The following is a 57,671-nucleotide window of genomic DNA, read 5'->3' as shown; positions in this document are numbered from 1 at the left end:
ATGAAGTCTTGGCAGAAGGACTTTCTATGCCACATTCTCCTCGTTATTATCAAGATAAACTATGGGTTTTAAATGCTGGTAAAGGACAGTTTGGCTATGTAGAAGATAAAAAATTTGTTCCTATTACATGGCTTGATGGTTTTTTGCGTGGATTAGCTTTTTATAAAAATTATGCTATTATTGGTCTCTCAAAACCAAGACACGAACGTACTTTTGCAGGTCTTCCATTAGAAGAAATTTTAGAAAACAGAAAAGCTGAGCCAAAGTGTGGAGTTTTCATTGTGGATATAAATACAGGAAATGTACTTCATAGTTTAGAATATGAAGGGAATATAGTAGAGCTTTATGATGTAGAGGTTCTACAAAACACAAAACGTCCTTCTACCATAGATATTCGTAATAGAGATATTTGTAGTTTTATTGCTATCGAAAAAGAAAATGATAATGTAGAGTTTAAAGCATTGAGCTCATTGGAGGATAACAACCCTTCGGCTTATAGTAGTCAAGCACTTTCTTCATTTCCAACAAATAAACCTTTACCAAAACGTCCTACCCAACACAAAAAACCAAATATGGCTGCTACCTCAAAAGAAGCCATTAAGTATCAAGCAAGTGCAAATATCTCCTTACAACAAGTCATTCAGCACTTTGGAAAACTAACATTCCCCAAACTAGAGCAATTAGCAAAAACTCGTAAAGTAAATGAGCCATTAATGGCTATAATAGCTCATAATGGTCAGCATCAAGTAGGTTGTCTTATCTTGGAGGCTCTTCCTAATGGTGTGGGAAAGGTTCTTAGCTGGTACATAATTCCTCCTTATCGTAGTTTAGGAATTGGAAAGGAATTGTTGATAAAAGCTCAGAACATTGCAAAAAAGGTAAAACTGCAAGGTTTAGCAATGGACTATGTCTCTGACTGGACACAAAAAGACGTAATAGAAGCTATAATAGACAAACAAAAATGGGAAAAACCAATAGTAAAGCTTAGTCTTTGTAAGGCATCTAATGATTCTATCAATACGGCTCCTTGGCTTAAAAAGCTTCCTCCTCTACCTTTAAATATGGAAATAGGAATGTGGAAAGATGTAACTGAAGTAGAGAAAAAAGTAATTCTAGAAAAGAAGAAAAAACAAGACTGGTATCCAGAAATTGTATCACCTTTTCAATCTCCTCATTTGATAAGTTTGGATACTAGTGTAGTATTGAGACGAGAGGGCAAAATAGTAGGCTGGATAATTACCCATAAAATAAAGGAAGATACCATTGAATTTACAGGCTCTTTTGTAGATTTCAAAAGCTTAGGTCTTCAGAAAAAAAGTCTTCTCATACATCTTATTAGTAAAGCCGTAAATTGTTTCCTTGATGCAGGTTATAAATATGGAATATGGCAAATTCCTCAAGACCATAATACTATGTTTCGTTTTACGGATAAATTCCTAAAGCCTTACCTTATTAGTTTTACAGAGCAAAAAGTAGCTTATAAACCTCTTTGATATTTTTATTGACGTTTTACTATTTTAGTAACTCAATCTGTAATAGGCAAATATGACAGCTTTAAACTATCAAACATAAAAAACTAAATTTTCATTTTTTTTCAAAAGAATTTATATATTTGTGCTAACTTACATCAAGTGTATAATTTAACTAACCCTAAACCTAAATCATATCTGATATGAAGAAAATTATTTTAACATTTTTGCTGCTTTTTGTAGGAGTTGCAGCTTTTGCTCAAACGACGACACTGCAAGCAACAACAGTTGAGAATACTGAGCACAAACAAAGAGCTGAATTCATGACCAGTCAAATGGAGGCTTTGATTACTGACATGAAACCAAAACAAAAAATAGCAATTAATGAACTCAATGAGAGATATTTCGAGAAAGAGATTCCTTTAGCAAGACGCATGGCTAATGTAACAAATCCTCAGAGAGAAGTAAAACTGAACGATTTGAATGCAAGACTCCATCAAGAGTATAAAAAAAGAATGAAAGAAAATCTTTCGTCTTCACAATACACTTTATTTACTCAAAACTTAGAGAGTCTTCTCGTAGGCGTTAAAAACGAATTTGGTGAGTAATTCTTCCATAAAAAATAATCTTCTCTCAGTCAAAACTTTTCAATATGAAAAATAAAAAAAATATACATACTTCATTGAGTAGTTATTGCACAGAATACATAAGCAATTTTAATCTACATCAATTAAATCTTAACTTCAAGCGTAATGCACTGAAGGCTGCTGCAATAGCGGCTACATCTTCTTTTGCTCTATCTTCAACAGATGCTCAAGCACAGGTTCTTGACTGTCCTCCTGTTTTTGAGGAAATACCTCTTGTTGGTGGTCCTGTAACTAATCCTAATGGTCTATCAGACATAAATGATAGAAATAGTGCTCCAACTTTTGTTGATTATGATGGTGATGGAGACTTTGATGTTGTAACGGGTGATGGCTTTTCAGCATTTGGTGCTACTACCTCTGGTGCTATTTATTTATTTACAAATACAGGAACTAATACCAATCCTATTTGGACAGGACCAACTGTCAACCCCAATGGATTAGGTGGAAATAATATCAACCCTTCTTATGGTGTTCTTTCCCCTGAGTTCGTGGATATTGATGCTGATGGTGATTTGGATGCTTTCATAGGTACTGAATATGATGGTACATTGTACTTTGAGAATGTTGGTTCAGCTACAGCTCCAAACTACAACCTCGTTGGAACGAACCAATTCGGAATTTTAGATCGTGAAAATGCAACTCCTGACTTTGCTGATATAGACGGCGATGGAGACTTTGACCTTTTCATAGGAAACTTCCCAGGTAACACGTCTTTCTTCAGAAATGACGGAACAGCTACTGCTCCTAACTTCGTGTTTGTTTCTGATAATCCAGGGGGTATAGTAGATGTTGGTTCGTATGCAGCCCCTACTCTAGCTGATTTAGATGGCGACGGAGACCTAGATATGATGATAGGTGATACTGGCGGAGGCTTCAATTACTTTGAAAATACTGGAAGTAGTACAGCCCCTAACTTTGGAGCTCAACAAGTAAACCCATTTGGCTTGAGTGCTGTAGCCGACGATGCTACACCAGACTTTCAAGACATAGACAATGATGGTGACTTGGACATGATAACGGGTAGTGACGAATCACAAGTCTATTTCGAAAATATAGGAACAGCAACGAATCCTGTATTTCAAAGATATCCATTTGGTCTAACTCCTCTATCTGGCGAATATAATGCCATAGATTATGCAGATATGGATGCAGATGGAGATATTGATTTCTTAGTAGGAAACAAAGCTGGAGAAGTTCAGTATTATGAAAATGTAGGAACAGCTACTCAGCCTGATTTCTTACCAGCAGTAACTTTGTTTGGTTATGGTGGAGCTGTTGAGCAGTTACACCCAACTTTAGGTGATATTGACGGTGATGGTGATATAGACCTAATGTGGGGATCGTCTAATATTCCAGCAATCTTCTTTGTTGAAAACATAGGAACTCCTCAGAACTTCAACTTTGCTCTTACAGCTTTTGGTAACTCGTTTGGACTTACAGGCACAGCAGATGTACAAACTCCAGAGTTTGTAGATTTAGATAATGATGGTGATTTAGATATAGTAGCAGGTGGAGCAAATTTAGATGGTGGTTTATATTTTCAAAATACAGGAACTACTACTGCTCCAAACTTTGCAGCTCCAGTACCTTTAGCTGGAGTAACAGGGTATTATAACCGTTTCAGTGAATTTGATGCAGATGGAGATGGCGACTTTGATTTAATTGCAGGTAATATTGGTGATATTACTTATTACCAAAACATAGGAACACCTGCTGCTCCAAGCTTTGTGGACAGAAATACATCTTTAGGTCTAATCAACCCAAATACTACCAATGAGACTGACTTCTCTCCTACTATCGTGGATATAGATCAGGATGGAAGATTTGAAGGGTTTGTTGGTAACAAAGGTGAAAACTTATATGTTTTTACAGATAAAAAAGTAATTCCTGCTATATCAATTGTAGAAACCGCTCCTCTTTTGTCTTGTGAGTCAAACACTCTAAGCATAAGCTCTAGTAATGTTGCTTTGGGTGACCTTACTGTGACTTGGTATGATGGTAATAATAACGTCGTAGGTACAGGAACAACAATCACTCTTCCTTCATTAGATTCAGATACTTACTCTGCTAAAGCAGTAGTAACAGCTACTGGCTGTGAGTCTAATCAGCCTACAATAAACGTAGTTAGACAAAATCCTGTTATTTCAATTACACAAGGAAGTCAGATTTTCTCTTGTGAGACAAATACATTGAGTGTAAGTTCTAGTAATTTTGCATTGAGTGACCTTACTATTAGATGGTATGATTCAAACAACAACCAAGTAGCTACAGGTGATACATTTACGTTGAGTTCGCTCAGTACAGAAACATATTCTGTAAGAGCAACATCTCCTACAGGTTGTGATTCTAATGAGCCTACAGTTGATGTAATTCAGAATCTTCCTATTATATCTATTGTAGAAGGTTCTACTGTCAATTCTTGTGAAGTAAGTACTATAAGTGTAGCATCTAGTAACTTTGCATTGAGCGACCTTACATTAGAATGGTTGGTTAATGGCAATGTAGTAGGAACAGGCGCTACTTATACCCTTCCATCTACAGATGCTCAAACCTATACAGTAAGAGCTACTACTTCTACAGGTTGTCAAGTAACTGCATCTACAAGAACAGTAAAAGATACTCCTAATATTTTAGTAACACAAGGAACATCAGTATTCTCTTGTCAGCCAGTAACTCTAACTGTAGAATCAAGTAATTACTTATTGAGTGACTTGAACTTCACTTGGTATGACTCTGATGGTAATACTGTCGGAACAGGGACTTCTCTTGAAGTTGATCCTTTAGCACTTCCTAATTATGGTCCTAAAGAAGTATCTGTAGTAGCAACTAGCGCTACTGGTTGTGAAAGTAATACATTCAATGTATCTGTTGCTTGTTCTGATCAAGTTTCAATTACTCTTTCTGGTACTGCTGGTTACAATACAGCTAACTTAACTTGGCATACTACAGGCTCTCGTCCTGTTCGTGAGTATGAAGTGTATGGAGATCCAGGTCAGTTTGGACAATACTTACTATTTGGTTATAGTCTAAATACTAGCTATGAAGTAGTAGGATTAACAAATGGTCAGAAGGTTGATTTCAAAGTACGTCCTATTTATGTAGACGGTGATTATGGAACTTACTCTAACACAGTAACTGTTAAGCCTTCTATCGTATTGGGAGAGGAAGACGAACAAAAAGCTGGATTTGCTTTCTTCCCTAATCCAAACAACGGTGAATTTAGTCTTAAACTACAAGATGGTTCTACTTCTGCTTCTGTAAGTGTAGTAAGCCTTTCTGGTCAGCAAGTTTATACAACAACTTTAAGTAACACTCAAACTTCTATTAACTTAGGTAATGTTGCTTCTGGTATGTATATCGTTCGTGTAGAAACAGCACAAGGTATCTATCAACAAAAAGTAAGTGTTGTACGCTAATTATACTAAAAGTAGAATTATTCTCTTTGAGAGTAATTCTACTTTTGAAAACTTCTTATAAATACAATTCAAATTGTAATTATTAATATCAAAACTTTAAAATACAAATTTATATGAAATTTAATTATTTGCGTATAGCTGCTCTATTTATACTATTTATAGGTGTTGGAGCTTTTACATCTTGCTCTAGCTTGACAAACGATAGCAACGACGATGATAATGCAAATGCAGCTTATGTAGGAGAGTGGAAACTTGTAAGTGCTACTTTTACAGGAGAAACAGCAGAACCAGCTGATTTTGCTGGCTTTGCTATTAAATTGAACTCTACAGGCACTTATGTATTGACTAACCCAAATAACTTTACAAGCCCTACTGATGATTTGGTAGGTACTTACAATGTAAATGGGTCTTTCATAACTTTTAATCCTGGAGCAGAAGTGAATGTTACTGGTATTGGTGGCAACACAATGAGCTGGGAATGGCAAGTAGCAAAACCAGGTAAGATGACTGCTACTTATCGTTATACTTTTGAAAGAATATAGTAAAACTCTATAAGTACTAGTAAAAACCTTTCTATTTATGAAAATAGAAAGGTTTTTTTATACTTTATTCTGAATATCAATTTATAATAGCTCAATAATTCATTTTTCAAAACCTACTTTTGTATCAGTAATTTTGTAGTTTTATAATAACAAGCATACAACACAAAAAATAATTATTAGAACAATGGCAACAGAAAAAAGTAGTATCTTCGATATGATTGGTCCTATTATGATTGGTCCTTCTAGCTCTCATACAGCAGGAGTAGTTCGTCTTGGTTTGGCAGCTATCGATATTTTGGGCAGTACTCCAGAAGAAGCTGAGATTGTTTTTTATAACTCTTTTGCTAGAACTTATGAAGGGCATGGCAGCGACAGAGCCATCATAGCAGGACTTCTTGGTTTTGCAACAGATGATATTCGTATCAAGACTTCCTTCGATGAGGCTAAAAAAGCAGGACTAAAATATACGTTTCGTTCAGTCGGCAATGCCTCTATTTTTCATCCTAATTCTATACGCTTAAAACTAAGAAAAGGTGAACGCAATATTGAAGTTTTAGGTATTAGCAGAGGTGGTGGACTCATCGAAATTGAAGAAGTCAATGGCTATGAAGCAGGTTTTACAACAGGACTTTATACCCTACTAATATTTGCAGATGATAAAACAGGCAGCATTGCCTTTATTTCAAATATTCTTGCCAACGATGATTGTAATATCGCAACCATGAATGTCAGTAGAAAAGGAAAAAGAGGAGTAGCGTGTTTAGTCATCGAAATTGATTCTGAACTACGTCCTTTATCATTAGAATATTTGAGAAGTTTGTATTGGGTAAAAGAAGTTATTTATATGTTACCCTTAGAATAATTTTTATTTTAAAGGTTATCACGTTTTTTTACACATCTGATTGTCAGTAATTTATCAAAAATCATATCTATTTCTCCATATCATTAGCTTTACAAATCTAAGACTATGAAGAAATGAACTTTACTAAATTAACTGTGATAACGTTTACTACCAGTTATGAAAACTAAGATTTATTTTTATATAAAAAGAAATAATCAGCAAGCTCTGTTGATACTTAGTTTTCTATTGACTGTGTTGTTTATATCTTCTTGTAAGAATAAAAAGGAAAATACTGCTCCTAAAATATTACCTTTTGATGAAGCTATCGAACATCAAATTTCTTTTTTAGAAGTACCAATAGCTTTTAGTGTAGAACAAATTGAGCAAAAGATAAATCAAGCCATCAAGGGAACACTCTATGCAGACCAAAGTTTTGAAGACAAACAGAGTGATGGATTAAAAATTAGAGTAAAAAAGGTTGATAATATTAAAATATCAGTCAAAGAAAACGTAATGTATTATTCTGTTCCTCTTCATATTTGGGTGTCTAAAAGAATGCTCAAAACTAGATTTTTTGGCAAGAAAATAGAAAAAACAAAAGAAATAGATTTTTCACTACGCATACAGCTTCGTTCAGAGATAAACCTCAACTCAGACTGGAAACTAGAAACTCAAACAAAATATACTGGAATTGAATGGATAAAAAAGCCTAAACTCAAAGTATTGGGTATTAATTTTGACTTGGCAGGACTGTTAGAGAGTCAACTCTTACAGAAAAAAAATGACTTAGAAAGAGTAATAGATAAAGCCACTTCAAACCTTAAAATAATAGAGAAAGAAGTCAGTAAAATATGGATAAAAATCCAAGAACCTATCTTGATTGAGAAAAAAATAAGTAATGGAACATGGCTTTTGGCAGAACCCATACAAATTGAAGCTAGTAAAATTGAGGGAAAGGATAAAAAACTCTTTATTACTACTCGTTTAAAAACATTTCTACGAACTGTTGTGGCAAAGAAAAAAGGAGAAAAGCCTAGTGTTGCATTCAAAAAACTTCCTTCATTGAAACAAAACTACTTATTAAATTCTAATCAGAATGATTTTGAATTGAATTTGAGGGGAGAGCTTCCTTATAAGGCTATTAATGATTTGTTGAGTGAGCAAGTAAAAGATACTGTGTTGATTGTGCCGAATACAGACTATAAACTCAAAATAAATGATGTAGAGGTTTTTGGAAGTGGAAAACAATTATTTATGAAGCTCCAAATAACAGGCGACGTAAACAGTACCATCTATCTTAATGGTACTCCTCGTTTTGATTCTTTAGATAAGTCATTACACTTCGACAATTTTGATTATAACTTACAGAGTGAAGAATATTTACTCACAGCTGCCGACTGGATGCTCAAAGCTACTGTGAAGGAAGAAATCCAAAAGCTACTTGTCTTGCCTATGGATAATTATATAAAAAAACTTCCAAATATTATCCAAACTGCACTTTCAAAAGGAAAAACTGGAAAAACAGCATTATTTGACTTACAAGATTTTGACCTCTTACCTCGTTTTATCCAAGTTGATAAAGAACATATTCGCATATATGTAAAAGCTACTGGAAAAGTAGGTATTGAGATTATAAAACTCTAATCTTTAAACGACACACTATTAATGATAAATGATAAACTAAAATTTCAATTAATTTCTATGAAATCAGTTATCTTGTTTATTTTTTTAATGTTACTTCCTTTTTCTATATATGCCCAATTTACAGGAGGAGATGGAGGAGGTTCAGCTAAAGCAGAAATTAGAAAACAGACTGTTTTATCACTAGAAGAAGAACAGAAAAAAGCCTTCTTTGAAAACTTAAAAGTAATTACACAAAAAGATATAGTGTATATAAAGTGGAACGATAAAGTCAAGATAGAATATATTGAAATTATAGATGTGTTAGGGAAAAAACTCAATACAGTATATGTCTCTGACTTTAAGAATGAAATAAAAATTCCATTCATAGAAACTAAAGGCGTATATTTTATTCGCTTCAAAAGTAATAAAGAGCAATTCTTTACAAAGAAAATGGCTTACTAAAAACAAAAAGCACAAAACCGTAGTTTTGTGCTTTTTTTGTGTGGTTATCTCATAATATAGATTTTACCAATGTTTTTCTTAAAGAGATTATCTTTGGCTGTTTCTCGGTGTTCGAAGCTAAGTTGATTATTACGAATATCTACTTTGTAGAGATAAACTCCGTTGGCGAGCTTATCGCCATATTCATCTGTTCCATCCCACGAAAATTCTGAAACATTGTCTCCAATCCGTATTGCTCCTAGCTCGTCCTTTGTAATAGTTCGGACGATTTTTCCAGTAATGGTCATAATCTGAATACGAATGTCGTCTGGCACTTCTGCTCCTGTAAGTGTAAAGACAAATTTCATGTTCGTAGAAAATGGATTAGGATATGGATAGAAGTGTGTCAGACTAGATTTGTTTATGACTTCAAAGTTTACTTTGTAATCTTCTGCTCCAGCACGGTTTCCACTTACATCTTCTGCTTCTACAATGAGAGTATATTTTCCATCCTCTAAACGTTCTGGTCGATACTCTAAACGGAAGTTATTATCTTGGGAGGCAAAATATTGAACATTCTGACCATCATAATTGAGCCTTACACGTTCACAGCTATCACACTTACTCAAGTAAAGATTAATTCCAACAGTATCTTCTCGTATCAAGAATTTATTTTCATCTCTTAGCTGAACCGCAATGAGTGGTGTTGGAGAGATAATATCGCCATCCATAATTTTTATACCATCAAAAGCTACATCCAATACTGGATTTACATTATCTGGTACAACTGTAAAGCTCGCCTGTAAGATATTGTTTTCATAAATCTGTTCGCCTTGTATTCTAGGATTCATAAATACAGTAAGCAAATTATCTCCAAAATAGTCTAAAGAATAGAATTTGGCACTAAAGGCAAGTTCTTCTCCTCTTGCAAGAGTTGAAAGCGTATCAAAATGTTCTGTTGTAAGTCCAGTATCATCGTTTCTAACTGTATAACGAACTACTAAAGGGCTAGAAAAATCACTTCCAGAAATATTACGGAAACGGAATCCAATATCTACCGAATCGCCAGCTGATACTTGAGGATTAGTATTCTGACGATAGGAAAGCGTGTCATACAGCAAAACACCTTCTGGAACTTCTCTATAAATTACTTGCCAACGGTCTAGTTGTGGCGAAGTTCTATCAACAGAATCACTCAACGTAGCACGTAACTTTAGATATGGATACTGATTAGCATCTATCTGATTTAAAGCATAATTATCTTCTCTAACATTTTGCTCTAAGACAGTTTCTGCTCCATTAAAATTCACACCTAATACATCAAGTTGCCACTCATCTGCACCTCTAGTATCAAATTGTCTGAACATATTTCCCCAACTAGCAGCAGGTCCAATCAAAGATGAAGTAACAGTACCATTGTCTGTAAGTCCATTCAAAACAAAAGATTCATTGATAACATCATTTCTTGTTTGAAGATTAAATAGTAGTGCAGAACCAGCAGGCGCACCTTTTCTACCTACCAAAACAAAAGCTGCATCATTAGCTCTTGCTGTAAACTGACTAATTTGAGCTTGTGTAAAGCCAAGTTGAGCAAGAACTGTTGCTTCTGCACTATGTTTGCCACTATTAATACTATTCATCATGATTATATAATCTTGACTACGCATATTGGCAACATAATCTGTTAATGTACTGTTATCTATTAGATAATTGAGAATAAGATAAGGCAACCCAGCAACGGCAAGTGAAGGGTCACAGCCAGCAGCAGGCTTAGGATTATATACTGCGCCAGTACGACTATTTACTGCCAATACTAAAAGCTGACCTTTATTACAATCTCCACTGGTTAGAGTTTCACCATCCATCTTGATAAAATAATTCCCTCTTTGAGCAGAAGCACCTCCAGCAGCTTGTATTTCAAAGTTCAGTGAATAGTCTTGAAATTGCCACTGTCCTGTTTCTTTCGGATAAGAAAGTCCTTGTAGAGTAGCTTTATCAAACTGTGCCACATGGCTCTGAGACCATCCAGCAGGACTATTATTAATGTAAATAAAAGATGAAGTAGCCCACTCTTGATTATCTTCTCCCTGTGGGTCTGCATAACGCACTCTCCAATAATATACTGTACTATCTGCCAAAATAGGTAAATCTACCTTCCATTCAGTAGTAATATAATCTTGTAAAACAATCGTTTTCTTAACAGAACTATTAAACAAATGAGTAGTATCTATTTCATATTCGTAGCTTCTAACATCTGTAAACGGATTGCTATTTTGTGCAATAAGAGTTGGAGTAGTGTTACTTACTATGCTATATTCCTTGGGTGCAAGGGTAACCATTGCTCCACGTTGCAGGAAATATTCAAAACTAGCGTAATTATTGGTCTCATCTGACTCATCAATATCTTCAAGATAATCTAAAAACACTTCAAACTTATTTATTCCTATTGCCTTTGCTTTTTGGTCAGGACCAACTGTAATATCGTAGTATAAAGTATCCTCATTAGCGATAGAAGGATAATCTTTTACAGAATAAAAATCTTCTGTACCATCTGGATAGGTTCTTCTTACACGAACACTAATTCGGCGATTCTGAATATCCATAATTCCTAAATTGCTGGCTACTATCTGTACTCTAAACTTATCACTATTTGCATTTACAAAGTCTTCATTATTGACAGGTACTAAACTTACACGAGAATTATTTATCTGATAATCTGGCTTACTTATAGGAATCAGGCGAACAGCAGGGTCTCCGTGCAAAGTAATTTGTTGTGCTGCTGCTCTAGCTATTTCATTCTGAAAGCCATTTCTTGCTATATAAGTACGTAACATTTTTTGCATGACCAAGCCAATGGGTTCATTCAAATTTTCTGCTTTTGTAAATGCCTCCTCATAAAATGTCTGTGTATAAAGGCGAAGCTGTCCACTAAAACCAAGTTCTCCATGAGAGAGGAATAAAATAGCTCCTTTGTCTGGTGTGAGTGTCCAGTCTTCAGCTAATGAACGGTTTGAACCGTAAGCATTTCCTGTACCACAACCGTTTACCAACATTAGTGGATAACGTCCTTTATTACTATACTCAGGACTTTGGCTTACATAACCCACCTCTATATCCGTAAAGTTTACACCAGCATGTCCGAAAAAGGTAATAACTGATACTCCATTATTTAACTCTTCTGAAATGTCAATAAACTCAATAAAATCTGTGGTTTTCTTTGAAAGTGTTTTCACTTCTGCACCCAAATATTCTCCTTTTGCAATATCTTCAAAACCTTCTACATAGCGTTTGAAACTAGCATGTTCAGAAGGAGAGTAGCCTCCACTCAGATGTAAAAGTCTTTTTCTCCAACTTTGGTCACCTTCTAAATTTTCGTGTTCTTTTACTTTATTGAGATAATCTATGACTTCTTTTGGTGTTTTGGCAGACAAACGAGCCGTTGCAAGTGCAGGTTCTAGTCCACCATTTACTATACCTGCTGTAAGCATGTGGTCAGACCCTGGATAACCGAAAGGAGGAATATCATTGCTATTTGGATCTGCCTCGTGAACTCCTACACTTTTACCTAAAATAAAGAGAAACTTTGCATTACCATTTGTCAAAACATAATTTGCAAAGCGACGAATAGACAAAGGTGTAGTTTCTCCATAAGAAAATATATTATAAAGTTGGTTGATTTCTACTACTAGAGGAGTGTAATTTCCACCTTGTTCACTAGCACGATAATTTGCATATTCTTGTACTGGGTCTGAAATATCTCCAAAACTTTCTCTCAAATTTTTAGCTGTTAAGATAACATAGTCTGCTTCTAAACCTGTGATAGGTGTAAAGTTCGCTTTAGTAATGGAGTTTACTCTTTTTGTTCCAGCTAAAGCATACAATACTCTATTTGTACTGGTTTTAGGAACTATCATAGCTCTCTTATTCTGTAAACTATCTGCTTTTATTTCAACAACATTTTGTGGGTCAGTAACATCAAAAAAACGACTAAATTCCGTAGGGTTTTGTACTTCTACATAAGATTTGCCTTGACTATTTGGTTGTAGATAAAAACGTTTAGCTTCTTCACCATTCATTTTAGTTGCTTGTGGATATTGCACATACCCTCCTGTATAACTCAATTGTCCTGCTCCTGCAGATGCTACCATATCTTCGATATAAAACTCTACTCTTCCATCTTCCATAAAACCAACTGAATCAGGAAGTATTTTCTTTACTCTAGCAATTTCATAGTTTTTAAATTCTTTTTCTTCTATAAAAATATTTTCTGATGTTCCTCCTTTTCGATAGTAAAAACGTGCTTTATGTTCTAGGTTTACTAACCCCATAATACCAAAGCCTATTTCAGAGTTCTGTAGAGAATCTGGTACGTAATCTACTATCGATATACCAGCCAAACCTTGCACAGCACCTTTCCCTCTTGCTAACCTTGCTCCAGATACTCCTTCGCCGTCTTCATAATCACTTAATAAACATCCTCGTCCACTAGAAGAAAAAAAACTCAAAGGATATAAAGGTCCTAAAACATAGCTTGAACTAAAATTCTGTGTTTGATATTCTAGGTGATAGGGTTCTGGCTCTAAGTTTTGAGTATTTGCCTCATAAAATGTCTCCATTCGCTTTACCTGTTCTGTTGAAGAAAGAGTGTAGGTAAGAAAGTAAACAGAGTTATAACCCATCAAGGATATTTCTGGTGTAGGTCGTTGACTAGGATTTGGATAAAGCAATTTATCATGATCGCTATCTCTTCGTTTACCATAGAACTCTATATAATCTAAAGAGTCTAAACGTCCATCCCCTTCCCCAAATACTCGTATGGGTATTTCTTTGCCGTGGTAATAGATTTGCAAACGGCGTGGGTCAATAGACGCAGGAATACCAGCATCTAAAATCTCTTGAAACCCTATTCTATAAATAGCATCTTCATCAACCACAAGTTTATAATATGTTTTGTCATAATCTATCCAATCCATATACTGACTAAAGTCAGCAGGAGGAAAATATAACTGAGCTTGTATTTTATTAGAAAAGGAAAATACTATTCCTAAAGCAAATAAAAAAGTATATATATGTTTGTTCATAGCTACAATGAATAAATTTTATAAATCGTAAATAGATCTTTGTTATGATTATCTTTCTTTATTTTAGTTTCTTATTATTTTTTCCTACCAGATGCTTTTAAAGAGTTTATCTGTTGTTGATTAAACAAAAAACGAAGAGAAAAAACATGAGAAAAAGGCACAACTGAATCATCAAAGGCATTTGTGATGGCATAATCAATTACAAACTGTTTAACTACAATACCAACACCAAAGTTGGGTTGATATGTCCAAGATTTACTACGGTCGAAGTCTGTAACTTGCTGAAAATTACCTAAACCTCCACGCAAATAGACTGTATTTTTATAGTCTAACTCTACACCAAATGTAGGCGCAATAGAAGCAAAATCTGTACTGATGACTGTATTTCTTCTTCCATCAAAAGTTGTTTCTAATCCAATACTTCCCAAAACACCAAACTGACTATTTTTGGTACGCCACGGATAAGAAGCTCCTAGGGTTAGGCGTGGTAATGTTACCTCTAAAGAGTTTGTAGGAATCTCATTTCCTGTATTTGAAAATGTTTCTCTTACAGCATCACTATTGAAAGAGTAGGCATTATATGTTCCTGTAATATCCCTTCCCATTATCCCAATTTGCCAATTCTTAATTTGTGTTTGCATACCTATATCAAGTCCAAATCCCCAAGAAGTAGCAAAAATACCTGCCGAACGATGTACAACTTTTGCATTTGCTCCTAAATAGATAGGGTACTTTTGTTCTGGACGGTACTCTTTCTCATCGGTTGCTTCTCGCTCCTTGATTTTTAAACTCATAGCACGAGCATAAGAAAACATAAATGCATAAGATGCCTCAGCAAACGAACCTACATTATTATAATCTACATTTCCATTTTCATCTATTAAGAAGCGTGTATCAGGAATATCATCTATTCCAAAACGAATAACAGAAAAGGCAATTCTGTTGGTAGAATCAATGGCAGCCGAAAAACCTCCATAATCGTAATTTGCAATCCCCCCAAAATAAGAGACATGCATCAAAGAAATCTCATATTGCTCCTTTGAACGCAACAAACCTGCAGGATTCCAATAGGCAGCTGTTACATTGTCAGTAAAAGATACAGGCGTTCCAGACATTGCCAAGCCTCTCGCTCCCACTCCAATAGCTAGAAACTCATTGCTATATTTGGGAGCATTTTGAGCTTGTGCAAAAGTAGGCAGCAGACTCAAAATGACAAGCCAACCTAAAAGAGAAACAAATAATTTTATACCAAGAGAAGAAATAGAACTCATTTTATTTATATAAACAGAGGAAGAAAATGAACTAGATATAATGTTGAATATACTAACGAATAATTAGAGAGGTCTGAACCACCTAGACAAATATACATAAATCATTAAGTTTTACTTTCAATAAAAAATAATTATTTAGGTCTCTTCTATCATTTTTTTCTAAAATTTATAAATAATGTACAACTCATAATAAATAGCAAAAGGCTTTCCAATATGAATATTAGAAAGCCTTTTTTTGTATAAAACTATTACAAAGTAGGATTAATCCCACTCTTTGTCTGCAAACTCTTCTTTTACGCTACCATCTTTCTCAAACCATTCAGGTAAGCCATAAGCATATCCTTTCTTTCCTGGTACATTGTAACTTTGAATACGGTCTTTGAGCTTATAAAGTGCTGCTGATAAAGCTCTATCTACTTGAATTGCGCTACGGTCGCCAATACGGTCGTCTTCGAAAGCCAAATCACGCATTTCATATTTGAATAGAAGTTCGTTTTTATCTTGTAATTTATCTAAGATAAATTTTTCCCACTGGATGCGTCCACGACGTACACCTCTTTCTCCAGTACTAAAACTACTGCTTCTTTCTTCTCCTTTCAAGCGTGTCAGGACAGCACGAATATCCTCTGCTTCTTTTGTAATGGCAGCCAAACGACGCTCATAGCGAGCTGTAATCTCTGCGAGTTGTTGTTCACTAAAATTGACAGTTTTTGTCATAACATTAAAAAATTTATAGTATAATTACTTTGGGTAAATTAGCAAGCAAAAAATATAATCTCTAAAAAAATATATAAGGGGATTTTGATAGAAGATTGGTATTTAAAATAGTATTAGAAAATCATAATATTATTTTTTATTATCAATTTTCTGATAAAACTATTTTGCTTTTATGATATTCTTCTCTCATTCATCTGCCAATTTGTGTTAGTCAAAATAAGTAAGGGCTATTTTTACTATTTGGGGAGTTGAATGTATATGATTTTCATTTTTTATATAAAAATGATATTCAAGAATATAGTATATAAAGTTAATTGCTCGTATGGCAAAAATAACAAAGTTTTTTTAATAACAATAGATTTTGTAAAATTTTTTCAAGATATATGACCTTTTTTTTGTATTTATTAAATACTAAACTAGGTTTATCTGATTTATTATTCATGTTTTTATTTTTTTCATTTTAATAACTTTATAGATGCAAAGTGAGCTATTTGGCTAGTTTGCTTCGTATTTTTGTCTAAAAAATCTTTTTCTTATCTTTTGAGCAGAAAAAACTAGAACCTATACATTTCTATTTTTTCAACTTTATTTTTTTAATACACAATTTTTATTTTTTTTAGAACATTATGGGATTATTTTCATTCATTAAAGAAGCAGGTGCAAAAGTTTTTGGTAAAAAAGAGGAAAAAAGACAAGCTCCAGACCCTCAAATTGCAAAACACATAGAAGAAGAACAAAAGGTAGAAAAGTCAAAACTAGAAGCTCTAAAGGATGAAGTGCTGGCACTAAATATTCCAGTAGAAAACTTAAACCTTGCTTTTGGACAGTCTGTAACTGTTACAGGAAAAACAAAAACCAACGCAGAGCGTGAGAAAATTATCTTAGCCATCGGAAATGTAGAAGGAGTTTCTATTGTGGAAGATAAAATTGAGGTAGAACAGCCAGAGCAAGAAGCTCAATTTTATACGGTTAAGAAAGGCGATAGTTTGTCTAAAATTGCAGGAGAATTTTATGGTGATGTGAAGGCATTCAATACTATTTTTGAAGCCAACCAACCAATGCTCAAAGACCCTAATCTTATCTATCCAGGGCAAGTATTGCGTATTCCTGCAAAATAATTTTTCAGCTTTTTAAAGTAGTATAAGACCTTTGAAATACAACTCCAAAGGTCTTTTTTTTTATCTTTTTCTACTTTTGATTATGAATCCAATAGAAATTCTCAAGCAAGCCATAGATAAAAAAGCCTCTCATTTATGGGATAAAGATATTACTCTTTCAAGAAATGATATTCTCGTTCGAACAGGCAGCACTGATAATTGGATTTATTATGTAGAAAGTGGTGCATTGCGTATCTGTGTGGAGAGTGAAAATGAAATACACACTACTCGTTTTGCTTATCGTGGTTCGTTGGTGGCTGTTTTAGATTCTTTTTTTAGAGATACTCCTACTATTTATTCTATCGAAGCAATTCGCAAGTCAAAAGTTATTAGAATGAATAAAAATGATTTCAAAGCCTTTGTTTTTGCTGATACAGAATATACTAGATTGTGGCAGTTACTTTTAGAAGAACTAATATTACAACAGCTAGAAAGAGAAATTGATTTGCTTCATAATTCCCCAGCCGAACGCTACCAACGTGTTTATGAACGTAGTCCTCATCTTTTTCAAGAAATTCCTCATAAATATATTGCTGCCTATCTTCGCATGACTCCAGAAACACTTAGTCGTTTGCATTCAAATAACAGATAATCTTTAAATCAAAAAACTCACAAAGCATAAAGCCTTGTGAGTTTGAAGTTTTCTAAAATTTGAAAATCTATTTTGCCAATACAGGTGCATAAATTTCATTTACTTTCTCTACTACAAAATCAATTTCTTCTGCTGTATTGTATTTACTAAATGAAAAACGTACTGAAGGACGAGCAGGGTCGTTTTGAAGAGCTGTCAAGACGTGTGAACCAATTTCTGAACCACTAGAACACGCACTTCCTCCTGATGCAGAAATGCCTTGAATATCCAAATTGAATAAAAGCATATCGCCCATATCTGATTTTGGAAACTGCACATTGAGTACCTTTGGCAAACCTTTTTCAAGATTTCCAGATTCGCCATTAAAATGAATATCTTCTCCAAAATTAGCTCTTAGCTGGTCTATCATTCTGCTTTTCAGAGAAAGAATGTGTTTTTTATGATTTTCACGCTCTGAAAGTGAAATTTCTAGTGCTTTTGCTAATCCTACAATTCCAGCTACGTTTTCTGTTCCTCCTCTCATGTTGCGCTCCTGCGCCCCACCTGTTTGGAATGGGCAAAAACCTGCATCGTGCCTAATGTATAAAAAGCCAACACCTTTTGCACCGTGAAACTTGTGTGCCGAACCTACAATGTAATGAACAGGCAATGCTTGCAAATCCATTTCATAATATCCCATCGTCTGAACAGTATCAGAGTGAAACATAGCATCATATTTCTGACAGATTTCTCCTACGGCATTGAGGTCTGTAATTGTTCCAATTTCATTATTTCCGTGCATAAGAGAAACAAGTGAGCGTTCGTTTTTACTCAAAAGTTCATCTAAATGGTTCAAATCTATATTTCCACGTTTATCAATATTTACTAGACTTACTTTTACTTCTCCTCTTTTTTCTAATTCTTCAACAGTATGTAAAACAGCATGATGCTCTAAAGGTGAAGTAATGATATGTTTTAAGTTATGCGAACGAACAGCACAACGAATGGTAGTGTTATCGGCTTCTGTTCCTCCAGAAGTAAAAAATATTTCGGCTGGCGATGTATTCAAAAGACCTGCAACAGTCTTACGAGCTTTCTCTACTGCCGATTTTACGATACGCCCTGTAGAATGTGTAGAAGACGGATTTCCAAAATGCTCTGTTAAATACGGCATCATTTCATCTAAAACAGCTTTGTCTAACCTAGTGGTAGCTGCGTTGTCTAAATAAATGCGAGAGGAAGAAGAAACTAAACTCATAAGCTGGTAAAATATATATAAACAGTATTGGGATAGACTGTTTTGTAAAGAAATGTATTATCTTTTATCAGTAACAAACTGATAATGAATTACTTAATTAAATAGTAAGGCTTGCAAAGTTACAGAGATTTTCCAAAAAACTCAATTTTGTATTCTGGTTTTTGTACTAAATTGAATAAGAATAGCAGAAAATAGCATAAATTAAGCCTTTCAAAACAACTACTACTCTTATGAATGTGAATTACCCTATTTTTCTTTCTTTCCTTATCCTATTTCTATTCTCCAAAAATTCCTTTGCTCAAACTCAAATTGACTCTCTACAAAGGGAGTTACAAAACACAACAACTGATACAACAAAAGTAAACCTGTATAACGAACTGGCATTTGAAATGTGCCTTCGAAATATAGATTCAGCTTTACTATATGCTGATAAAGGATTGCAGTTAGCTCAAAAAATAGATTTTAAAAGAGGTGTTTTTACCAATTATGAGAATACTGGAATTGTGTATTCTGAAAAAGCTGATGTAGATAAGGCAATGGAATATTTTTTAAAGGCAATTAAATATAAAGAACAGCATTTACCCAAAAGTTCTATTGTAGAGGTATATAGGCAGATAGGAATTTTATTTTTTAGACAACAAGAGTTTAAAGAATCTGAACGCTACCTAAAGGAAGCTATCGAAATTGCTCAAAATGAAAATAGTAATGGTTTATACAAAGTGTACTTCACTTTGGCTACGTTATACTCTAAGACAAAACAGTTTGATGAAGCAGAAACTTATTTTGAAAAGTGTTTGGAAGAACCCAACCTACAACCAAATGATAGAGGAAGCATTTATCTCAACACAGGCAATCTCTATCAACGCATGGAAAACTTAGACAAAGCTGAAACAGCTTATCAAAAAGCATTAGAAATTACTCCTAAAGAAAATCAAAAAAACATTGGAAAAATCTATAATGGTTTAACAGATGTAGCACTCAAGACAGGAAAATACAACCTTGCTGAAATATACGCCAATAAAGGGTTAGAGCATGCCAAAGCAACGCAAAATATTCGCTCTTCAATTTATGCCCATCGAAATTTAAGCTATGCACTTTATTTAAGTGAAGATTATAAAAATGCTTTTGAGGTATTAGAAAAATACAGGAAATTGCGTGATAGCTTAATAGAAATGACTAATGCAGAGGTATTGAACGAACTGGAACAAAAATACCAAAATGAAAAAAAGCAAAACGAAATAGAAAGACTACAACAAGAACAATTCCTTTTCAAAGAAAGAGAAAAAGCTACCAAAACTAGAAATATTTTAGTTTTAATAATTGCTATAATCACAACAGCCGTTTTGCTATTACTTTTACAGCTTCAAAGAACAAGACACAAAAGAGATATTTCTCTCAAAGAAATAGAAAAGCAAGTTCAAGAGCTAGAACTAAGAGAAAAACAGCAACAAATAGAACAGTATAAAGAGCGATTAGAGCGACACACTAACAACCTACTTCAGAAGAATCTTATCCTAAGCGAACTTAGAGAAGAACTCTCTACCCTAAAAGAATCGCAGGAAGAAGAAGACAGGCTCAAAAGACAAAAAATTGAAGAACTTATAGGTAGTCGAATCTTGACAGAAGAAGACTGGCAAAACTACAAACAAACTTTCTTACGAGTACATCCTCATTTTTTTGAAGAATTAGAAAAACAATCTCCCAAAGTTTCAAAAGCCGAAAAACGAATTGCTACCCTACTAAAACTTGGTCTTTCACAGTATGAAATGGCAGCTATTTTGGGAATTTCGGAAGAAAGTGTGAGAAAGGGCAAATATCGTTTGCGCCAGCGTTTGGAAGTAGATTCAGAAGAGGAAATGATGGAGATTTTGAGCAAAATTAATTAGCACCTTTTTTTTGCTAAAACGTTTTAGTTTTTAGCGTCTTTTTAATCCAGTTTTTCAATAAATATATTATTCTTAAAAGCTATTGCAACTAGAATCAATTTATTTTCGTTTAGAATAGACAACAAGCTATATAAAACAATATATTGAATAAAAGCTAAATTTCAGAATTTTATTTTATTTCTCTATCTTGTACATATCCTTTTTTGGATATATTTTGAATTTAGATGAACAATCGATGATGAGAAGATATATAAATTTAGGTGTTTTTGTTTGTTTCTACCTTAGCATTTCTGTTTCAGTAGCTCAAACGACCTCTTCTATTCCTCACTCTTTAGACGAGGCAATTTCGCTCTTTAATGCAGGGAATCATAACGAAGCAAAAATATTGCTGAGACAAAATCTAGAACACGACCCAGACGATTCTGATTCTCGTTCTGTATTGGGAAAAATGAACTACCACTTGGGAGAGTGGAAAGCTGCCATTGATATTTGGAGTGAAGGCTTAAAGGGAAAACCTTCCGACTATGTTTTACACATGAATATTGGAAGTGTTTTTTATGATAAAGCCAAACAAAATGCTCCTTCTATCTACCTCACAACCTATTCTGATGAAGAAAAGGAAAATGATTTGGAAACGTATGAAAAAGATTTTTTAGAAAACACTTCTACCTCTTTTTTGAAATATTGGCAAAATGGAATTGATTCTTATCAAGCAGCTTATAAAATCTATCCGTATGAAAGTTATGTCTTGGAAAAACTAGCAGAACTCTACGAAATGAACAGAGAGTTTGATAATGCTTTTCTATATCACAAACAATTGGCAGAACTCTACCCAGAAAATAGTTTTTATCTTACAAGGTCTGCTACCTATCAAGCCAAAATCAAGACAACTACTCAAAAAGCACAAGATTCGTTAGAACAGTTAGTTATTGCCAAACTTCATCGCTCTTTAGAAATTGATAATCAAAATCCTGATACGTATAGAGAATTAGCACGTATTTTTAAAATGAAAGAGCAAAATAAGGATACAGAAAAGGTATTAGCTTCTTCAAAATACAACCAAAAGGCTGATTTTTATGCTTCTATTCCCAAATATGCTCGTTTTGAGTTTAATGAAGAAAAAGCATTTCTACTGGATAGATTGCTTACAAGAAATTATAGTAAAAAGAAAGAATGGTCTAATCTGATTGATTCTTTAGCTATAAAATTAGAGGAAAAGGATATTGTTACACAAAACTTATTAGTTACCGTTTTAGCTGCTAGTGCTACTGACTCTGAACTATTGCGTTCTTTTAATCATCATTACAATATATCTAGAGAACAGAAAAATATTATTACTGTGCTTTCCAAAACACAATATGGTCAATGGCTGTTGGTTCAACTCTTAGAAAATACGAAAGAGATAAACCTAACAAAAGAAGTTACAACTACATTGGTAAAAAATCAATCGCCCAATATGCACGACGTTCTGATTGGTTTATTAGAATATGATTATTTACCAGAATCTATGGATGTGGCTCAAAATTTATCTATGCTCAATGATGAGAGAAGCCGAGCAGCCCTTATTAGAGAACTTTACTTACCTCTGCCCAAAACAGCTTCTAAGTGGAGAAACAGAAATTACCGTTTTTTACAAGTGCGCCAGATGCGTGCTAGTATTGCGCTTTCCTCTATCCGACACAATGAAGAAATTAGAAATGAGCTTCTAAAAGGCTTGGAGCGTCAAGATGTGCGTTTGTTTTGTGCTGTTGCTTTATATTCTCAAACTAGAGATGCAGAATATTTAAAACTTGCTAAAAAATTTAGACCTAAAAAAGTGTCTTTCCCAGAGTTAGGACAGTTTTTAAAAAGGTTCAATAATCCAAAAGCGCAGTCATTAGGAGACAAGCTCATCAAAGGGTAAAGTTTTTAATTGATGATTTTGTAAAGTTCATTTCTCCATAGCAAACCCAACACTATGGAGAAATAAGCAGAGTTTTAAACTTACACACTTTACAGGATAGTGTACTTTTTGAAATAGTGTCTTAGTAGCGTCTAATCTTTCTTTTTCTTATTCTTTTGAAATTTGTCTTTCATCCAGTCACCATCTAACAAGAGTTGTCCTTCTGGAGAATACATTTTTCCTCTTCCTTCTCGTAGGTTATTTACCCAATCGCCTTCATAACGAATTTGAGAAGAAAAAATATAAACTCCATAGCCTTCTCTTCTTCCCTCTACATAATTGCCCTCATACACATCTTCATTTTTCCATTCGTATCTTCCTTTTCCATTAGGCAGATTGTTTTTCCAGTTTCCTTCATAAATCCCTCCAGTTTCAAAAATTCCGATACCAAAACCGTTGGCTTTATCATTCTCAACCCTACCATAATACCTAATACTTGTATTTTCTTTGTTTGTGAAGTCAAGCACTTGATATTTATCTTCTGCTGTTTGTTCTAATCTGTGTGAAAGTGTTTGATTGACTTCTTCTATATCGTGTAGGGCAATATTAGTTTCATCTAACTGATGATGTAGTGTATCTATTTGTCGGTCTCTTTCTACAATTTCTTCTTGCAGTTTTCTGAGTGCTTCTTCCTTTTCCATACTTCCTGTGTAGGCAACTTTCAGAATGTATTTAAGACTGTCCAGATTTCCTTTGATAACTTCTTGAGATTGAACGTAATATTTGGCTTTAACTTCTAAATCTAAAGTATCTATTGTAAGGCTATCTACAAGAGAGTAATACATAAAAGATTTTTGGTAATTCTTTTCAAAGAAAGCCAAATTAGCCTTTTTCAAATACTCTTGATAGCTTGTTTTTAGCGTTTTAAATATTAATTTCTCTTCAGTAGATGAGCTATGAGACCAAAACCAGACTAAACCTACAAGCAGTAAAACATTAGAGAAGAGCGAAATCCAAAATATTTTTTTCATAAAGAATAGGAATTGATAGTTACTATTACAAAATACTAAAAATTGTTGAGTGCTATCTAATATCCAAGATTAATTTGAGGTAGCCGTTCTTCTAGGCTTCTAAAATCTAAACCTACCAAAAGGTTTATTCTTATGATATGTGTTGTTTTGTATTCAAAACCTGTTGTTTTTTGTCCATACGTCCACATGTGTCCCCCAAAAAATGTCAAATTACGATTAATGACATAACCAATACCATTATAGGTTCTGAAATCTTCAAAAGGATGATAAACTACCGACTTGCCAGAGTGAAGAAAAATCTCGGCACTAGGCGAAAAAAATAGTGTCTTGACTCCAATTTTCTTTTTATTGATAGGAACATAGGCAAAAAATTTATAGCGATAACGGTTGGTATATTTATGAGATGCTCCTATATTATTTTTGCGTTTCCAACGATGCTCAAACCTAAATTGATGATAGAACTTTACTCGTCCCATAGGTGGCATTATAAAGAGCCATTGATGCCAAATACGTGGTTCTACGGTCATTTTTTCATATTCAGAAGAAGCTGGGTCAGGTGTAAAATTCAAAACAAAGGTAGGTCCAATGACAGCTTCAAAATAAGGGCTAAATAAGAGGTTGAGTCCAGCTCTGTTATAAATTTGACGAGACTGATTTACAAAACCATATAGATGGTCTTTACTATTTCGCATACGGTAATGATGCTCACCATAATAGCCTAAATGTTTGCTGAAGCGCATTTTGAGATATACACCACTCCAAAGTCCTGTTTCCTCTAACTTTGCAGTTGATTCACTCTGTGCGACACCTTTTTGTAGTGAAAAAAATAGGCTAACAACCCATATAGTAAAAGAGATTCTTTGCCACATAACAAATGTATTTTTGAATAGGATTAAATAGAGTACTGGACATCAATAGATATTGCTATTCTGTGAGTCATAGAACAGGTAAAAGTGCCGTTCGCTAGTGTTTTAGTGTAGCGACACTAACAACTTTTTATTTCATGTACAGTATTCTAAGGATTAAACTTTTCTTGTTATAACATAATGTAAATATATTAACTTTTTTTAAAGAATATATTTCAAAATCATCAAAATAGTAACATTGATGATAAAGTGATTATACATCCAAAATGTAGGCTTCAAAAATAAAAACATTGACCATTTTAAGAAGTTTTCAAAGAATAAAGAAGGCAATTTTTAAGTACAACTAGCTAAAACTTCAGATTTTTTGTCTTAAAAAAAGAAGGTTGTACTTTGTTTCTTACTAGAAAACATAACTCCCATCCTATCCATAAAACATTGATTAAAAGCACTTTAAGAAATTGTCCCAGTTTTGTCCCAGTTATTTTTTGCCCTTTTTGAATAGGTTTCCGTACATTCAAACATCAAACAAGACGTAAAAGTCTGTTACACCAAATTTACCTTTTCACTATTTTTAAAACTCTTTCAAAAAAAACTAAAATCTATTACTATTACTATGAAATCAAAAATTAAATTGCTCCTTAGAGCAACCTTGCTTTATATGCTCTTTAGTTTTGTACTCTATGAAGCAAAAGCAGATTGGCAAACTTATAATTATAGCGAAGGAAAATTTAAAATGAATTTCCCTGCTAACCCAGCCACAGAAACTGATGGCGATTACAAAACCCTTACAGCCAGTGATGGAAAGCAAGTATATAGAGTAACATTTATCACAAGAGATGCTACCTTCGAAAATCCACAAGAACACATAGATGCAGCCTTTACAAGTTATGGCAATGTCAATGGAAGTGTAAAAAAACTCAATAATGGCAACCTAAAAGGACAAGAAGCAAAAGTAAAAAGTGGTACAAACAATTTTTTGATTCGTGTATGGATGAGTGAATATCGTATTTGGATACTCATTACAGCAAAGCAACTTGGAAAAATAGATGAGAAAAAAGCCAATGTATTTTTTGATTCCTTTGTAGCCAATATAGAAAACACAAATGTTGCGACTACACAATCTAACTCTAGCTCAAATGCTTCATCTTCGTCTAGCTCGTCTAATAACGATGGCAGCTTTGACGCTATGGCATATTTTAAATCCAAAACCTTTCCTCATATTAGTAATATTAATGATATAATGGGCTGGAAAGGATATTCTATGTTGCAAATGTTTGTCAATAATGACTTATCCGACATCAAAGAAAAAATAGATACGTATGGAGAAGCCAATATCAGCACAAGTTATGCAGGAAAAAAGGGCATTCAGTTTATGAATCAAGATTTGCCTAAAATTTATCCTTTATTTCCTCAAATCATCAATCAATATTTAGAAGGCGTTTCCATCACTCCAGCCAAAGACGGCGAAGACTTCGTACAAGGAAAACCTCGTTTGCTCTACCTCAAAAAAGTAGCTGATTTGGCATCAGATTTTGAAACTGTAAATCCAAATGCAGAAACTAAAGCAGCTCATAAAAAAGCCATTGAAACCTACAACAAAGCCATCAGTGCAGCTCCTTATATAAAGGGAAATTATCACAAAAATAATTTGGGACAGGTAGCCTTATTTAAAGATGAAATTCCTGTTGGAGAGGGTTCTAAAGAAAAAACAAGTAAAATTTTATCGCCTAAAAACGGAAAATTTTTAGTTGGCTACTTTCCTAATCCTCTAAATTCTGGACAGCGTTATGTAGGGATGAAATGGAGAAAAAAAGATGGTTTTACATATAGCCAAAAACTATTTGTTTGGAAAAAAGACGAAGAAACCTTTTTGAAAAATAATGGAGCAATCGGTTTTAATGTTTTTCCAAATCCAGAAAGTTTAGACTACAAAAGTGGTTATCAATACGATGTTCATTTAAACATATTGAAATTTTTACTCAATCTTCCAAATGGTTCTCACGAACTAGAAATAGGCTTTACAAGAGATAAAATGGCAAATACTAATACTGAAATAGGTTATAATACTTTTGTTTTTGAAATGAATGAAGCAAGTCGCTCTGAAATTCAATCACTTTTCGATAAACTTCTCCAAAGACGTATTGAAGCAACAATGCCACAGGCTTGTAGAGACGACCGAAAAATGATTTCAAACCTAGAAGGCTTCGGAAAATATGGAAAGCTATTGAAGTTCGTCCATACAGATACACCCAGTGAAGTAAAAGATGCTAAATGGCCTCATCCAGTCATCGGTTATGCAACAAGTGGATGGGCTGCTATCGAACGTCCAAACGGAACAGTAGAAATTATTCCTATCGGACTTTTCAAAAAAGTAAATGGAACAGTTTGGAATTTTACTGCCATTGACCAAATTCCGAGTCTTTTCGAAATGAGCGGAGACAAAACCCTTTTTAGTGGAAGGGGTGAGTTTGGTTACCTAATGAAAAAAGAAAATATATCAAAATGCCATGAGTGGGAATAAAAATCTTCTCAAAAATTAATCAAATTTATTTATCAATTAACTTTTAATTTTCATGAAAACATATCTTAAATTCAACCTCTTGACTGCTTTTGTAGCTGTATTATTTTTATCATTTAATCTTTCTTCTTGTGGAAGCAAAAAGGCAAAAATACCAGCCGAAGGAGAGAAACTAATGGCTTCTTCTTGGAAATATGATGTAAATGCCAACCTTGCAAAAGGTTCTGAAAACGTAGAAGATGCTTCTGGTATCAAATCAAATATTGAGCTAAAGGGAGATGTCGGAAAAATAGCTGATTTTGCTGCCGAAACGCTTACTTTTTCAAGGGATAAAAAAAACAAAAGCAAATTTTCTTATAAAAGAAAAGTAGGTGAGGGCTTAATTTCTTCTTCTGTAGTTGGCTATTGGACAATGTCTGATGATGGCAAAACTATCACAATGATGGAATGGGATAGTAAAGCAGGAAAAGAGAAAGCTCCTGTAAACTACACCATCGTAGAAATTACTGATGATAAATTAGTCTTGATGAAAGAAGGCGAAGACACTAAAAAAATCTATAAGAAGAAAGCATAAATATCAAAAATTAGAGTGCTAGACATAAGATAAAAATTGTTGGTATTGCGCTAAAACATCAACAAATATTTGTTCATGTCCAATACTCTAATCAAAAATTCAAAACGCAAGCCTATACAGTTTGCGTTTTGAATTTGCTTTTCCAAAGCCAAGCAACAAATCCACTTAGCCCTATTAAAAAACATGTTCCCAACCAAAAGAACATATCATATTTATTCGTATAGATTCTATAAGAAGTTGTAAAGACAAACAAAAACAAACCTAGCCATTGCCAAATGAGGTTGTTTTCTATTCTATTTGGGTTGTCTCTGATGAGAGATTGATTAAAAAATATTCTTAGGCTATTCCATTCCCAAAAAAGAAGTACAGTATTTGCCAAAAGCATCAGACCTGTGATGAGAGGTGTTGCACCAAACTCATAAGAAAGTGTGATTACAAAAACATTAAGGATAATAGGATAAAAAAGTGCTGCTCCTAGTTTTGAATAACGTTGTGTCATTAAGAAAAACCCAGCCACAAGCTGCCCAAAACCCAAGAATTGCCAATACAACCCTGATTGATACATTGTTTCGAAAAAATGCCAAGCCGAATCAATGGGAGCATCTGCACCACTATTGGTAGTAAAACGCAGTCCTTTTATTTTTATTAGGCTTGCAAAAACAAAAGTGCCTCCTATGAGGTAACGAGTATAAATTATAAAAATTTGTAACCAAACGATTTCTTTTATTTTGAGTAGCCAGTCAGTCATGAAAGAGTTATTCTAAGTACAAAATTACCTCATCGCCTTTACGCAAACGCAGCTGTTTTTCAGCACTCTCTTCAGGAACAAATATTTCTACTCTCCCAAAAGAGCCATTGATAAGATTGGGTAATCTGTCGCTACCTTCCAAGAAAAAATTACAAAACCTTGCATTTTGCTCTAATATTTTACCATATTTTATATTATTTCTAGCTCTAAGATTGGTTAGTGCGTTTCCATACTTATCAAAAGAGAGTATTTCGCCTGTTACCATTTTTTCCTCTTCATTGTAAGTACTGAATGGATAATTAAGAAACCAATCATAATGAATTTCCTCTCCCATATTTTCCATAGAAATTCCGTTGGCAAGGTGAGCTGCTACTGGTGCAAAAATATCTCTTCCATGAAAGCTATTAGCATCACTTTCAAGCATATAGGTTTTGTTCGTAATTTCAATACATTGTTCTACATCTTCAAGGGCTGTAATCAAGTCCAAAATTCCATTGTGAGGTGCAACAAAATAATACCCTCCACTTTTTACGATGATAGGCTGCCTGTCGCTCCCAACCCCTGGGTCAATGACACACAAAAAAATTGTTCCCTTCGGAAAATAACTATAATGAGCTTCTAAAAGCAATGCGCCACGCAAAATATCATAATCTGGAACAGAGTGCGCCAAATCTATCAAATTTGCGTGTGGAGAAATTGATTTGATAACACCTTTCATTACTCCTACAAAACCATCTTGATACCCAAAGTCAGTAAGTAAAACAATGTTCATATTTAGTCCTTTTGCTGGCATTTTATTTTATTATACTTTTATTACAAAAATCAATAAGCAATATACAGAAAGATTATGATTTGATTGTTATAGATTAAACTAAATTCTGATTATCTTTAGGAAGTAAAACTTTGGCAAATACATATATTCCCCAATTATAGTATTCTGTTTGAAAGTCTGCTTTTTCTAGCACAAGATGTTTATTATAGTTTTTTATTTTAACTAGAGTAAGTTGTTCCTTTATCTTTTTTTGTAAGAAAAATGAAAAATGCCATTCGTCTTTTTTTGGAAAACGAACGCCAAGAGCGTAGTAAGAATATCACTTATTTGGTCTTCTTTCTCTTTATATCGGTAACCTTGAGTTTTATTCCAGATATTTACTTAGGCTTATGGCAAAACTTATGGTATTGGCTGATTGTAGTTTTCTACCTATTTATGACACTTATCATCAAAGAATATTTAGGTACAGAACAGGCAGCACACTGGTTTTTATTAGGGTTTAATATTACTACTTTTTATTTTTCTAGTGCTGTTGGAAGAAATAGTAATCTGCATTTTCTCTTTTTTGTTTCTATCTTACTCTTGCCCTCGGTACTCAATATACGCTATAAGAAATATATAATCTTCCATACAGTTGTGCCTTTAGCCTTAGCACTAATGCTTGTTTTGTTTGATTTTGATATATTTCCTCGTCTTCCTCAAGTTAATTCCGAACACGAAAAAATTTTTGGAAAAGTGAATATGATTCTTCTTTTGCTCATTTTGCCTGTGGTAGTTTGGGTACTTATAAAATCGTATCAGAATATTTTCAATAAACTTTTGGAGTCAGAAAAAATCCTTATTGATAAAAACACAGAGCTTTTAAAGACCAATAAAGAATTAGATAACTTTGTTTATAGTGTTAGCCACGATTTGCGTGCGCCAATTTCTTCTGTTTTAGGACTTATCAATATTTCAAAGCTAGAAACTGATACAGAAAAATTGAAACACTATGAATCACTAAAAGAAAAAAGTCTGTTGAAGCTAGACTCTTTCATAAAGGATATTTTAGATTATTCTCGTAATTCTCGCATCGAAATAAAACCACAACAAACAAACTGGCAAGAATATATAACCGAACTGATTAAAGAATTTGAATATTTGCCAGAAGCAAAAGGAATAGATATCAGCATCAATATTCATCAAGAAGAAGAATTTTATGCTGATAAATATCGTATAGGAATTATTTTTAATAATATTATATCCAACGCTTTCCGATATTCTGACAAAAGTAAAAAGTTTCGTTTTATCAAAATAACTGGAAATGTTTATAAAGAAAAAGCCTGTATAACCATCCAAGATAACGGCATAGGAATAGAAAAAGAACATCAAAAAAAAATCTTTGATATGTTTTATAGAGCCAATGAAGAAAGCAAAGGCTCTGGTTTAGGACTATATATTTTGAAAGAAACGCTCCAAAAAATAAATGGGCATGTAAAAGTAAGCTCTGAATTTGGTAAAGGCTCTCTCTTTTATATCGAAATTCCTAACCTTGAACCTATATAATTTTCTACTAAAAAGGTTTGGCTATAGTTTTTTTGTTATAATTACACAATGTTGCTTTATTGCTTGCTTTAGAAAAATGCATTTTATTTAAAAAAACAACCAATTTAGCGTAATTAGTAATGTTTAATCTTTTACAGCCATGAAAAAATTATTACTTACTCTTCTCTTTATTTTAAGTATAGGACAAGTAGTTGCTCAAAACTACTTGGGAATTGAATCACTATGGAAAAAACCAACTGATTTTGATTTGATGAGAGATTACTCTTCCATCATTTCAGAAAAAAAGGAGGGACAATTAAGAGAAAAACTACACGAATATAATCAAAGGACAACTACACAAATACAGATTATTACGATTCCTAGCTTAGAAAATTATCCGATAGATACACTAAGTTTACAAGTAGCTAATTTATGGGGAATTGGGCAAGCAAAAAAAAATAATGGCGTATTAATACTTTTAGCAACAAACGAGCAAAAAATAAAAATAGAAATTGGAAAAGGAATCAAAAAATATATCACAGAAGAAGAACTAACAGCGTGGCTCAATCAAATCACACCTTTACTCAAAAATCAAGATTTTTATTCTGCCCTAGACCAACTCACAACTAACTTTACCCAAAAACTAGGAAATAACTTTGCACCAAAAGGTTTTGAGAAACTAGGAAGTAAAGAAATTTGGACATTTATTTTATTTGGTGTAGTCTTCTTTTTTATGGGAGGAGTCTTCGCTGGCGATGGTAGATTCAAATTTAGCTTTATTTTTCTTTCTATTTGGCTAGTAATTGGTCTTACCATTCTGTTTGTTGTTGAAGCTTTTTGGATTGGTTTAATAATGAGTGGAATTACTCAAGGAATATTTTTATTTAGCTTAATTTGGTGGAAAAATGAGAAAGAACAACAGAAAATTCAGTCTGAAAAGAGAGAAAAAGTAATCAAAATGATAGAAGACACCTATCAAATTTATAACAAACACGAACCACTAGCTGCTCAAAATTGGAAAACGGCTACTGAAAAAAAATTACTAAAAAAACGCATAGAGTATAATGAAATAAAATATGCAGAAGAAGAACTCAAGAAAAGCCAAGAATTTGAACAAATCCGTTCCTATCTAACGGATGATACATATTGGAAGGAAGCCGAAAAATTTTATACTCTTTTACCCAATTTAGTTTCAGAATATAGAGAAAGTATGATGCAAAAGTTTGTTACTATTCCTTACAAGGAAAAGTATAAAGTCGTTTACTTCGAAAACATGGAAAATCGCCTTCGTTTGCCTTTCTTGCCTCCAAAACTTTCAAAAAAGTTAGAACCTCAACAGATTAAAAACTGGTTAAAGCATATCATCAGTAATAATAATTTAGAAAGTATTTATCCTGCTAAACTGAAAACTAAAGACCAAAGAAAACAAGAGCGTGAGTTTCTCAAACAGACCTTAAAAACATTGGAAGACCCTTCAACTGATGCAATCAATTTATTTTTAAATCTTCGTAATCATTGGGAATATGCAAATACAAAAAAGACTTCAGTCAATTCTCTTTTAAACTCTTACAAATCTCAAAATAACAAATATTCTTCTTCGAAAAATACTTCGCAAGATAATGACGACGACGATTATTACAGAGACAATAATTCAAATAACTCTTCACACACAGGATATGGAGGAGGAAGTTTTGATGGAGATGGAGCAGGAAGTGATTTTTGATTTAGCGTTCTACCTACTTCCAAAAATAGCACTACCTACACGTACAAGTGTTGCGCCTTCTTCTATCGCTATCGGATAATCTCCACTCATTCCCATAGAAAGTTCTCTGAAAGCTATGTTTTCTGTATTGTAATTTGATTTTACTTTATCAAAAAGAGATTTAAGTTTTTTAAATTCCGAACGGATTTGATTTTCGTCCTCTGTAAAGGTAGCCATTCCCATTAAGCCTACTAGCTTTATGTTTTGGAGTTTTGCCAATTCTTCATTATCCAAGATTTCATAAAGTTCTTGTTCATCTAATCCAAACTTAGTTTCTTCGTCTGCAATGTGCATTTGTAAAAGACATTCAATTACTCTTTCATTTTGTTTGGCTCGTTTATCAATTTCCTTCAAGAGTTTGAAACTTTCTACCGAATGAATCATCTTGGCAAAAGGCGCAATATATTTAACTTTGTTGGTTTGAAGTGTGCCTATCAAATGCCAGTCAATATCTTTTGGGAGCATTTCATATTTTTCGGTGAGTTCTTGTACTCGGTTTTCTCCAAAAGTTTTAAAATCCAAATCATATAAAGTCTGTAATTTTTCGACAGGATGCGTTTTAGTAACAGCAATCAATTTTGCCTCTGTATTTTCTAGTTTTGATAAAATATTTTCTAAGTTCTCTTTTATAACATCTTGCATTGGTAATTAACTTTGTTGAATAAATATTTCGTAATTTTTAATTAGCTTCGCTGCTTTAGCAGGTCGTAATTGATTCCTATTTTCCATATTTCTCTAAAAAGACTTCCCAGTCTGTTGGAATTTTTTGTAATACTGCATCTGCTTGTGTTGCTTTTGAAGTATGCAGAAAATCAAGTATAAACTCTACTTCATTTTTAGAATCAAACTGCAAATCTGGATGAAGTTTAATAATTTTTTTCAAGACAAAATCAGTCCTCTTACAAACATAACCTCCAAACTTATCTGCACGATAGGCATACTTTTTTAAAAAATCTTTTTGCTTCTTAAAAGTTTGGGATAGCAAGTACAAAGTTAGTTCGATTTCTCCTTTTTTGTCTTTAGTTACCTTGACATGGCGAGTAATATCTCCATTTTCACTTCGCATCGCCATCATGAGCCAACCTGGTGTGTCGTGGTCATAACTTGTCATCTTGTCAATCTCTTCTTTTATTTCTTCAGCCAATGCTCTTGTTTCATTCTCATCTCCAAAAAGTTGATGCTCTAGTTTTGCCACGAGAAGCTCATCTTTTGCCACTAAGCGTAGCAATATTTTATCTTTTTCTTTTTGAGGCATTTGGCAGATAGCCTCTTTGAGTTCTTTAGGGATTTTTACCATAGATTTTTAAATTATGAATGATGAATGGTAAGTGATAAATTATTTACTACTTCCCTGTTCTGTGGCTCACAGAACAGCAGACAATCAAATTACTTTTTCTCTACAAAATAAAGCAACGAAACACCAAAAGGAAAGGAAATATCATAACGAAATAGTTTTTTCTCTACCAAGAAAATTCCTTTTAAAAGTGAATCTAAGATTTTATTTTCTTTATAAATTTCAAAATCAGAACCTGCACCTTTTCGAATAAACTGTTTCGGAATTAGAAAGTTTAGTTTTCTAAAAAGCCATATCGGAACAAATAAAAAAGAATTGAAATAGGTTTTTCGAAGTAGTTTACAGGTAAAATTATTTTTTTTACTTTGCAAATCAAATAAATTTACAACTTCACTCATTTTATATCTTCTGAAATGCTGGTTTACTTCATCGTGGTAGCTCCAAAGGCTTTGAAATGCTGGAACAGTAATACAAATTTTCCCATTTTGCTTGCAAACTCTACTCATCTCAAAAATAGCTTTTTGGTCGTCTTCTACATGTTCGATAACATCAAAAGCACAAACCATATCAAAACTATTATCCTTAAAAGGTAATTCTAAAACTGAACCTTCAATAACTTCAAGATTTAATTTTTCTCTTACAAAATCAGCACAAGTAGCATCGTATTCTAGTGAAGTTACTTCTCCAAATTTCTTCAGCATTTCGGTAGTTTTTCCTGTGGCAATGCCTATGTTTAGAATTCGTAATTCTTTTTTTTCTTTAGAAATGATTTTTTGGAGTTCTTGCTTCAAAATTTCTAAACGCACCACAAACCACCAATGATTTCGTTCTAGGTGGTAGTAATTTTTATAGTAGTCTTGATTCAAATTAAATATTTTTTAAACACAGAGTTACAGAGCAACACAGAGAAATACAAACTACTATGTTGAGAAGTTTGTATTTCAACTGATTACTGGTTACTGATAACTGGAAACTGATTTACGGAATCCATTTAATATCTTTAAAGTCTGGCTTACGCTTCTCTAAAAAGGCATTTCTCCCTTCTTTTGCTTCATCAGTCATATAGGCAAGACGTGTTGCTTCCCCTGCAAAAACTTGCTGCCCTACCATTCCATCATCCGTTAGGTTGAAGGCGAATTTGAGCATTTTTATAGAAGTAGGCGATTTTTCTAAAATTTCAGTTGCCCATTGGAAAGCTGTATCTTCTAGTTCGTCATGAGGAATAACAGCATTTACCATTCCCATTTCGTAGGCTTCCTGTGCCGAATAATTACGCCCTAAAAAGAAAATTTCTCTAGCTCGTTTTTGTCCTACCATTTTAGCCAAATACGCAGAACCATACCCACCATCAAAACTGGTTACGTCGGCATCAGTTTGTTTGAAAATAGCGTGTTCTTTACTAGCAAGTGTCAAATCACAAACGACATGCAAACTATGTCCACCACCAACAGCCCAGCCATTCACAACAGCAATCACAGCCTTTGGCATAAAGCGAATAAGACGCTGCACTTCCAAAATATTGAGCCTTGGCATTCCGTCATCATCGACGTAGCCTTGATGTCCTCGTGTACGTTGGTCGCCACCACTACAAAACGAATACACGCCATCTTTTGGCGAAGGTCCTTCTGATGAGAAAAGCACTACTCCAATAGAAGTATCTTCACGAGCATCTAAAAAAGCTCTGTACAATTCGCCTACTGTTTTGGGGCGAAAGGCATTTCTAACTTCTGGACGGTTGAAGGCAATACGAGCCACGCCACCACATTTTTTGTAAGTAATATCTTCAAATTTGATAGTATTGAGTTCTTCGATTTCTTTCCAGTCTGGTTTTGGGGTCATTTTTTTATAATTGATTTAAAAAATTAATTTTGATATGCTGCAAGATAAATATTTTTTCAAAGAGAATGTTTCTCTTCTTTCATCTCCTGTTCCTCCAAATACTTCTCAAGATATTCTACATTTCCATACTGGCTACAAATCGGACATTCTAAAGGGTTATGACTACGTGCAGGACAGTATTCTCTACCAAAATAAATAATCTGAATATGTAAGTCGTTCCAATCTTTTTTAGGAAAAAGAGCTTTCAAATCTTTCTCCGTCTGGACTACATTTTTCCCACTTGAAAGTCCCCAACGATATGCCAAACGATGAATATGTGTATCCACAGGAAAAGCAGGCTGCCCAAAATACTGTGAAACGACGACCGAAGCCGTTTTGTGTCCTACCCCTGGAAGTTCTTCTAAAAGTTTCATTTTGTCTGGTACTTCGCCATTGTACTTTTCTAAAAGAATCTCTGAAAGACGATGGATTGCCTTTGATTTGTTGTTGGAAAGTCCACACGGTCGGATAATACTTTTTATTTGTTCCGTTGTGAGTTGTACCATTTTATTGGGCGTATCAGCTTCTTCAAAAAGAATTGGCGTTACTTGATTTACTCGTTTGTCAGTACATTGAGCAGATAAAAGCACAGAAACGAGCAGCGTATAAGCGTCTTGATGGTCTAAAGGAACAGCAGGATTGGGATAAAGCTCTTGCAATATTTTAGCAATCGCCTTGGCTTTTGTTTTGGGTTTGTAATGGACAGATTTTGGAAATTTCATATTAGATAAAATGAGCTAAAGAATAGATACATTGTTGTAGTTATCAAACAACTACTTAGTTTTATTAAAAGTTTGTACTTTTATGATTGAATAAAATTAATCACTTATTTTTCAAAAATATGAAAACTTGTCCGAGTTGTGCATCCCCTTATGGTTATGAAATGAGCGAAACGTTATACGCTTGTCCAGAATGTGGATTTGAATGGAACCCAGCAGAAAAAGAAGAGTCAATGACTATTGAAAATCAGATTTTAGATGCTAATGGAAACCCTCTGCAAGATGGAGATAGTGTAGTAGTTGTGAAAGATTTACCTGTAAAAGGTGCACCCAAACCTGTAAAAGCAGGAACAAAAGTAAAAAATATTCGTCTTACCGAAGGCGACCACAATATCGACTGTAAAATTGATGGCTTTGGAAAAATGGCTCTCAAATCAGAGTTTGTTAGGAAGGCATAAGATAATAAAGTTGATTTTTTCACAGCTTTTATAACTGATTACCAAATATTTAGATACAAACTTTAAATTCTTTTTTGATTTTCTAGAAAAAGTACAAAAAATAGGTAACCCAAAAACATTAACAACGTATAACCAAATACATTTAATTTAAAAAAAGTGTTAATTTTGAAGTCCACTTCTTACTGCACTTACTTCTGTTCTGTCTTTAAGAGCAGATAGTTTACTACTACTTTATCTCAAAAACTTATTTTTAATGGCGAATAGTCTTGATATGCTCAATCAGATATTGGTTGATGCTGCCCAACATGGTGTTGTTCATAATTTTACTTCTGATGAAGAAATAAAGGGAAGTAAAATAACTATCCACGATGCAGAAGTTATCAATTTTGGTTCTTGTAGTTATTTGGGATTAGAATATCACTCCAAAATCAAGGAAGGAATCATCGAAAAAACGCAAAAATTTGGTTCACAATTTTCAACCTCAAGAACTTATCTTTCTCTAGGAATTTATGAAGAATTAGAAAGCTATTTAGAAAAAATATTTGAAAAACCAGTCATTGCAAGTGCAAGCACTACTTTAGGACATTTTGCTGCTCTCCCTGTGGTGGTGGAAGAAGGCGATGCCGTCATTTTAGACTTACAAGTTCACTCTAGCGTACAATTAGCTACACAGATTTTGAAAGCTAAAAAAATTCCTACCTATGTTATTCCTCATAACTCAATGAAGGCTTTAGAAAGCAAAATCAAGAGTCTTCAAAATAAACACAAAAAAATTTGGTATTTGGCAGATGGCGTTTATTCTATGTACGGCGATGCTGCTCCTTTAAAAGAATTAGAGTATTTTATGAATACCTATAAACAATTCCACCTCTACATTGACGATGCTCACGGAATGAGTTGGGTAGGAAAAAATGGAGTGGGTTATGTAAGAAGCAAAATTGAACATCATGATAAAATGATATTAGCTACTTCATTGAACAAATCTTTTGCTTCTGCTGGTGGGGTACTTGTTTTTCCAAATGAAGAGTTACGCAACCGAGTAAAAAACTGTGGTAGCACTCTGATATTTTCAGGACCTATTCAGCCTCCTATGTTGGGAGCTGCTATTGCCTCTGCCAAACTACATCTTTCAGAAGACATAGAAATATATCAGAAGGAAATCAAAGATAAAATTGATTTTGTAAACGACAAGCTAGAAAAATTAGGGCTTCCTCAATACGAAAAATCAGATACGCCTCTGTTTTTTATTCCTGTTGGTTTGCCACGTATTACTCGTAATATTGTCAAGCGAATGAAGAGCAAAGGTTTTTATATGAACTCGGCTGCTTTTCCTGCCGTCCCAATGAAAAAAAGTGGACTTCGTTTTATGGTAAATAGAAATTTATCGTACGAAGAATTAGAAAATATGCTCACGACGCTTCAAAAAGAATATGTTTTGGGACTGGAAGAAGAAAACAGTTCTACTGCCGAAGTGTCTAAAATATTTAAAATCAAAGAAATAAATATTGACATTTCGTCTAAAAAAGAACAAGAAAAATTTGAAAACAAAGCATTAAAGACAACTTTATTTAGAAGTATTTCGGAAATTGATAAACAAGAATGGCAAGAGTTTATGGGACATTCGGGGACTCAATCTTATCAAAATCTTTTGGCTTTAGAAAAGACATTTTCTAATCATTCTAAAAAAGAAAACAATATTGATTTTTATTATTACCGAGTTACAGATGCTCAAAACCAAATTGTTTTGTACTCTTTATTTACAATCAGTTTGATAAAAGATGATATGCTTAGTGATGCTAAACTATCGATGAAAATAGAAGAAGAACGAAAATTAAATCCATATTATCTTACTTCTAAGCAACTCATGACAGGTTCTGTATTTTCAATGGGGAAATCGCTTTACATCAACAAGAATCATAAGCAATGGAAGAATGCCTTAGAACTGTTTTTGAAAGCCACTCAAGAAATAGCAGAAAAAGAAAATGTATCTACTCTGATGATTAAAGATATTGATGACAAAGAGTATGAAAATACGATGTTAGAGCTTGGTTTGGCTAAAATGGAACTGCTAGATAACTCCGTTTTGTATTTAGATAAATGGAATACGCATGAAGAATATCTACAAACCTTGAGTAGTAAATATCGATATAGTTTGAAAAAAGAAATTTTGGCTTACAAAGATTATTTTGAAGTTAGTTATGAAAAGCCAAGAACTGGAGAAGAAAAACAACAATGTTTCGAACTCTACCAACAAGTTTTTGAAAAATCGTATGAGATGAATGTCTTTGAGCTTCCTTATCAGATGTTTGAACGAATGTTTGAAGACGATAATTATGATATTATTAGATTGTATCTGAAAGACAATAAGAAAGCTGGTGCTGTGGGCATGTTATTTAGTTATAAGAATGGAAAAGAATATAGTGGGCTTTTGGTAGGTTTGAACTATGATTATGTCAGAGAATTTAATGTATATAAGCAAATTCTTTATCAATCTGTCTTGAGAGCCAAAAATTTAGGGTGTTCGTTTTTAGATTTGGCTTTTACTGCTGAAATGGAAAAAAAGAAAGTAGGAGCAGAAATCCAATCTACTTATGGATTTGTACAAGCCGAAGAACATTATTCTCACGCTGTATTGGAAACTGTAAACTACTAGAATAAAGATATAAAAGTCAGTAAGATTACCATTTTCTTATTGACTTTTATATTTATTATCACTCTACTTTGATGTCTCCTTCTACAACAGCTTCTTCTAAAGTTAGAGGAGCTTTTTTATCTTCTTCTTTAGCTTCTTGTACTTTTGTGATAGCTTCTTGGGTAATAAATCCTTGTGCTGCTGCATGCATAGCAACTACACCTGAATCAGCTATAAGTTGGAAAGGAACTCCAAATTGCCTTTCTGCTTTTTGAGCTATTTCATTTACTTGTGTATCTCTAGTAGTTCCACTTACATCACGGATATAAATTGCCTTTATACGATGAGGTACCTCTTGCAACATCTTATAATAAATTTCAGCATCGTGCTGTCCACTATCTCCTATCAAAATAAATTTTAGATTAGGATAATAACTCATTATTCTTCTAATCTTTTCTTCTTTATGACTATGGTCGCCTTTTATAAACATTTTATCATCCAAACCTAAATCTCTCAAAAGTAAAGGGGCTTTTGGAAGACTTCTGATTTCAAAAAAGTCAGTAAGCAAATCATATAAATTCCACATGCTACTAGATACAAAATACAACGGATTCTGCTGATTTCCATCACTTCCTTTTACAAGTGCTTCATATAATTCTCCTACTCCTAAAAATGGTTTTCTTAAATGTGCGTTGCCCAAAAAAGTTAGTTTGGCAGAAGCTAACATGCTAGTTGCCTGTGTTTGCAGAACTGTATCATCAATATCTGAAATGATTCCAAATTCTTTTAAATCGTCGTGGATTTGAACTTCACCAAGTGCTGTAACTTCATCTTGATTGGGTCTTACCTTTTCTAAGAGCTTAAATTCTACTCTTTCCCACATAGACTCATGAGGTATAATTGGTTCGGGCAATTCTATTTCTACAAAAAAATATCCTTCCTCATCAGTTTTTGTTTCCTTTGTTATGCCTTGATAGGTTACTGAAAGTCGTACATTCGGAATCTCATCACTTTCTATCCTTCTATAAGTATTAAGAATATTATCCCAAAACCTATCATCTTCTCTTACATCTATATTTTCATCTTCTAGTACTCTACCCCAAAAAAAGGCTTTTTTAGGGTTTCCAAAACTTCTATAAGGCAAAATCATGACAGGTTCATCTAATCCTAAACGAGTTTTTAGTTTAGTTTTGAGAATATCCCATTTTTGTTCTCCTTGATGTGATACCTTATGTATAATGTCTTTTAGTTTCATAATTATTAAGTAGTTGAGTAGTACAATTTAGTTTATAAAAACTATTGTCAAGGTCTGTTTTTTTCTTCGAAAAGACCCTTGACAAAGTTAAAATTCAACTTTTTATAAAATTGCACTAGCTTTTGAAAATAACAAAATTATACCAGCTAACTACTTAAGTAGTTGAGTAGTACAATTTAGAAGTTGTTTAAGAATGTTTTTTTCTAGTTCTAGCAACAATCAAAATAAATGCTAAATAGTGTAAGCTTTGCCAAGTATGAATTTTAGTTTCGTATCTTATTATAAGTGCCTTGAATGCGTCCAACCACGCATTGGTTCTTTCGATAGCGAATCTTAATTCATACATTTTCTCATCTTTAAAAGGTTGATTATCAAGGTCTTTTTTATTTCTTTTGTTGAAGTCTATATTATCCACTATTTCCAAATGATAACAAAACGAACGAAAAGCATTCGTATCAAAAGCTGCATCAGCATTGAGAAATATGCCTTGTTCTCTAATTTGAGAAGCATTCAAATCATCTATCATCGTTTGTACATTTTTTTCCAACTCAAAAGCGTCATGATGATTGCCTGCGATAGGAACAGACATAGCTACAGGAATACCGTTTTTATCAGTTAGGAAAAGAATGTTAGTAGTTTTTCCTGCTTTTCTTTTGGAATAACCAATACCTTCTCCCCCTCGTTTGGCTAGCGTATGGCTACCGTCTAAATGGCAAATAGAAAAATCTAACTCTCCACGATAATCTTCTAAATAGGTTGTCCAAAGCTTTTTCCAACTTCCAAGTTTTGACCACTTATTGAAATGGTAATACACTGTATTCCAACTAATTGAGATGTTGCCAAAAAATTGTTTCATTGGAAGTTCTCGCCATTGACAACTTGATTTTAAACGATAAACAATAGCTTTAATAATACGCCAAAGAGCGACTTTTATCCGACGACCTTTGGAAAATTGCTCTAAATAAGGTAAAATATTTTCTGTTATAATTTTTTTTGATAGGTTTACGTACATAGAGGAAAAAATGGTTACGTTGCAAATGTGGTTATTTACAATGATAACTATTTTGACCTCTTTTTTGATAACATAAATCTACATTCTTAAACAAGTTCGCAATGAAAAAGGGTTAGTTTCAAGTATTTGTGTGGTTAATTTAGTTCATTCTAGTGGCAATGATGGAGAATATTTTACCATTGATTATCATATTTGTGACCCTTCTACCGATAAAAAGACAAAAAATGACTATTTTAAAGAAATGTTTATGAATGCAGCAGCGAGTAAAAATTTAGATAGTGTAATTTTATGAGTGATTTTTTATTTTTGTATTATTTTTCATTTATTTTCTAAATTCTCTTCAATGCTTATAACTACTTTGGGTTGTCGTAAATGTGGTTTAGAGAACTTAGTTCGCAATGGAAGTAATGGTTTTGGAAATCCTAAATCAAGGTGTAAAGATTGTAGATTCTCAAGGGTTATATCTTCAAAATGAGCAAGTGAATCTACTAAAGAATCGGCTTGTGCAAGTTACCAAGAAAAGTCTAGTTTACGAGGTGTTGCTCGTGTGTTTGAGGTGTCACATCAAACTATTCTTCGCTAGACAAAAAAAGCAAAGCAAGTAGTTACACAAGTCGATAGGCTTTCTACAACTCTTTTAGACAGTGTAGAAGGAGAAGTTCTTGAATTGGACGAACTATGTAGTTTTGTATTTTGCAAAAAGTTTAAAAAGTTGGCTTTAGATTGCTTTGTGCAGAAGAACAAGGTAAATCGTTGCTTTTTATATAGGAAATAGAAGTGCTAAAAGCTGTGAGAAACTATGGATTAATGTTCCTCAAAACTATAAGCACAGCATCACTTATTCTGATTTTTGGAAAGCCTATAAAAAAGTAGTATAAAACATGAAAACACTATAGTGCGGGGAAGGAATCTGGGCAAACCAACCACATTGAGAGATGGAATAATACATTGAGACAAAGAGTGGGCAGGTTTGTTATAATAACATTAAGTTTTTCAAAATCATTCTACAACCATTTCTTATTTACCTATTATTTTATCGTAAATTATAATAAAGAAACAACGAAAAAATATCTAGTATCACTCAAAATGTAACACTACCATAAAAATTTTTATTCTCATATTTAGTTTTGATTATGTTCATTCATTTTTGAAAGTACCATTTACTACGTTCTGACTTAGAAATGTAAAAATACTATCTTTGAACCTACAAACTCAAATCTCAACAAATTACCTACAAAAAATGACAACATCTTATCCTATTCTACAACTCAAAAAAGGCAGAGAAAAATCAATTTTGAATCAGCATCCTTGGATATTTTCAGGAGGAGTCCATAAAATGCCAGATGCCGAAAATGGAGAAATTGTAGCTGTACAAGATGCCAAAAAACGTATTTTGGGATATGGATTTTTTGATACAACAAGCCAGATTACCTGTCGTATTTTTGAGTTTACTCGTTTTCACGATAAAGACAACCAGTTTGTCGCAGATGAAGCATATTTCCATCAAAAAATAAAAAATGCGTACAATTTGCGTAAAGATTATCTCATTGATGCTTCCACTAATGCGTACAGACTTTTACACGCAGAAGGCGATTTTTTTTCTGGAGTTATCGTAGATGTCTATGATACAGTGGCTTCAGTTCAGCTTCTCATAAAAGGAACGCAACGTATTGCAAAGCATATTTTTAGTGGACTTCGTGCTGTCGGAATCCAACATATTTACCTTCATATCAAAGAAAGTACACGCAATATTGAAGGTTTTGGAGATGATGATAGTCAAGTTCAGCAAGGCTGGCAACTGGCAGAAAATCAGACAGAAAAAGATATTCCATTAATGCCTATTCAAGTTTTGGAAAATAATCTGAAATTCAAAGTTGATGTGGTTGATGGACAAAAAACAGGTTTTTTCATAGACCAACGAGAAAACCGAGATTTAGTAAAAAGATACTCCAAAGGAAAATCTGTCTTGAACTGTTTTGGCTACACAGGAGGGTTTAGTGTCTATGCCATTGCTGGAGAGGCAAAAAGTGTAGTTTCGGTAGATATTTCTAAAGAAGCCACAGAGGCAGCAGAGCAAAATGTAGCTCTAAACTTTGATAGTTTGATGAGAGCAAATAAAAATCATGAAGCCATAGCTCAAGACTGTTTTGAGTATTTGAAAGCATTAAAAAATGAAGCAGAAGCAGATAAAAATGATGATTTGTTTGATATTATTATTCTTGACCCACCTGCTTTTGCTAAAAATAAACGTTCATTGCCAAAGGCAACTAGAGGATATATCAATTTGAATGAGTTAGGCTTTAAAAAAGTAAAAAGTGGAGGTTTAGTATTTACTTTTTCATGTTCGGGAAGTGTAAGTAAAGACTTATTTAGAAAATTTGTCTTTACGGCAGCAGCTGAAGCAGGGCGAAAAATACGAATTGTGCATCAACTTACACAGCCGTTAGACCATCCTATTAATATTTATCATCCAGAGGGAGAATATTTGAAAGGTTTGGTTTTGCAAGTAGAATAATTTTAGTAAATTGAAGTCTGTCGTTGGTGGACATATCAATAACGGCAAGACTGACGTAAAAAGACTATGTCAGTCAATATTTTTATCACTCAATTTAACTAACACTCAAAAAATTAGAAAGTTATGGCAACATTCAAAGTAGATGGTCGTATGACTGTAAATACACTCAAAGAAAAATTTAAAGAAACTTTTGGTTATTCATTGCGTGTCTATAAAGGCAACAACGCAGGACGTGGCGCACGCTTTGCAGACGATAAGGCTCGTTTGGGAGAGGTAGCAGATGAGCGTGAGTCTCTTGCAGGTTTAGGCGAATTTGACATGCCATCTGAAATGAGTATTGAAGAATTTGAAAAACTTTTTCAAGAAAAGTTTGATATTGCTGTACAAGTAGCAGATGCTGATAATGAAAAATTATTAGACAACGACACTACTTTAAAAGCAAACTAAGCTCATAAAAAGTAAGTCAGAACTCTCTGTATTTTCTATGAATGCAGAGAGTTTTATTTTGTCAATTCTGTATAAAAAATCACTAAAAGTGTAGAATGACATGATAGTTTTAGCTAAAAATTTCAGTAATTTGCCATTCAATTTTTCATTTTGTTTATATATCTATGTCTGATAGTCGTCAGTTTCAAGTTGCTTTATCGCTGTTGCCGTATGTGGGGGCAAAAACAGCCAAAACATTGGTCAGTTATTGTGGCTCTGCCGAAGAGGTTTTTAGTGCGCCTTCTTCTAGGCTTCTGAAAGCTCCCAATGTAGGACAACGAATTATAAAATCTATCAAAGAAAATAAATCACAAGCATTAGAAGAGGCAAACAAACAATTATCGATTGCCGAAAGAGAAGATGTTAAAATATTGATTTATACAGACAAAGGTTATCCAAAACGCCTGCTTAGACACGAAGACTCTCCTTATATTCTCTACTACAAAGGCAATGCAGATTTGAATGCTCAAAAAACTGTGGGTATTGTCGGAACACGCAAAGCCACAGAATATGGAAAAGCAATGACACAAAAAATAGTCAGAGATTTGACTAGATATAATCCTTTGATAATAAGTGGTTTGGCGTATGGAATAGATATTTTTTCACACAAAGCTAGTCTTGAATGTGGATTAGACACAGTAGGTGTTATGGCAAATGGATTAGACAAAATTTATCCTCCTGCTCACAAGAATACAGCCTTTGATATGATAGACCAAGGAGGACTCTTGACAGAAGGTTGTTTTGGAACGATGCCAGACCCTTCTCGTTTTCCTCAACGTAATCGTGTTATTGCAGGACTTTCTGATGTTTTGATTGTGGTAGAGGCAGCCAAAAAGGGAGGCGCACTCATTACAGCAAACATCGCCAATTACTACAACTGTGAAGTGTTTGCTGTACCTGGTAATTTGGAAGCTATGGCTTCAGAAGGCTGTAATAAACTCATTCGAAACCACCAAGCTCATATTTATACTTCTGTTGAAGATATAGAATATATTTTGAAATGGGATTTGGACGAACGAACTACAAAACCTATAAAAAAATCAGTAGGACAGCTTACAATGGAAGAACAAATCATCATGAACAAACTAGAAGAAGATGGTGGTACAATGGCAATAGATAGCCTTTCTATCAAGACACAAATTCCACTGGGGCAGCTTGCTAGCCAATTATTGATGATGGAAATGAAAGGCATCGTAAAAGCTCTTCCAGGAAAGCAGTTTAAGGTAGTTCATTAAAAGTGTTTTTTTATAAATTCGTAGTAGTGTATTTTTCCAAATTCAAAATAATAGTACCAAAATGTCTAAATATTTTTTGCTTATTCTCTCTTTGATAGTTTTAGGTTGTAATGAAAAACCAAAACAATTAGAAAATAAAAAAGAAATTGATTTATCAGAAATCATAGAGCCAGTAGCAAAAGAAATGATTGAGAAGCCTCTTATAAATTCTACTTCTATTGCGATATTTTATGATGGAAAAGAATACATAGGACATTATGGAGAAATAGAAAAAGGCAAAAACAACAAACCCAATAATGAGACAATTTATGAAATTGGTTCGTTGAGTAAAGTAATAACAGGAACGCTAGTGGCAAAAGCCGTATTAGAAGGAAAAATAGATGTTGAGGATAGCGTAAATAAATATTTGGATAAAAAATATACTAATCTAAGCTATCAGAATCAGCCTGTAAAAATAAAGCATCTACTAACACATACTAGCACTTTGCCTAATATGCTACCTTTGGAATTAAATCCTGTACTAGATGATTTTGTAAACTACGACACGCCTTCAAAGATACATCAAGTACTAGAAAATTATGATAAAAATTCCTTCTTAAAAGACTTAGATTCTATCAAGGTAACTTCTCAATTAGGAGAAAAATATTCCTATTCAAGTGCAGGAGTAGAGCTTATGGCTCATCTATTAGAACAAGTATATAAAAAAGACTATGAGCAGTTGCTGACTGAATTTCTTTCTACTGAAATAGGAATGAACAACACAAAAGTAAATGTTGATGCTAAGGACATTGTGGTAGGCTACCATGTTGATAACCCAAATATCACTCTTCCTATGGGAAAATTGCCTTGGGGAGCAGCAGGAAATATCAAATCTACAGTACCTGATATGCTTGGTTTTATAAAATATCAGCTAAAAAATGATAAAACTGTACAAGAATCTCATAGAACGCTATTTAAAGCCGATTCAACAAATGAACTAGCTTATTTTTGGGAGATAGATTTGTCTGATAAAGAACTAGGAAAATATTATCTACATCATGGAGGAGTTCCTAGGTCGCAATGTTATATTTTTATTGTTCCAAAGCATAATTTAGGAGCTTTTATCATCACAAACCAAAGTGGAACAGAAACAGCAAAAGCAATGATTGAAACAATGGATAAAATATTCAATACAATATTGAAAGAAGAATAATTCAAATTAGAGTACTGGAAAGCTATAGATATTTACTGTTCTGTGAGTCAAAGAACAGGAAAAAATTGAAAATTAGATTGTATCTATTTCTCCATAGGGTTGGATTTGTCCACTCAACCCTATAGAGAAATGAACATTATAAAATTAACTGTGATAATTTAATAGAACCTCTCCAAAAACTACCACATAATGTCTCTTTTTCTCTCGTTTTTTGGGTCTCTTTTGCTATTTTATTTATAGTTTCTTGTGTTTCGATTTGTGAGGGAAGAGTTGTATTTCTTATAAAATTAGCACTTTGTTAAAAAATACAGCTATTTTTGTAAATATATTTTAATAGTATAATTACAAGACTTAAAAATGGATTTTATAACAATAGATTTCGAAACAGCAAATAAATACAGAAATAGTGCCTGTGAAATAGGACTTACTTTTGTCAAAGATAACGAAATTACAGAAACAAAATCGTGGCTCATTCGTCCTAAAATCAATCATTTTGACCCTATCAATATTTCTATCCACGGCATTACGGCAGCCGATGTTTGGGAGCAGCCTCGTTTTGACCAGCTTTGGGAGTCAGAACTGAAAGAGTTGGTGGAAAATCAATTTTTGATAGCCCATAATGCTAGTTTTGATTTTTCAGTGCTTCGTAAAACATTAGATTCTTATAATTTGCCTTATCCAGATTTGTCATATTCTTGTAGCTATCTTTTTGCTAGAAAAATTTGGACAGATATGCCTCGCTACGATTTAAAGACGCTTTGTAACCAAAATGAAATTTATTTTCGCCACCATAGAGCAGGTTCAGATAGTGATGCAACAGCACAGTTAGCCATAAAAGGTTTTGAGAAAATGGAAATTACCTGTCAGAAAACCTTTTCAGAAAAATTGGAAATGAATATAGGAAAGCTATTCAGAGGAGGATATATTCCTTCTACCAATTATAGAAAGAAAAAAAGAAGAGCATAGCAAAGTCTGCTTCTGATAATGCTAAATTCTTAAAAAACGTGTAAATTTGTCATTAATTATCACATATTATATAAATCTTCAATGAAACAACTCTCTTTAGAAAATTTGGGCAGAATTGGAATAGAAGAATTTAAAGAACAAAAAAAGCAACCCATCGTTATTGTATTGGACAATGTCAGAAGCGCACACAATGTGGGGGCAGCTTTCAGAACATCTGATGCATTCTCTATTGAGAAAATTATGCTTTGTGGTATCACAGCAAAACCTCCACACCGAGAGATTCAAAAGACGGCTTTAGGAGCAACAGAATCGGTAGAGTGGGAGTATTTTGAGACAACAAATGCTGCCATTGATGCACTTCGCCAAAAGGGATATAGTATTACTGCTATCGAACAAACCACAGAAAGTCAGAAACTTGGTGATTTTTTACCAAATCAAGAAGAAAAATATGCTTTTGTGTTTGGAAATGAAGCCTTTGGAGTAGATGCAGAAGTATTACAAAACTGTGATACTGCTTTAGAAATTCCTCAATTTGGTACAAAGCATTCATTAAATGTTTCTGTAAGTTTGGGCATAATACTTTGGCATTGTACTGAAAAAATGAATATATTTAGTTGAACTTTCTAAGAACTAACTATAACTTGATGAGGACGTTAATTATTTTTGTATTGCTCTTTCTATCACAATATTCGTTTGGGCAAAATGTTGCTGACTCTTTGTTGATTACATTTTACCAAAAGACATTATTTTCTGTATTTTCAGATGAGCTAGAAGAGAAGGATAAAAGTGAAATTCTTGTTCAGACAGATTTTTCTAAACATTTATCAAATCAAAAAAGCAAACTAAATCAATTTATATTTTTTGATAACACAACAAGTTATTATTCTGTATTAGAAAAACCATTTAAGCAAAACTCAGGTAAAATCATTTATCATATTTGCCATCGTGTTTTAAGTGAAGATACTATCGATGTGGATATACGCACTACTCAAATTGTTTCTATGAGTAGAAAAAAAATAACTTTAGCCACTGACTTTTGTGATTCAGTAGAGGGAGGGTACATACCAAGTGCAAGATTTATTTTTGATGGGAGAACAAGTAAATGGAATTTTTTAACTAGAAATCAAATACGAAAAGAAATAAATTCTATAAAGAAATATTAGCTGATAATAAAAAAATATCTTTGATAAGAAAATCTATAAAATGTCTGATTCCACACATAACACAACCATATTACCTAATAATACACAAGCCAGTTCTAAAAAGACATCTTCTATCTTATATGTAGATGATGAGGAAAGTAATTTGCGTATTTTCAAGAGTTCGTTTAGAAGACATTACAAAATTTTTACAGCCATCTCTGGAAAAGAAGGTTTAGAGATTTTAGAAAACAACGATATTCAACTTGTTATTTCTGACCAAAAAATGCCAGAGATGACAGGAGTTGAATTTTTGGAAAGAGTAGCTGAAAGTTTTCCTAATACGGTGCGTATCATTCTGACAGCTTATAGTGACACGGAAGACATTATGCGTGCTATCAATAAGTGTGGTATTTTTAGGTATTTGGTAAAGCCATGGAACAAAGACGAAATGCTCCTTACTATAGACAAAGCTCTTGAAACGTATGCACTTCGTACAGAAAACAGACAGTTAGTAAATGCTCTCAAAACAGCAAATGAAGGTTTGGAAAGCAAAGTGAAGGAGCGCACAGCTGAACTAATGGCTACCAACGAAGATTTGAAAAAAGCAAAAGAGCAAGCAGAAGCTGCTACAAAAATGAAAGAACAATTTCTTTCTACCATGAGCCATGAAATTAGAACACCTCTAAATGCTATTATAGGCATGACGCACTTGCTCAAAAGCGATAAGCTAGAAGGAGAAATGGCTGAAAATATTGAAATATTGGAGTTTTCGGCGCAAAATCTTCTTTCACTTATCAATAGCGTCTTGGATATTTCTAAAATGGAAGCTGGAAAAATGGCTTTTGAACAAACTCAGTTTGACTTACCAGCACTTATCCAAAATACAGTAGAAATTTTTAAGGCTAGAGCCGATGAAAAAAATGTATTGCTTCGTACCAATATTGATAAAAATATACCAAATGCACTTATTGGAGATTCAACACGTCTTTCTCAAATTTTAAATAATCTTATTGGAAATGCTATAAAGTTTACAGAAGAAGGAACAGTTACTATTACTACGAGACTTTTACATCACAAAACTGAAAAAGTAGAACTACTTTTTGCTGTTTCAGATACAGGAATAGGCATTTCACCAGAAAAAATTAATGCTATTTTTGAAGATTTTTCCCAAGCAGAAGAAGACACTTCTCGTAAATATGGAGGTACGGGTTTAGGACTTGCTATTACAAAACAACTTGTAGAGTTGCAAGGAGGAACTATCAATGTAATGAGTACGCTTATGGTGGGTTCTACCTTCAGTTTCCAACTAGGTTTTAAAATAGGAAAATCAAAGCCTATTGCCACTCATCTTCCTGATACCGTAAATATCAAAAACCTAAGAGGAGTAAATATTCTGATTGTTGAAGATAATAAAGTCAATCAGATTTTGGTAAAGAAATTTCTCAATACTTGGGGAGCTAAGTTTTATGTCGCAGAAAATGGACAAGTAGCCTTAGATTTATTTAAAAAACACGATTTTGATGTAGTTCTGATGGATTTGCAAATGCCTGTTATGGATGGATATGAGGCAGCTCGCCAAATTAGACTCTTAGAGGCAAATACAGATAAGTTTACACCTATCATTGCCCTAACAGCCTCTACTCTGCTCAATGAAAGAGAGCGAATCGTACAGGTAGGAATGAATGATTTTTTAAGTAAACCTTTCAATCCAAATGAGTTGTATCAAAAAATTGCTCAACACAGTTACACACAATTACAGTTACAAAAGGAGGCTTCAAATGATAATTTGGTTAAGCAAAATCTAAATTATTCTTACTTCAAAAATCTTGCAGGGGCAGATAAGGCATTTTATGCTGAGCTCTTAGAACTTAGTGAAGCTGATTTGATAGAGTTTAATAGAATTTTGGAATCTACACATCTTCCAGATTATGAAACCCAACTTGCTTTAGTACATCATAAAGTGCGTGCGACTTTACGTCTTTTGGAAGTAAGGGAGTTAGAAACACAGATAAATCAACTTCGAAGAATGCTTTCTCAAGGAAGCCAAATAAGCGAACTTACACAGCGAATAGAATCCATAAAGAAAAATATAGAAATAGCAATTTCACAGATTAAGGAAGAGAGAGAGTAAGTTATGTTTTTTCTTGCCAAGAACATAAAAATAAACTTTTTATTGTTAAGGTGTTTTTTGGAAAAAATCTAAAAAAATACTAACTTTTGATATGCAATTTTTTGCTAAATGGCATCGTATTAACAATTATAAATGTTTTCCAAATTTTACCTAAATTCTAACTTCGCCGTTGTTGGTATCCTCACCAACGACATATACATCAAATTTCTATGAACAATTTAACTAACAAATCCTATAAAACTGTCTTCTCTGTTTTAGGAATAGGATTCTTACTTTGGCTTGTCTCTTGCGCCACTACAGAAAAGCTACAAGTCATTGACCAAAATTTTGGTGAGCAAATTGCCCTCCAACAAAATCTTACTTTTACCTTCAATCAAGCGATTGCCAAGCCAGAACAGCTAGATGTATGGCAAGAAATTGAGTATTTAGATATAAATCCAAAAGTAAAAGGGAAATTCAAATGGACAAGCCCAACAACACTTATTTTCTCGCCTGATGAAGGGTTTTCTCCCAATACAAAATACCAAGTAAAGCTCACTCAAAATTTGATTGCAGAACTGACAAAGAAAAATGTTGAGGTGGATAAAGAGAAAAAATTTGAATTTCATACACCTTATCTTGACCTTTCGACAGCGCAAGCCTACTGGAGTACGGATGCGAATGGCTCGCCAGAATTACTTTTAAACCTACTTTTTAATTATGAAATCAATCCTAGTGCTTTGAATAGTTTGCTTTCGCTTTCTACATTGGGAAATTCTGAAAGTGGAAACGGAACAGAGGCAAAATATAGCCTAAAAAGTAGTGAAGCAGGAAAAAATATTCGTTTGGTCGTAAAGCCAACTACCACAGATAGCAAAGAACTTGCAGGAAAAAAACTTTCTATCAAAATCAAAGAAGGTTTGAAAATGGAAAAAGGCGACGGCACAGCACCAGCAATGTCGTATAAAACAGACATTCCAGACCCACAGACTTTTGAAATTACGCAAGTGAGTTCGTACAAGATGAATGGGAAAATGATAGTGAGAGTTCTGACCAATCAAAGCGTACAGCAAAACGAAGCTCAAATCAAAGACCTTATTTCTATTACACCACAGCTTCGTACAGAAATAGAAAAAACGGATGCAGGATTTTTAGTAAAAGCTAATTTTAAGGAGGAGACAAATTATCAGCTTACAATAAAAGAGAATTTGAAAGGAGTTTTTGGAACAAAACTCGCAGCCGAATATCAACACGTTTTGCTTTTTGGAGGAGCACAGCAAGAAATAAACTTTGTAGATGGTAAGGCTTCCTACTTAACTTCTAAAGGAGAGCGCAATATAGGCGTAAATATTTATGGATTTGATGAAGTGGAATTAGAAGTTTACAAAATTTATGAAAATAACCTTCAGCATTTTTTGAGAGAGGTAGTTGGTCTATACGATTACTCTGATATGGATAGCTATTTTTATGGTAATGACCAGCAAAATTATGGTGATTTGGTCTTGAGAAAAGATATGAAAATCACAGATTTCAAAAAGGCTGGCAGCAGTTATGCAATTGATATGCGTGAGGTGGTGGCGAGTGATAACCGTCCGTTTGAAGGAATTTATTATGTGGTAGTGCGTTCAAAAGACGACCGTTGGGTAAAAGACCGTCAAATTGTTTGTGTGTCTGATTTGGGTTTCATTGTTCGTAGAAGTGATGATGAGATTTTTGTCTTTACCAATTCTATTATGGATGCTACTCCAGAGGAAGGAACTCAAATGCGCCTTATCAGTACGAGTAACCAAACTATCCAAACTACAAGAACAGACGCTAACGGAGTAGCCAAATTTACAGGCTTAAATAAATTAGAAGAAAAATATAATTTCCGTCTCATCACAGCGCAGAAAGGAAACGATTTTAGCTACATTCATTTATCACAAAATGAAGTTTCGACCTACGGATTTGAAACTGACGGTATTTATCCAACTAGAGGAGGTTATCAATCTTTCATCTACCCAGAAAGAAATTTATATCGTCCAGATGAAAAAATTAGTTTTAAAGCCATTATTAGAAATTGGGATGATTGGAAAAGTGTAGGGCAAATTCCTGTAAAATGGAAAATATTGATGCCAAATGGTAGAAAGTTAGTTGAAAAACAAAATCGCCTTTCAGAAGAAGGAACATTTGCAGCTACCATTCCACTTCCAAATACGAGTGTAACAGGAAGCTATACGATTGAAGTTTATACGTCTAATGATGTTTTGCTTGCTTCAAGAAACATCAATGTAGAAGAGTTTATGCCACAGCGTATAAAAGTAGTTTCAGATGTTAATGAAAAATCTATAAAGAGTGGACAAGCCATAAATTTAGAAGCTACAGCTACAAATCTTTTCGGTCCTCCAGCAGCAGAGCGAAATTATGAAGTGCGAATGACCTACAACAAAAAGGCATTTCAAGCTAAAGATGCAAAATACAAGGATTACAATTTCTTCCTCAATATTGGCAACAATATGCCATCGTATGAAGAATACGAAAATACTGGAGAGACAGATTTACAAGGAAAAGTAAATGAAAGTGTCGAAATTCCAGAGTTTTTCAAAAATCTTGGCTTGATGCAAGGAACATTTTACACCACCGTTTTTGATGAGACAGGTCGTCCTGTGGGTTCACGCAAGAGTTTTGACATCATTACACAACCTTATTTCTTAGGAATAAAAGGATTAGATTATTATTGGATTGGATTAAATCAGCCTCTGAATTTTCCTTTAATTGCTTTGGATTATGAGGGAAAAGCCATTTCTGCAAAGGCAAAAGTACAAGTAATTCGCTATGATTGGCAGACAGTTTTGGAACGAGATTATAATGACCGTTATACGTATGTTTCTAAGTATAAGGAAATTGTAGAATATGATAAGCAGATGCAAATTAATCCTTCTGGAACTTCTATTACCTTCACACCAAAAATTTCTTCTCGTTATGAGGTGCGTGTTTTTCTTCCAGAAGCTGAAACCTACGTTTCTACCAATTTCTATGCGTATTATTATGGCTCAGTTTCCAATTCTTCTTTCAAAGTTGATAAAGCTGGACAGATTGATATTACTTTAAATAAAAAGAAATATAATGCTGGTGAAACGGCAAAAGTTCTTTTTAAAGCTCCTTTTTCTGGGCGAATGCTCGTTACATTGGAAAAAGACAATGTTATAGAACACAAATATGTTGATGTTCAGAATCGTTCGGCTTCGTTAGATATTCCTCTTACAGATGAGCATTTGCCAAATGTTTATGTAAGTGCAACACTTATTCGTCCACTTTCGAATACAGATGTTCCTCTTACAGTGGCTCACGGCTATATTCCTATTACAGTAGAAAATGAAAAGGAACACAAGATTGATTTAGAAATCACTGTTCCAGAACGTATTCGTTCGTCTCAAAAACAGAATATTATCGTCAAGACAGGCAGACCAATGGAAAATGTAGAAGTTACGATTGCAGCCGTTGATGAAGGGATTTTGCTTATCAAAAATTTCCAAACACCAGACCCATACAATTATTTCTTCCAAAAAAGAGCGTTAGGTGTAAAAGCATTTGATATGTATGAGCGTTTGTACCCAGAGTTTAAGGCAAACATTCAGAATTTTGGTGCAGGTGGTTATGATTTAGGCAACCGAACTAATCCGATGGCAAATAAGCGTGTAAAACCTGTGTCATTTTGGTCTGGAACATTAAAAACCAATTCAAAAGGCGAAGTAAATTACGAAATAGATGTACCACAGTTTTCAGGAGATTTGAGAATTATGGCAGTTGCCGTACAGGGAGCAAAATTTGGTTCGGCTACGGCAAATATGAAAGTAGCTGACCCTATTGTTATTTCGGCTGGTATTCCTCGTTTTTTAAGTCCGAAAGACAAAATTACGATGCCTGTAACGATGAGCAACACTACTGATAAAGTGGCACAAGCTACCGTTACATTAAAAACAAAAGGAGGAGTTTCTCCAGATGGAGCTACTTCTCAAACCGTTACGATTCAACCAAATAGCGAAGCAAAAGTAAATTTCAAAATCAATGCTATTGAAACTGTCGGAACGGCAAATATTGATGTAGAAGTGGCAGCTTTAGGTGAAAAGTTCAATCAAACAACAGATATTACCGTTCGTCCGTTTACTTCTCTTCTGAAAGAATCCGATGCAGGAAGTGTAGAAGGAGGAAAAAGCAAAACGCTTAGTTTCAAACACGATTATGTTCCGAGTTCTGCTAATGCAAAACTTGTTGTGAGCAAATCGCCAATGGTGCAGTTTGTCAAATCATTAGATTATTTGGTACGTTATCCGTATGGCTGTGTAGAACAAACTACTTCAAGTGCTTTCCCTCAACTCTATGTAAAAGATATTGCCGAATCTATTGGAAAATCACTTAGTTACAACCTCAATCCAGATGAGAATGTGCGTTTTGCGATTGGTAAACTTCAATCTATGCAGCTTTACGAAGGAGGATTAAGCTACTGGCAAGGTGGACATGAGCCAAGTTGGTGGGGAACTGTCTATGCTACGCATTTCTTAATGGAAGCCAAAAAGGCAGGTTATGAAGTAAGTGATGATGTATTGGAAAAAGCTCATGATTATTTGCTTGGTAAAATCAAAAACAAGCCAACCGAGCGTTTGTATTATTACAACATCAACGGACAACTAACCTCAAGACCGATTGCAGACAAGTCTATTTTCTACTCTATGTACATTTTGGCAATGGCTGGAAAACAAGACGTTTCGACAATGAATTACTATAAAGCCAATAAGCATTTATTAGCGATTGATTCTCGTTATTTACTCGCTGCGACGTATAAACTCTTAGGAGATAATGCAAGTTATAATGTCGTTTTACCTCCTGCATTTTCTGGGGAAAAATCAGAGCAGTCTTTAGGAGGAAATTTCTATTCTTATATTAGAGACCAAGCTATTTCCCTCAATGTTTTGATAGAGCAAGACCCAAAAAATCCACAAATCGGAATGCTTGCCAAACAGCTTTCAGAGCAGTACAGAGCAAAACGCTATCTCAATACACAAGAACACGCTTTTACATTTTTAGCGTTAGGAAAGCTTGCACGAAAGGCAAACCAAAGCAATATTACAGCACAAATTTCAGCAGGTGGTTCAAAACTTTCTGCTTACGAAAACGGTACAGTCGTTCTTACAAAAAATCAAGTGTTGGATAAGGAAATTACTATCCAAACGAGTGGAGAAGGCGATTTATATTATTTTTGGGAGAAAGAAGGAATAAGTTTGAAAGGCGAATATATCGAAGAAGATAAAAATATTCGTGTCCGTCGTACATATTTTGATAAGAATGGTAATGAGCTAGGAGATAAGATTAAACAAAATCAGCTTGTAGTGGTCAGAATAGAAGTAGTTTCTACGTCAGTAGATGTAATTGAAAATGTTGTGATTACTGATATGTTACCTGCTGGTTTGGAAATAGAAAATCCAAGATTAGGAGGAGGACAGCAGTTTGATTGGATAAAAGATGCTTCTTCGCCAGAACATTTTGACTTTAGAGATGACCGTGTGAATATCTTTACTGATGTGAGCAAGAAAAAGCCTCAATATTATTACTATCAGACAAGAGCCGTATCGAAAGGAAACTATAAAGTAGGCTTAGTAAGTGCTGATGCGATGTATGATGCTTCTTATCATTCCTATCACGGCGCAGGTAATTTGGTAGTGGAGTAATTGATAAAATGAACTATAAATGAAACCCTAAGAATCTGAAACAGTTCTTAGGGTTTTGTGTTAAATACATTGCATATAATAAATGTAGTTTTAAATAACGAGTATGTTTAATTAGAATACTGGATATAAGATAAAAAATTATTGGTGTCGTTACACTAAAAAAAACAATCCACAATACTTTTCCTTGTTCTACTACTTGCAGAACAGTAAATGTATATTGATGTCCAGTACTTTAATATTCAATACTAAAAAAGTCTTTTGTCACTTTTTTACGTTCAAAAGGCTGCTTTAAATGACAAAATTTGTCCGTATCATTAAAAAACTCAAATAAAAGGTAGAAGTACAAATAATGGCTGTATAAAAAGAGGCTGTCCAAAATGGACAGCCTCTTTATTTATTTATTTTACTATTTAGCTTTACTCTATAACAACAGTGCGTGAATAAGAAGCACCATTTTGGTTGAATCTAATGAGGT

42 protein-coding genes (1 of these 42 running past the window's edge) are annotated in these 57,671 nt (G+C 33.7%); 27 read left to right on the top strand and 15 right to left on the bottom strand.

Annotated features, from left to right (window positions below; genetic code table 11):
• From QZ659_RS07625 to QZ659_RS07595, 7 genes are all read left to right on the top strand, one after another.
• Positions 1-1,493, top strand: the 3' portion of a protein-coding gene (locus QZ659_RS07625; protein WP_291724382.1) for a TIGR03032 family protein. Its footprint begins 640 nt before the window's first position; only the last 1,493 of its 2,133 coding nucleotides appear in the window; its start codon lies beyond the left edge, outside the window; the stop codon is at positions 1,491-1,493.
• Between the two features lie 179 nt (positions 1,494-1,672).
• Entirely contained in the window at positions 1,673-2,077 is a 405-nt protein-coding gene (locus tag QZ659_RS07620; RefSeq protein ID WP_291724378.1) for a hypothetical protein, read from the top strand.
• A gap of 44 nt (positions 2,078-2,121) precedes the next feature.
• Positions 2,122-5,532 carry an FG-GAP-like repeat-containing protein gene (locus tag QZ659_RS07615; RefSeq protein ID WP_291724376.1) on the top strand — a complete coding sequence of 1,137 codons (3,411 nt, stop codon included), beginning with the start codon at positions 2,122-2,124 and terminating at the stop codon, positions 5,530-5,532.
• Positions 5,533-5,645: 113 nt separating this feature from the next.
• On the top strand, positions 5,646-6,074 hold the full coding sequence (locus QZ659_RS07610) for a hypothetical protein (RefSeq protein WP_291724372.1): 429 nt from the start codon (positions 5,646-5,648) through the stop codon (positions 6,072-6,074).
• A 184-nt stretch (positions 6,075-6,258) separates the two neighbouring features.
• On the top strand, positions 6,259-6,936 hold the full coding sequence (gene sdaAB, locus QZ659_RS07605; RefSeq protein ID WP_291724369.1) for an L-serine ammonia-lyase, iron-sulfur-dependent subunit beta: 678 nt from the start codon (positions 6,259-6,261) through the stop codon (positions 6,934-6,936).
• Between the two features lie 156 nt (positions 6,937-7,092).
• Positions 7,093-8,559 (top strand): DUF4403 family protein, encoded by a 1,467-nt coding sequence (locus QZ659_RS07600; RefSeq protein WP_291724366.1) that lies wholly within the window; start codon positions 7,093-7,095, stop codon positions 8,557-8,559.
• 57 nt (positions 8,560-8,616) lie between these two features.
• Positions 8,617-9,000 carry a T9SS type A sorting domain-containing protein gene (locus QZ659_RS07595; protein WP_291724363.1) on the top strand — a complete coding sequence of 128 codons (384 nt, stop codon included), beginning with the start codon at positions 8,617-8,619 and terminating at the stop codon, positions 8,998-9,000.
• 44 nt (positions 9,001-9,044) lie between these two features.
• Here QZ659_RS07595 and QZ659_RS07590 read toward each other — a convergent pair whose 3' ends face one another.
• From QZ659_RS07590 to QZ659_RS07580, 3 genes are all read right to left on the bottom strand, one after another.
• On the bottom strand, positions 9,045-14,060 hold the full coding sequence (locus QZ659_RS07590; RefSeq protein WP_291724360.1) for a C25 family cysteine peptidase: 5,016 nt from the start codon (positions 14,058-14,060) through the stop codon (positions 9,045-9,047).
• Between the two features lie 74 nt (positions 14,061-14,134).
• Positions 14,135-15,331: a hypothetical protein gene (locus QZ659_RS07585; protein WP_291724357.1), complete on the bottom strand. Its 1,197-nt coding sequence runs from the start codon at positions 15,329-15,331 to the stop codon at positions 14,135-14,137.
• Positions 15,332-15,592: 261 nt separating this feature from the next.
• On the bottom strand, positions 15,593-16,048 hold the full coding sequence (locus QZ659_RS07580) for a hypothetical protein (protein ID WP_291724354.1): 456 nt from the start codon (positions 16,046-16,048) through the stop codon (positions 15,593-15,595).
• Positions 16,049-16,674: 626 nt separating this feature from the next.
• Between QZ659_RS07580 and lysM the strand changes: the two genes are divergently transcribed.
• Together lysM and QZ659_RS07570 are read left to right on the top strand one after the other, a co-directional pair.
• A complete protein-coding gene (gene lysM / locus QZ659_RS07575; RefSeq protein ID WP_291724351.1) occupies positions 16,675-17,166 on the top strand; it encodes a peptidoglycan-binding protein LysM in 492 nt (163 codons plus the stop codon).
• An 82-nt stretch (positions 17,167-17,248) separates the two neighbouring features.
• Positions 17,249-17,797 (top strand): Crp/Fnr family transcriptional regulator, encoded by a 549-nt coding sequence (locus tag QZ659_RS07570; RefSeq protein WP_291724348.1) that lies wholly within the window; start codon positions 17,249-17,251, stop codon positions 17,795-17,797.
• Positions 17,798-17,864: 67 nt separating this feature from the next.
• On the opposite strand, the gene QZ659_RS07565 is transcribed toward QZ659_RS07570, so the two are convergent.
• Positions 17,865-19,034 carry a cysteine desulfurase family protein gene (locus QZ659_RS07565; protein ID WP_291724345.1) on the bottom strand — a complete coding sequence of 390 codons (1,170 nt, stop codon included), beginning with the start codon at positions 19,032-19,034 and terminating at the stop codon, positions 17,865-17,867.
• A gap of 230 nt (positions 19,035-19,264) precedes the next feature.
• Here QZ659_RS07565 and QZ659_RS07560 point away from each other — a divergent pair, with 230 nt between their 5' ends.
• Positions 19,265-20,920, top strand: coding sequence for a tetratricopeptide repeat protein (locus QZ659_RS07560; RefSeq protein WP_291724342.1), 1,656 nt, complete (start codon positions 19,265-19,267; stop codon positions 20,918-20,920).
• Positions 20,921-21,134: 214 nt separating this feature from the next.
• Entirely contained in the window at positions 21,135-22,823 is a 1,689-nt protein-coding gene (locus QZ659_RS07555; RefSeq protein WP_291724339.1) for a tetratricopeptide repeat protein, read from the top strand.
• A 131-nt stretch (positions 22,824-22,954) separates the two neighbouring features.
• On the opposite strand, the gene QZ659_RS07550 is transcribed toward QZ659_RS07555, so the two are convergent.
• Both QZ659_RS07550 and QZ659_RS07545 read right to left on the bottom strand, forming a co-directional pair.
• Positions 22,955-23,833 (bottom strand): MORN repeat-containing protein, encoded by an 879-nt coding sequence (locus tag QZ659_RS07550; RefSeq protein WP_291724336.1) that lies wholly within the window; start codon positions 23,831-23,833, stop codon positions 22,955-22,957.
• 56 nt (positions 23,834-23,889) lie between these two features.
• Positions 23,890-24,702, bottom strand: a complete 813-nt coding sequence (locus QZ659_RS07545) for a DUF2490 domain-containing protein (RefSeq protein ID WP_291724333.1) — start codon at positions 24,700-24,702, stop codon at positions 23,890-23,892.
• Positions 24,703-25,312: 610 nt separating this feature from the next.
• Between QZ659_RS07545 and QZ659_RS07540 the strand changes: the two genes are divergently transcribed.
• Together QZ659_RS07540 and QZ659_RS07535 are read left to right on the top strand one after the other, a co-directional pair.
• Positions 25,313-27,220 carry a hypothetical protein gene (locus QZ659_RS07540; protein WP_291724330.1) on the top strand — a complete coding sequence of 636 codons (1,908 nt, stop codon included), beginning with the start codon at positions 25,313-25,315 and terminating at the stop codon, positions 27,218-27,220.
• Positions 27,221-27,272: 52 nt separating this feature from the next.
• Positions 27,273-27,791: a hypothetical protein gene (locus QZ659_RS07535; RefSeq protein WP_291724328.1), complete on the top strand. Its 519-nt coding sequence runs from the start codon at positions 27,273-27,275 to the stop codon at positions 27,789-27,791.
• A gap of 112 nt (positions 27,792-27,903) precedes the next feature.
• Here QZ659_RS07535 and QZ659_RS07530 read toward each other — a convergent pair whose 3' ends face one another.
• On the bottom strand, positions 27,904-28,539 hold the full coding sequence (locus QZ659_RS07530; RefSeq protein WP_291724325.1) for a hypothetical protein: 636 nt from the start codon (positions 28,537-28,539) through the stop codon (positions 27,904-27,906).
• A gap of 7 nt (positions 28,540-28,546) precedes the next feature.
• A complete protein-coding gene (locus QZ659_RS07525; RefSeq protein WP_291724321.1) occupies positions 28,547-29,311 on the bottom strand; it encodes an S-adenosyl-l-methionine hydroxide adenosyltransferase family protein in 765 nt (254 codons plus the stop codon).
• 261 nt (positions 29,312-29,572) lie between these two features.
• Between QZ659_RS07525 and QZ659_RS07520 the strand changes: the two genes are divergently transcribed.
• Positions 29,573-30,856, top strand: a complete 1,284-nt coding sequence (locus QZ659_RS07520) for a sensor histidine kinase (protein WP_291724317.1) — start codon at positions 29,573-29,575, stop codon at positions 30,854-30,856.
• 139 nt (positions 30,857-30,995) lie between these two features.
• Entirely contained in the window at positions 30,996-32,558 is a 1,563-nt protein-coding gene (locus QZ659_RS07515; RefSeq protein WP_291724314.1) for a TPM domain-containing protein, read from the top strand.
• A 9-nt stretch (positions 32,559-32,567) separates the two neighbouring features.
• Here the strand turns inward: QZ659_RS07515 and QZ659_RS07510 are convergent, their stop codons facing one another.
• The 5 genes from QZ659_RS07510 to nth form a co-directional block, all read right to left on the bottom strand.
• Positions 32,568-33,239: a YggS family pyridoxal phosphate-dependent enzyme gene (locus tag QZ659_RS07510; protein ID WP_291724311.1), complete on the bottom strand. Its 672-nt coding sequence runs from the start codon at positions 33,237-33,239 to the stop codon at positions 32,568-32,570.
• A gap of 76 nt (positions 33,240-33,315) precedes the next feature.
• Positions 33,316-33,894, bottom strand: a complete 579-nt coding sequence (locus QZ659_RS07505; RefSeq protein WP_291724307.1) for a hypothetical protein — start codon at positions 33,892-33,894, stop codon at positions 33,316-33,318.
• 89 nt (positions 33,895-33,983) lie between these two features.
• Positions 33,984-34,757 carry a class I SAM-dependent methyltransferase gene (locus QZ659_RS07500; RefSeq protein WP_291724304.1) on the bottom strand — a complete coding sequence of 258 codons (774 nt, stop codon included), beginning with the start codon at positions 34,755-34,757 and terminating at the stop codon, positions 33,984-33,986.
• Between the two features lie 112 nt (positions 34,758-34,869).
• Positions 34,870-35,730, bottom strand: a complete 861-nt coding sequence (locus tag QZ659_RS07495) for a 1,4-dihydroxy-2-naphthoyl-CoA synthase (protein WP_291724301.1) — start codon at positions 35,728-35,730, stop codon at positions 34,870-34,872.
• A gap of 56 nt (positions 35,731-35,786) precedes the next feature.
• Complete coding sequence (nth, locus tag QZ659_RS07490) at positions 35,787-36,491, bottom strand: endonuclease III (RefSeq protein ID WP_291724299.1); 705 nt, start codon at positions 36,489-36,491, stop codon at positions 35,787-35,789.
• Between the two features lie 119 nt (positions 36,492-36,610).
• Here nth and QZ659_RS07485 point away from each other — a divergent pair, with 119 nt between their 5' ends.
• Both QZ659_RS07485 and QZ659_RS07480 read left to right on the top strand, forming a co-directional pair.
• Entirely contained in the window at positions 36,611-36,946 is a 336-nt protein-coding gene (locus QZ659_RS07485) for a zinc ribbon domain-containing protein YjdM (RefSeq protein ID WP_291724296.1), read from the top strand.
• Between the two features lie 253 nt (positions 36,947-37,199).
• Positions 37,200-39,599, top strand: coding sequence for a bifunctional aminotransferase class I/II-fold pyridoxal phosphate-dependent enzyme/GNAT family N-acetyltransferase (locus QZ659_RS07480; RefSeq protein WP_291724293.1), 2,400 nt, complete (start codon positions 37,200-37,202; stop codon positions 39,597-39,599).
• 58 nt (positions 39,600-39,657) lie between these two features.
• Here the strand turns inward: QZ659_RS07480 and QZ659_RS07475 are convergent, their stop codons facing one another.
• Together QZ659_RS07475 and QZ659_RS07470 are read right to left on the bottom strand one after the other, a co-directional pair.
• Positions 39,658-40,833, bottom strand: a complete 1,176-nt coding sequence (locus tag QZ659_RS07475; RefSeq protein WP_291724290.1) for an App1 family protein — start codon at positions 40,831-40,833, stop codon at positions 39,658-39,660.
• A gap of 187 nt (positions 40,834-41,020) precedes the next feature.
• Positions 41,021-41,845: an IS5 family transposase gene (locus QZ659_RS07470; RefSeq protein WP_291724287.1), complete on the bottom strand. Its 825-nt coding sequence runs from the start codon at positions 41,843-41,845 to the stop codon at positions 41,021-41,023.
• Between the two features lie 130 nt (positions 41,846-41,975).
• On the opposite strand from QZ659_RS07470, the gene QZ659_RS07465 reads away from it, so the two are divergent.
• The 10 genes from QZ659_RS07465 to QZ659_RS07420 all read left to right on the top strand — a co-directional run bounded on the left by QZ659_RS07465 (position 41,976) and on the right by QZ659_RS07420 (position 57,196).
• A complete protein-coding gene (locus tag QZ659_RS07465) occupies positions 41,976-42,137 on the top strand; it encodes a hypothetical protein (RefSeq protein WP_291724284.1) in 162 nt (53 codons plus the stop codon).
• 948 nt (positions 42,138-43,085) lie between these two features.
• Positions 43,086-44,360: a class I SAM-dependent rRNA methyltransferase gene (locus tag QZ659_RS07460; protein ID WP_291724281.1), complete on the top strand. Its 1,275-nt coding sequence runs from the start codon at positions 43,086-43,088 to the stop codon at positions 44,358-44,360.
• Between the two features lie 123 nt (positions 44,361-44,483).
• Positions 44,484-44,807 (top strand): hypothetical protein, encoded by a 324-nt coding sequence (locus tag QZ659_RS07455; RefSeq protein WP_291724278.1) that lies wholly within the window; start codon positions 44,484-44,486, stop codon positions 44,805-44,807.
• Between the two features lie 164 nt (positions 44,808-44,971).
• Positions 44,972-46,081, top strand: coding sequence for a DNA-processing protein DprA (gene dprA, locus QZ659_RS07450; RefSeq protein WP_291724277.1), 1,110 nt, complete (start codon positions 44,972-44,974; stop codon positions 46,079-46,081).
• A gap of 61 nt (positions 46,082-46,142) precedes the next feature.
• A complete protein-coding gene (locus tag QZ659_RS07445; protein WP_291724274.1) occupies positions 46,143-47,273 on the top strand; it encodes a serine hydrolase domain-containing protein in 1,131 nt (376 codons plus the stop codon).
• A gap of 357 nt (positions 47,274-47,630) precedes the next feature.
• Positions 47,631-48,239 carry a 3'-5' exonuclease gene (locus QZ659_RS07440; RefSeq protein ID WP_291724272.1) on the top strand — a complete coding sequence of 203 codons (609 nt, stop codon included), beginning with the start codon at positions 47,631-47,633 and terminating at the stop codon, positions 48,237-48,239.
• A gap of 81 nt (positions 48,240-48,320) precedes the next feature.
• A complete protein-coding gene (locus tag QZ659_RS07435; protein ID WP_291724269.1) occupies positions 48,321-48,857 on the top strand; it encodes an RNA methyltransferase in 537 nt (178 codons plus the stop codon).
• 26 nt (positions 48,858-48,883) lie between these two features.
• Positions 48,884-49,402, top strand: coding sequence for a hypothetical protein (locus QZ659_RS07430; RefSeq protein WP_291724265.1), 519 nt, complete (start codon positions 48,884-48,886; stop codon positions 49,400-49,402).
• A 40-nt stretch (positions 49,403-49,442) separates the two neighbouring features.
• Positions 49,443-51,512, top strand: coding sequence for a response regulator (locus QZ659_RS07425; protein ID WP_291724262.1), 2,070 nt, complete (start codon positions 49,443-49,445; stop codon positions 51,510-51,512).
• 209 nt (positions 51,513-51,721) lie between these two features.
• Positions 51,722-57,196, top strand: a complete 5,475-nt coding sequence (locus QZ659_RS07420) for an alpha-2-macroglobulin family protein (protein ID WP_291724259.1) — start codon at positions 51,722-51,724, stop codon at positions 57,194-57,196.
• The last annotated feature ends 475 nt before the right edge of the window (positions 57,197-57,671 follow it).

Source organism: Bernardetia sp. (assembly GCF_020630935.1).
GTDB lineage: Bacteria > Bacteroidota > Bacteroidia > Cytophagales > Bernardetiaceae > Bernardetia.
This window is presented reverse-complemented; position numbering and strand designations above follow the sequence as displayed.

Coding starts and splice junctions, on each gene's coding strand:
- QZ659_RS07505 (WP_291724307.1), bottom strand. CDS start 33,894: ATGGTAAAAATCCCTAAAGAACTCAAAGAGGCTATCTGCCAAATGCCT.
- QZ659_RS07515 (WP_291724314.1), top strand. CDS start 30,996: ATGAAAAAATTATTACTTACTCTTCTCTTTATTTTAAGTATAGGACAA.
- QZ659_RS07530 (WP_291724325.1), bottom strand. CDS start 28,539: ATGACTGACTGGCTACTCAAAATAAAAGAAATCGTTTGGTTACAAATT.
- QZ659_RS07495 (WP_291724301.1), bottom strand. CDS start 35,730: ATGACCCCAAAACCAGACTGGAAAGAAATCGAAGAACTCAATACTATC.
- QZ659_RS07585 (WP_291724357.1), bottom strand. CDS start 15,331: ATGAGTTCTATTTCTTCTCTTGGTATAAAATTATTTGTTTCTCTTTTA.
- QZ659_RS07430 (WP_291724265.1), top strand. CDS start 48,884: ATGAGGACGTTAATTATTTTTGTATTGCTCTTTCTATCACAATATTCG.
- QZ659_RS07545 (WP_291724333.1), bottom strand. CDS start 24,702: ATGTGGCAAAGAATCTCTTTTACTATATGGGTTGTTAGCCTATTTTTT.
- QZ659_RS07475 (WP_291724290.1), bottom strand. CDS start 40,833: ATGAAACTAAAAGACATTATACATAAGGTATCACATCAAGGAGAACAA.
- QZ659_RS07420 (WP_291724259.1), top strand. CDS start 51,722: ATGAACAATTTAACTAACAAATCCTATAAAACTGTCTTCTCTGTTTTA.
- QZ659_RS07550 (WP_291724336.1), bottom strand. CDS start 23,833: ATGAAAAAAATATTTTGGATTTCGCTCTTCTCTAATGTTTTACTGCTT.
- QZ659_RS07425 (WP_291724262.1), top strand. CDS start 49,443: ATGTCTGATTCCACACATAACACAACCATATTACCTAATAATACACAA.
- QZ659_RS07540 (WP_291724330.1), top strand. CDS start 25,313: ATGAAATCAAAAATTAAATTGCTCCTTAGAGCAACCTTGCTTTATATG.
- QZ659_RS07620 (WP_291724378.1), top strand. CDS start 1,673: ATGAAGAAAATTATTTTAACATTTTTGCTGCTTTTTGTAGGAGTTGCA.
- QZ659_RS07570 (WP_291724348.1), top strand. CDS start 17,249: ATGAATCCAATAGAAATTCTCAAGCAAGCCATAGATAAAAAAGCCTCT.
- dprA (WP_291724277.1), top strand. CDS start 44,972: ATGTCTGATAGTCGTCAGTTTCAAGTTGCTTTATCGCTGTTGCCGTAT.
- nth (WP_291724299.1), bottom strand. CDS start 36,491: ATGAAATTTCCAAAATCTGTCCATTACAAACCCAAAACAAAAGCCAAG.
- QZ659_RS07525 (WP_291724321.1), bottom strand. CDS start 29,311: ATGAACATTGTTTTACTTACTGACTTTGGGTATCAAGATGGTTTTGTA.
- QZ659_RS07590 (WP_291724360.1), bottom strand. CDS start 14,060: ATGAACAAACATATATATACTTTTTTATTTGCTTTAGGAATAGTATTT.
- QZ659_RS07615 (WP_291724376.1), top strand. CDS start 2,122: ATGAAAAATAAAAAAAATATACATACTTCATTGAGTAGTTATTGCACA.
- QZ659_RS07580 (WP_291724354.1), bottom strand. CDS start 16,048: ATGACAAAAACTGTCAATTTTAGTGAACAACAACTCGCAGAGATTACA.
- lysM (WP_291724351.1), top strand. CDS start 16,675: ATGGGATTATTTTCATTCATTAAAGAAGCAGGTGCAAAAGTTTTTGGT.
- QZ659_RS07485 (WP_291724296.1), top strand. CDS start 36,611: ATGAAAACTTGTCCGAGTTGTGCATCCCCTTATGGTTATGAAATGAGC.
- sdaAB (WP_291724369.1), top strand. CDS start 6,259: ATGGCAACAGAAAAAAGTAGTATCTTCGATATGATTGGTCCTATTATG.
- QZ659_RS07460 (WP_291724281.1), top strand. CDS start 43,086: ATGACAACATCTTATCCTATTCTACAACTCAAAAAAGGCAGAGAAAAA.
- QZ659_RS07520 (WP_291724317.1), top strand. CDS start 29,573: ATGAAAAATGCCATTCGTCTTTTTTTGGAAAACGAACGCCAAGAGCGT.
- QZ659_RS07535 (WP_291724328.1), top strand. CDS start 27,273: ATGAAAACATATCTTAAATTCAACCTCTTGACTGCTTTTGTAGCTGTA.
- QZ659_RS07595 (WP_291724363.1), top strand. CDS start 8,617: ATGAAATCAGTTATCTTGTTTATTTTTTTAATGTTACTTCCTTTTTCT.
- QZ659_RS07470 (WP_291724287.1), bottom strand. CDS start 41,845: ATGTACGTAAACCTATCAAAAAAAATTATAACAGAAAATATTTTACCT.
- QZ659_RS07600 (WP_291724366.1), top strand. CDS start 7,093: ATGAAAACTAAGATTTATTTTTATATAAAAAGAAATAATCAGCAAGCT.
- QZ659_RS07510 (WP_291724311.1), bottom strand. CDS start 33,239: ATGCAAGATGTTATAAAAGAGAACTTAGAAAATATTTTATCAAAACTA.
- QZ659_RS07435 (WP_291724269.1), top strand. CDS start 48,321: ATGAAACAACTCTCTTTAGAAAATTTGGGCAGAATTGGAATAGAAGAA.
- QZ659_RS07480 (WP_291724293.1), top strand. CDS start 37,200: ATGGCGAATAGTCTTGATATGCTCAATCAGATATTGGTTGATGCTGCC.
- QZ659_RS07440 (WP_291724272.1), top strand. CDS start 47,631: ATGGATTTTATAACAATAGATTTCGAAACAGCAAATAAATACAGAAAT.
- QZ659_RS07610 (WP_291724372.1), top strand. CDS start 5,646: ATGAAATTTAATTATTTGCGTATAGCTGCTCTATTTATACTATTTATA.
- QZ659_RS07445 (WP_291724274.1), top strand. CDS start 46,143: ATGTCTAAATATTTTTTGCTTATTCTCTCTTTGATAGTTTTAGGTTGT.
- QZ659_RS07565 (WP_291724345.1), bottom strand. CDS start 19,034: ATGAGTTTAGTTTCTTCTTCCTCTCGCATTTATTTAGACAACGCAGCT.
- QZ659_RS07455 (WP_291724278.1), top strand. CDS start 44,484: ATGGCAACATTCAAAGTAGATGGTCGTATGACTGTAAATACACTCAAA.
- QZ659_RS07560 (WP_291724342.1), top strand. CDS start 19,265: ATGAATGTGAATTACCCTATTTTTCTTTCTTTCCTTATCCTATTTCTA.